This window comes from Hymenobacter caeli, assembly GCF_013294115.1.
GTDB lineage: Bacteria > Bacteroidota > Bacteroidia > Cytophagales > Hymenobacteraceae > Hymenobacter > Hymenobacter caeli.
Window position 1 is genome coordinate 111,591 of record NZ_JABSNP010000012.1, and the last position, 45,743, is coordinate 157,333.

At 62.3% G+C, this 45,743-nt stretch carries 33 protein-coding genes, 1 other RNA gene and 1 pseudogene (1 of these 35 only partly in view); 12 read left to right on the top strand and 23 right to left on the bottom strand.

Annotated features, from left to right (window positions below):
* Positions 1–156, bottom strand: the beginning of a protein-coding gene (locus HNP98_RS13660; protein ID WP_173810639.1) for a hypothetical protein. It extends 189 nt beyond the left edge of the window; only the first 156 of its 345 coding nucleotides appear in the window; it begins with the start codon at positions 154–156; its stop codon lies beyond the left edge, outside the window.
* Between the two features lie 598 nt (positions 157–754).
* Between HNP98_RS13660 and HNP98_RS13665 the strand changes: the two genes are divergently transcribed.
* A complete protein-coding gene (locus HNP98_RS13665; protein WP_173810640.1) occupies positions 755–1,081 on the top strand; it encodes a hypothetical protein in 327 nt (108 codons plus the stop codon).
* 14 nt (positions 1,082–1,095) lie between these two features.
* Here the strand turns inward: HNP98_RS13665 and HNP98_RS13670 are convergent, their stop codons facing one another.
* The 6 genes and pseudogenes from HNP98_RS13670 to ssrA all read right to left on the bottom strand — a co-directional run bounded on the left by HNP98_RS13670 (position 1,096) and on the right by ssrA (position 6,107).
* On the bottom strand, positions 1,096–1,446 hold the full coding sequence (locus HNP98_RS13670) for a hypothetical protein (protein ID WP_173810641.1): 351 nt from the start codon (positions 1,444–1,446) through the stop codon (positions 1,096–1,098).
* A gap of 115 nt (positions 1,447–1,561) precedes the next feature.
* Entirely contained in the window at positions 1,562–2,077 is a 516-nt protein-coding gene (locus HNP98_RS22355) for a GH32 C-terminal domain-containing protein (protein WP_317171109.1), read from the bottom strand.
* Positions 2,072–2,965: pseudogene (locus HNP98_RS22360) on the bottom strand (glycoside hydrolase family 32 protein); the annotation flags it as partial. The gene HNP98_RS22355 and the pseudogene HNP98_RS22360, both read right to left, overlap by 6 nt.
* Before the next feature lie 140 nt (positions 2,966–3,105).
* Positions 3,106–4,002, bottom strand: coding sequence for a carbohydrate kinase family protein (locus HNP98_RS13680; RefSeq protein ID WP_173810643.1), 897 nt, complete (start codon positions 4,000–4,002; stop codon positions 3,106–3,108).
* Between the two features lie 49 nt (positions 4,003–4,051).
* Complete coding sequence (locus HNP98_RS13685) at positions 4,052–5,371, bottom strand: sugar porter family MFS transporter (protein WP_173810644.1); 1,320 nt, start codon at positions 5,369–5,371, stop codon at positions 4,052–4,054.
* Between the two features lie 364 nt (positions 5,372–5,735).
* Positions 5,736–6,107: a transfer-messenger RNA gene (gene ssrA, locus HNP98_RS13690) on the bottom strand.
* Positions 6,108–6,302: 195 nt separating this feature from the next.
* On the opposite strand from ssrA, the gene HNP98_RS13695 reads away from it, so the two are divergent.
* From HNP98_RS13695 to icd, 3 genes are all read left to right on the top strand, one after another.
* Positions 6,303–8,345 (top strand): DNA polymerase III subunit gamma/tau, encoded by a 2,043-nt coding sequence (locus HNP98_RS13695; protein WP_173810645.1) that lies wholly within the window; start codon positions 6,303–6,305, stop codon positions 8,343–8,345.
* A 115-nt stretch (positions 8,346–8,460) separates the two neighbouring features.
* Entirely contained in the window at positions 8,461–11,433 is a 2,973-nt protein-coding gene (locus HNP98_RS13700; protein WP_317171107.1) for a M16 family metallopeptidase, read from the top strand.
* 126 nt (positions 11,434–11,559) lie between these two features.
* Entirely contained in the window at positions 11,560–12,825 is a 1,266-nt protein-coding gene (gene icd, locus HNP98_RS13705) for an NADP-dependent isocitrate dehydrogenase (RefSeq protein WP_173810646.1), read from the top strand.
* Between the two features lie 112 nt (positions 12,826–12,937).
* On the opposite strand, the gene HNP98_RS13710 is transcribed toward icd, so the two are convergent.
* Positions 12,938–13,591: a class I SAM-dependent methyltransferase gene (locus HNP98_RS13710; RefSeq protein ID WP_173810647.1), complete on the bottom strand. Its 654-nt coding sequence runs from the start codon at positions 13,589–13,591 to the stop codon at positions 12,938–12,940.
* Between the two features lie 418 nt (positions 13,592–14,009).
* Here HNP98_RS13710 and HNP98_RS13715 point away from each other — a divergent pair, with 418 nt between their 5' ends.
* Complete coding sequence (locus HNP98_RS13715; RefSeq protein WP_173810648.1) at positions 14,010–15,242, top strand: pyridoxal phosphate-dependent aminotransferase; 1,233 nt, start codon at positions 14,010–14,012, stop codon at positions 15,240–15,242.
* Positions 15,243–15,267: 25 nt separating this feature from the next.
* Positions 15,268–15,954 carry a cytochrome b/b6 domain-containing protein gene (locus tag HNP98_RS13720; RefSeq protein ID WP_173810649.1) on the top strand — a complete coding sequence of 229 codons (687 nt, stop codon included), beginning with the start codon at positions 15,268–15,270 and terminating at the stop codon, positions 15,952–15,954.
* Between the two features lie 161 nt (positions 15,955–16,115).
* Here the strand turns inward: HNP98_RS13720 and HNP98_RS13725 are convergent, their stop codons facing one another.
* Positions 16,116–18,467, bottom strand: a complete 2,352-nt coding sequence (locus tag HNP98_RS13725) for a M1 family metallopeptidase (RefSeq protein ID WP_173810650.1) — start codon at positions 18,465–18,467, stop codon at positions 16,116–16,118.
* A 110-nt stretch (positions 18,468–18,577) separates the two neighbouring features.
* Entirely contained in the window at positions 18,578–19,183 is a 606-nt protein-coding gene (locus tag HNP98_RS13730; protein ID WP_173810651.1) for a HupE/UreJ family protein, read from the bottom strand.
* A gap of 222 nt (positions 19,184–19,405) precedes the next feature.
* Between HNP98_RS13730 and HNP98_RS13735 the strand changes: the two genes are divergently transcribed.
* A complete protein-coding gene (locus HNP98_RS13735) occupies positions 19,406–20,353 on the top strand; it encodes a hypothetical protein (protein ID WP_173810652.1) in 948 nt (315 codons plus the stop codon).
* Positions 20,354–20,621: 268 nt separating this feature from the next.
* Here the strand turns inward: HNP98_RS13735 and HNP98_RS13740 are convergent, their stop codons facing one another.
* Positions 20,622–21,956, bottom strand: coding sequence for a flavin monoamine oxidase family protein (locus HNP98_RS13740; RefSeq protein WP_173810653.1), 1,335 nt, complete (start codon positions 21,954–21,956; stop codon positions 20,622–20,624).
* A gap of 212 nt (positions 21,957–22,168) precedes the next feature.
* On the opposite strand from HNP98_RS13740, the gene HNP98_RS13745 reads away from it, so the two are divergent.
* Positions 22,169–22,396 carry a hypothetical protein gene (locus tag HNP98_RS13745; protein ID WP_173810654.1) on the top strand — a complete coding sequence of 76 codons (228 nt, stop codon included), beginning with the start codon at positions 22,169–22,171 and terminating at the stop codon, positions 22,394–22,396.
* Positions 22,397–22,594: 198 nt separating this feature from the next.
* A complete protein-coding gene (locus tag HNP98_RS13750) occupies positions 22,595–23,080 on the top strand; it encodes a hypothetical protein (protein WP_173810655.1) in 486 nt (161 codons plus the stop codon).
* Positions 23,081–23,165: 85 nt separating this feature from the next.
* Here the strand turns inward: HNP98_RS13750 and clpB are convergent, their stop codons facing one another.
* Both clpB and HNP98_RS13760 read right to left on the bottom strand, forming a co-directional pair.
* Positions 23,166–25,778 (bottom strand): ATP-dependent chaperone ClpB, encoded by a 2,613-nt coding sequence (clpB, locus tag HNP98_RS13755; protein WP_173810656.1) that lies wholly within the window; start codon positions 25,776–25,778, stop codon positions 23,166–23,168.
* 160 nt (positions 25,779–25,938) lie between these two features.
* The gene (locus HNP98_RS13760; protein WP_173810657.1) at positions 25,939–26,955 is read right to left on the bottom strand and encodes a DUF4062 domain-containing protein; all 1,017 of its coding nucleotides are present in this window, start codon (positions 26,953–26,955) and stop codon (positions 25,939–25,941) included.
* A 168-nt stretch (positions 26,956–27,123) separates the two neighbouring features.
* Here HNP98_RS13760 and HNP98_RS13765 point away from each other — a divergent pair, with 168 nt between their 5' ends.
* Positions 27,124–27,477 carry a hypothetical protein gene (locus HNP98_RS13765; protein WP_173810658.1) on the top strand — a complete coding sequence of 118 codons (354 nt, stop codon included), beginning with the start codon at positions 27,124–27,126 and terminating at the stop codon, positions 27,475–27,477.
* A 215-nt stretch (positions 27,478–27,692) separates the two neighbouring features.
* Here the strand turns inward: HNP98_RS13765 and HNP98_RS13770 are convergent, their stop codons facing one another.
* The 8 genes from HNP98_RS13770 to nuoK all read right to left on the bottom strand — a co-directional run bounded on the left by HNP98_RS13770 (position 27,693) and on the right by nuoK (position 39,494).
* Complete coding sequence (locus tag HNP98_RS13770; protein ID WP_173810659.1) at positions 27,693–28,007, bottom strand: hypothetical protein; 315 nt, start codon at positions 28,005–28,007, stop codon at positions 27,693–27,695.
* A 476-nt stretch (positions 28,008–28,483) separates the two neighbouring features.
* The gene (locus tag HNP98_RS13775; RefSeq protein ID WP_317171108.1) at positions 28,484–29,419 is read right to left on the bottom strand and encodes an NmrA family NAD(P)-binding protein; all 936 of its coding nucleotides are present in this window, start codon (positions 29,417–29,419) and stop codon (positions 28,484–28,486) included.
* A gap of 265 nt (positions 29,420–29,684) precedes the next feature.
* Complete coding sequence (locus HNP98_RS13780) at positions 29,685–31,130, bottom strand: amidohydrolase family protein (RefSeq protein ID WP_173810660.1); 1,446 nt, start codon at positions 31,128–31,130, stop codon at positions 29,685–29,687.
* A gap of 173 nt (positions 31,131–31,303) precedes the next feature.
* The gene (locus HNP98_RS13785) at positions 31,304–32,692 is read right to left on the bottom strand and encodes a PQQ-dependent sugar dehydrogenase (RefSeq protein ID WP_173810661.1); all 1,389 of its coding nucleotides are present in this window, start codon (positions 32,690–32,692) and stop codon (positions 31,304–31,306) included.
* Positions 32,693–32,800: 108 nt separating this feature from the next.
* Positions 32,801–35,269, bottom strand: a complete 2,469-nt coding sequence (locus tag HNP98_RS13790) for an alpha/beta hydrolase family protein (protein ID WP_173810662.1) — start codon at positions 35,267–35,269, stop codon at positions 32,801–32,803.
* A 179-nt stretch (positions 35,270–35,448) separates the two neighbouring features.
* Complete coding sequence (locus tag HNP98_RS22365) at positions 35,449–37,002, bottom strand: OmpA family protein (protein WP_173810663.1); 1,554 nt, start codon at positions 37,000–37,002, stop codon at positions 35,449–35,451.
* Positions 37,003–37,115: 113 nt separating this feature from the next.
* The gene (gene nuoL, locus HNP98_RS13800) at positions 37,116–39,062 is read right to left on the bottom strand and encodes an NADH-quinone oxidoreductase subunit L (RefSeq protein WP_173810664.1); all 1,947 of its coding nucleotides are present in this window, start codon (positions 39,060–39,062) and stop codon (positions 37,116–37,118) included.
* Positions 39,063–39,161: 99 nt separating this feature from the next.
* Entirely contained in the window at positions 39,162–39,494 is a 333-nt protein-coding gene (gene nuoK / locus HNP98_RS13805; protein WP_173810665.1) for an NADH-quinone oxidoreductase subunit NuoK, read from the bottom strand.
* 169 nt (positions 39,495–39,663) lie between these two features.
* On the opposite strand from nuoK, the gene HNP98_RS13810 reads away from it, so the two are divergent.
* Together HNP98_RS13810 and HNP98_RS13815 are read left to right on the top strand one after the other, a co-directional pair.
* Positions 39,664–40,233, top strand: a complete 570-nt coding sequence (locus tag HNP98_RS13810) for an RNA polymerase sigma factor (RefSeq protein ID WP_217425771.1) — start codon at positions 39,664–39,666, stop codon at positions 40,231–40,233.
* A gap of 181 nt (positions 40,234–40,414) precedes the next feature.
* Positions 40,415–40,798, top strand: coding sequence for a hypothetical protein (locus tag HNP98_RS13815; RefSeq protein WP_173810667.1), 384 nt, complete (start codon positions 40,415–40,417; stop codon positions 40,796–40,798).
* Positions 40,799–40,938: 140 nt separating this feature from the next.
* Here HNP98_RS13815 and HNP98_RS13820 read toward each other — a convergent pair whose 3' ends face one another.
* Together HNP98_RS13820 and HNP98_RS13825 are read right to left on the bottom strand one after the other, a co-directional pair.
* Positions 40,939–44,604 (bottom strand): M1 family aminopeptidase, encoded by a 3,666-nt coding sequence (locus HNP98_RS13820; RefSeq protein ID WP_173810668.1) that lies wholly within the window; start codon positions 44,602–44,604, stop codon positions 40,939–40,941.
* Between the two features lie 67 nt (positions 44,605–44,671).
* Positions 44,672–45,574: an ABC transporter ATP-binding protein gene (locus HNP98_RS13825; RefSeq protein WP_173810669.1), complete on the bottom strand. Its 903-nt coding sequence runs from the start codon at positions 45,572–45,574 to the stop codon at positions 44,672–44,674.
* Positions 45,575–45,743 lie beyond the last annotated feature (169 nt).

Consider the following 45,743-nt stretch of genomic DNA (forward strand, 5'->3'; position numbering starts at 1 on the left):
CATCGTGCCGGTGGCCGGCGTGGTGCCCATTGTGCCGGTAGTGGTGCCCGTGCCCGTCGTGCCCGGAGTCGTTGTACCCGGAGTGGTTTGGGCCATCGATACGCTGGTGATGCCAACGGTCAACAAAGCAGCGAGGAAGATTTTGGAAGTTTTCATGGTAATCGAATTATGGTTGGAAATGGAGTGGAAGTGGTTCAAGATGGGGCCGTTTTTCCACGGCAGGCTGCTATACGCAAAACTCAAAGCAAGGGTTATAAATTTTCTAATTATTGTAGTATTAAATATCATAAGCTCAACCCTGACAATTTCGATTTTGCAAAATTTAATCGCTATTAATAAACCATTAGCTAAAAATTAAAATACTAATCATACTAATCAAAATACATAATTAATAATCGGCTGAATGACCGTTATCCAGCTCCTGCAATTCAATCAGGATAAAAAAGTATTTTTTGCAGCAAAATACTTTTGTACTTATTCGATACAATTGATATCCGAAACAAATTAAATTCGGGCGGTATCGAATTAATCTGATTAACTAATCACCAAACAGATGTCACATTATTATTGATTTTTATTTCTAGGAAGCTTAAAATACCTCTCAGCGGGCAAATAAATGGCCTTCGCTAATTTTAATAAATAAAAAAATGCGATTTATCCTAGTCACAATTCGACGGGAAGCGTCTTTTGCATTCTTCAAAAAAATCAATATTTTTGATTTATTCTTGCTCGCCCCACCTAATTGCCCGCATCCATGAAACTTGCTCTACCCCTGCAAAACGTAGCGTTTATATTACTGCTGTTGGCCACCCGCGGGCCCGCAAATGCCGTGGCCGCCGCCCCCCCCGTGGTGCGGGCGGCCGCTACGCTTACGGCCTTCGACGAAGGCAAAGCCGATGGCAACGCCTACCGGATTTCTGTGCAGCGCGACCCCAACGGCATTGGCTTGATTGCCCAGCAAATACAGGCGGCCCAGAGCGCCGCTACCGCCAACCCGGCGGCCGCGCTGTATTTTCAGGGCTACGTGGTGGGCCTGGAGCCCAGCCATGAGTTGACTACCTTGCTGTCTCCCCGCCCGTAGTCGGGCACTAAGGCCTAGTGGGTGCGGGTGTTGGCGGGCGAGGGCCGGCTTTTGCCGGGGTTTGGCTGGGCCCCGGTTTTTCCCACAAACGGCGCGCTCTTATCGGCGGGCCCAATGGAAGCCGAGTCGGCCGCGGCGGCGGCTTGCTCGGTTGGATTCAGCGGAACAGCAGTGGTTTGGGCCGGCGCGTTCAGGGCCTCGTTGCTGGGACGGGGGCCCGACGGCGTACCGGGGGCTCCTTCGAGCGGTTGCCCAGGGGCGGGGGCAGTTGCCGTAGTAGGCTGGCGGGCGGGCTCGTTGCACGCGCCAAGCAGCACGCTGGCCAGGCCCAGGAGCCCGGCAGTGGTTGGCCGCAGTATTTTCATGGGGTTGCTGATGACGCGAAAAATTACTGCTTCAACGCATTCATCGGCCAGAGGTTAGCCCCGCTCACCGCCCAGAGCCTAACCAAACGGTATTGTCCGGGCCGGCTCGGCGACCTCATTGCACTTTCACAGCCACGGCCGAATACGTCAATTCCTGCACGGTGAAGCCATGGTCCGCCGAGAGCTTGAGCGTGGTCATCGCCTCCGTGGGAAAAAACAGCTCGCTCATCACCGTCAGGCCGTGGTCGGCAAATAATTCCACCGAGCCGGCGTCGAACAGCAGGGTCAGGCTGGCTTCGGGGCCGGTGGCCAGGCGCGGCGCCGTGTGGCGGCCCGCAAACTTTGCGTTAAAGCCCACCACGCCCGACTTGCTCCGGTCGATGAAGTAGTGGTTGGCCGCTCGGTCGTAGCCGATGGCCAGCGCTTCGCCCTTGGCGTTCGACAGCACCAAAGAAAAACCCGCCAGCTGCTTCGCCTTGATTGTCAGCTCAAACTTATCGCCGAGCTTGCCCAGCTTCGGCGTGAGGTCGAGCGGCTGCCGCACAGCAACGTTTCGGAGGGTGATGCCGGGCCGGACGATTTTTTGCACCTCCGGCACGGGTTGCGAAGTCAGGTAGATTTCATTGCCCACCCGCTGCAACCCCAGCTCGCGCGGCACCGTGAGGGCATTGCGCCAGGGCGCGGTGGGCAACTGGTTGGCGTAGTCCCAGTTGCTGAGCCAGCCCAGGAAAATGCGGCGGCCCGCGGTGTTGCTCCACGTCACGCCGGCGTAGTCGTCGGGGCCGTAGTCGACCCATTTGGTTTGCTCGCTCAGCGGCACGAAGGCGTGGCCGTCGAAGCTACCCACGAAGTATTGGGTGCCCGAGCCGCCGTTGGGGGCCCCGGGGTTCAGGTTCGCCACCAACACCCAGCGGGGCTGGCCGTTCAGCAACAGCGGAAACAGGTCGGGGCACTCCCACACGCCGCCGTGGGCCCCGGCGGTGGCCCCAAACTCGCTTTCCTTGGCCCAGTCTTTCAGGTTGGGCGACGAGTAGAACGTGACGCGGTCCTTGGTGGCCAGCGTCATCACCCACTTTTTGCCCGCCGCGTACCACATCACCTTGGGGTCGCGGAAGTCGCGGCTGCCGGGGTTTTTCAGCACCGGGTTGCCCGCGTATTTGGTCCAGGTTGTGCCCGCGTCGAGGCTGTAGGCCAGGCTTTGGTTTTCGAACGTGTCCGTGCCTTTCTTTTCGCCCTTCGGGTCGTGGCTCGTGAAGATGGCCACCAAGGGCACCTTGCCGTCTTTGCCGAAGCCGGTGGTGTTGGCGGCGTCCACCACGGCGCTGCCGGAGAAGATGTAGCCCAGGCTGTCGGGGTACAGGGCAATGGGCCGCTCCTGCCAGCGCACCAGGTCGGGGCTGGTGGCGTGGCCCCAGTGCATGGGCCCCCAGGTGGTGCCGCCGGGGTAGTACTGGTAAAACAAGTGGTACGTACCCTGGTAAAACACCATGCCGTTGGGGTCGTTCATCCAGTGCGCGGCCGGGCTGAAGTGGTAGGCGGGCCGGTACTGCGGGGTGGGCGCGGCGGTTTGGGGCGCGGCGGTTTGGGGCGCGGCGGTTTGGGCCCAGCAGCAAAAGTATTTTTTTCATGGTTAAAAAGCGGTTGGCGTCAGCGCCCGGGCTAGGCATTGGTGGCCAGTGGAATGGCTTGTTGTAGCGCGGCCACGTCGGCCGGGGTAATGGCGGGCGTGGCCCCTTGGTGGGTGGCCACCAGGGCCCCGGCGGCGCAGGCAAACCGCAGGCATTCCTGCGGCGGCCGGCCGGCCAGCCAGCCCGTGAGCAGGGCCGCCAGAAAAGCGTCGCCGCTGCCGATGGTGTCCGCCACCGCCACCGGCACGCCCGGGCTGCGGTACAGGTGGCCAGCGGTCCAGAGCAGGGCCCCGTCGGCCCCTTGCGTCACGCACACGGCTTGTAAGCCGAAGCGGGCGGCCAGCCACGCCGGGGCCTCGTCGTCGGCGCTTTTGCCGAACCAGTCCATGATTTCGGCCAGCTCGTGGTGGTTCATTTTCACCAAATCGCAGTGTTCGAGCAGGTACTGCACCACTTCGCGGGTGTAGTGCGGGGGCCGCATGTTCACGTCGAACACGCGGCAGCGGGCGCTGGGCAGCAGCCGGTACAGGGTTTCGCGGGTGGTGGCCTGGCGGGCGGCCAGGCTGCCGAACACCAGCATGTCGGCCCCGGCCACCACGCGGGCCAGCGCCTCGTCGTACTGGATGTAGTCCCAGGCCACGGGCTGCGCAATTTTGTACACCACCTCGTGGCGGTCGCCCACGTTGGCCTTCACCACGCCGGTGAGGTGGGTGTGGCCGCGCTGCACGTAGCCGGTAGCAAGGCCGCGGGCCGCCAGGAAATCCAGCAGCTCGGTGCCCAGGTCGTCGTCGCCCACGCGGCTGATGAGCTGCACGGGCTGGCCCAGCTGGTGCAGGTGCACGGCCACGTTGAAGGGGGCCCCGCCGGGCTGCTTGCCGGTGGGCAGCATGTCCCACAGGGTTTCGCCGAAGCACACGACGTTGTTCATAAAAAAGCGGCGTAAGAGGAGGAGGAAAAACGCTGGCCCGGCAGCGGCCCTAGTGCAGCACCAGGGCCTTGTCGGCGGCTTCGAGGGTGGTGCCCTTGGTTTCGGGCATCATCTTCCACACGTACAGCAGCTGCAGCACCATCATGGCGCAGAAAAAGGCGAACGTGTTGCCCCCACCCAGCTTCTCGGTGAAGTAGGGAAACGTGAACGTGATGGCGGCGGCCATCACCCAGTGCGTGCTCGAGCCCAGCGCCTGGCCCTTGGCCCGCACCGCGCTGGGGAAAATCTCGGAGATGAACACCCAGATGACGGCCCCCTGCGAGAAGGCAAAAAAAGCGATGTACCCGAACAGCAGCACCGGCACGGTGTAGCCGCTGAACTGCCGGGCGTAGAAGGCCCGCGCCACCAGCCCCAGGGTGAAAATCAGCCCGACCGAGCCGACGAACATGAGTTTGCGCCGCCCAAACCGGTCGATGATGTTGACGCCCAGCAGGGTGAAGACGAAATTGACCAGCCCCACACCCGCCGACGAAAGCAGCGCCGCGCCCTGGCCCAGCCCGGTCATCTCGAAAATGCGCGGGGCGTAGTAAATGATGGCGTTGATGCCCGCCAGCTGGTTGAACATGGCGAAGAGCACCGCCAGCAGCACCGGCTGCCGGTACTGCGGGGCCCACAGCGACTCGCCGGGGCCCTGCTCGGCGGCGTTGGCCAGCAGGATGGTGGCCACGTTGGCCTCGGCCGTGGCCGGGTCGATGCGCTCGAACACGGCGCGGGCCTCGGCCACGCGGCCCCGGCGCAGCAGCCAGCGCGGGCTTTCGGGGATGCGGAACAGCAGCAGGAAAAACGCCAGGGCCGGCACGGCCTGCACGCCCAGCATCCAGCGCCAGGCGTCGGGGCCAATGTTTTTGAGCAGGTAGTTGGACAGGTACGCGGCCAGGATGCCGAACACCACGTTGAACTGGAACATGCCCACCATGCGGCCCCGCGAGGCCGGCGGCGACACTTCCGAGATGTAGAGCGGGGCCGTGACCGAGGAGGCCCCCACGCCCAGCCCGCCCAAAAAGCGGAACACCATGAACGGCACCCAGGCCGGCGACAAAGCCGCGCCCACCGCCGACGCCAGGTAGAGCACCGCAATCCAGCTCAGGGTGGTGCGCCGCCCGAGCCGGTCGGACGGAAGGCCCCCAAAAATGGCCCCGAACACCGTGCCAATTAAGGCGATGGCGATGGTGAAGCCGTGCTCCCAGGGGCTCAGGCCCCACACCTGCTGAATGGCCTTCTCGGCCCCCGAAATCACGGCCGTGTCGAACCCGAACAGGAAGCCGCCCAGCGCCACGACGATGGCCCAGAAAAAGACGTTGTTTTTCATGGGAATTCCAGTTGAGATAAGTGTTGGCAAGGTAGCCGGTAATCGGCAGCAACGCCCCAGCTTACGAAGCGGCAAGGGGGGGCACTACGTAGCAGATTGCCGCCGCCGCGCAAAGCGCAAACCTTCGATTGGCGCGGCACAAACGGTTTTTCGGGCGGACGCGCCCGGCCGGCCGCGGGCCAGTGCCCGATATTCGTGGGCAACGTTCTGGACACGGAAAGTGGCTTGCCCGCGCGTTGCCCTAGCGTGGGACGCACCTGGCTCGCCAGGCGCTCAGCTTTTGGGGAAGGCCCGTATCGCATACAGCCAAAAAAGCCCCAAATCGTGCGATTTGGGGCTTTTCAAAGGGGGTTTAGCAAGCAAACGGTGGAGCTGCAGGGATTCGAACCCTGGTCCAGACAAGGAAATCGACGTGCTTTCTACGTGCGTATCTATGCTTAGATTTTCGAGGCGTTTCAGGCGCACATCAGGCCCTTGAAACGCCCTTAGCTGCAGTTGGGCTTCGCCCCCGAATCACAGCTCTTCGGAGGCTAGTTTCTACTTGCGACGCGCCGAACTCCCAGGTGTAAAAACCGACCCGGGCGGCACGATGGCATTACCTAATTCTGAACTAGGCAGCCATGGCGTACGAATAGTCGCCAGTTGTTGTTTGGGCGATTTTTTAACGGGAGAGCTTCGACCAACTCCCGGCACGCTTACCCGCGAAGTACACAAGCTGTCAATTCCGGTCAGCCCCAGTAATTAAGAAGAACGAGTTTCCGCCGCGGGCCCCCGAGGGGTTCGTTGGCGGGCCGCGAAGGTACGCGGGACGGAGTAAACGCCGGGCGGCGACGAAAGGTTTCGGGCCCCGGGCCCGGCCGGCACCGCGCCGCAAACCCGCCGGCCGGGCTTTTAAACGCCCTGTTTTCGGGGTAACTTTGTAGGAAGTCCTATGGAGAATTTTGTCGTTTCGGCCCGGAAGTACCGTCCCGCCACCTTCCGCAGCGTGGTGGGGCAGCAGCACGTCACCACCACCCTGCAAAACGCCATCCAGAGCCAGCACCTGGCCCAGGCGTTCCTGTTTTGCGGCCCGCGCGGCGTGGGCAAAACCACCTGCGCCCGCATCCTGGCCAAAACCATCAACTGCACCAACCTCACGCCCGAAACGGAGGCCTGCGGGGTGTGCGCCTCGTGCGTGGCGTTCCAGGAAAACGCTTCTTTCAACGTACACGAGCTGGACGCCGCCTCCAACAACTCGGTAGAGGACATCCGCTCGCTGGTGGAGCAGGTGCGCTACCCGCCGCAGGCCGGCAGCCGCTACAAAATCTACATCATCGACGAGGTGCACATGCTGTCCAATCAGGCCTTTAACGCCTTTTTGAAGACGCTGGAGGAGCCGCCGTCCTACGCCATCTTCATCCTGGCCACCACCGAGCGCCACAAAATTATCCCCACGATTTTGTCGCGCTGCCAGATTTTCGACTTCAGCCGCATCCGGGTGGACGACATGCGCCAGCACCTGCGCTACGTGGCCACCCAGGAGGGCATTGCCGCCGAGGACGACGCCCTGCACCTGCTGGCCCAAAAGGCCGACGGGGGCCTGCGCGACGCGCTGTCGATGTTCGACCAGATGGTGACGTTTGCCGGCAACCACCTGACCTACAAGGACGTGGTGCAGAACTTGCACGTGCTGGACTACGACTATTACTTCCGGCTGGTGGACGCGCTGCTGGGCGAGGACCTGTCGGCCGCGCTGCTCTTGCTAGACGAGGTGGTACAGCAGGGCTTCGACCTGCACAACTTCGTGGTGGGCACCGCCGAGCACCTGCGCGGCCTGCTCGTGTGCAAAGACGCCGTGACGGTGCAGCTGCTGGAAGTGTCGGACGGCATCCGCAAGCAGTACGTGGCCCAGGCCCAGGCCGCGCCCCTGGCCTTCGTGCTCTCGGCCCTGAACCTGGTGAGCCAGTGCGACCGGGACTTCAAGCAAGCCAAAAACCAGCGCCTGCACGTGGAGCTGGCGCTCATGAAGCTGGCCTATCTGAACGGGGCCGTGCAGTTTGTGCGCGACGTGAACGGCCCGGAAGCCGCTAAAAAAAAAACTAGCGGCCTAGCCGAGGGCCCCGCGGCCGAGGCCCCGGCGCTGCCGGTGGCCCCGCATGCAACCGCCCCAGTACCCGCGGCCCCGCCGTCATTAGCCCCAACCCAGCCAGAACCCATTGCTCCAGCCTCGCGGGCAGAGGCAGAGTACCAGGCACCAGACACCAGGCACCAAGCACCAAGCACCAAAAGCCAGGCACCCATAACCGCGCCCGCCCCGGCCGACGGCCCCGAGCCGCTGCCCGTGGAAAACGGCGTGGACGAGCTGCACGACACGCCCAGCATCGAGGCCGATTTGGCGGTGGCCGAGACCGGGCGGCACCAGCTGCGCGACACGCTGCCGCACGTAGAAATCGGGGCCCCGAGCATGGAAGGCCTGGAGCCGGAGCCCCGGCCGGCCCCGCCGTCGCTGCTGAACCTGGCGGCCGGCGGGGGCAGCAGGCTGCCCAGCCTCCAGGATTTTGGCACGCGCCCGACGGGCCCGGCGGCCCAGGCCGTGGCCGAGCCGCTGCCTGCGTCCGGCCCGGTGGCCCCCGTGAACGAGGCCCTGCTGCAACGCGTGTGGCGCGAAATGGCCGAGGAGCGCCGCGCCCAGGACCGCATGAGCGAGTACACGCTCCTGAACCGGCCCGTGGCCGCGGGCCCCGACCACCGCATCGAGCTGACGGTGGACAACCCTGTGCAGGAGGACCAGTTCAACGACATCCGCACCGAATTTTTGGCCGAGCTGCGCCGCCGCACCGGCCACCCGCGCCTGAACGTGGTGCCCGTGGTGGCGCAGGCCGCCCCCACGGCCCGCAAGCTGTATACCTCCACCGACAAGTTTGAGTACCTGGCCGAGCGGTTTCCGGCCCTGCGCGAGGCCAAGCAGCGGCTGGGGTTGGAGGCTGATTTTTAGGGGCTACCGGGGGCCTCAACGGGTTGGCAAAACCCGTAAAAACCGTTTTTTATTCCCCTATCGGCCAGCTACCTTTGTTTTTTCGTCCTGAAGCTAGCTTTTGCCCACCCATTTCGTGAAAAAATCCCATTTGCTGTTGCTGCCCACGCTGGCAGTGTTGGGGCTGGCCACTACTGAATGCCGCACCAGCCAGCCCACCGCAGCCACAACAGCGCCCGCCGCGCCCGCGCCGCCCGTAGCCGCCAAAACCTACCCCTACGAAACGGCCCCCAACGACCCGCTCAGCGCCCGCGTGTACCACCTGGCCAACGGGCTGACGGTTTATTTGTCGGACTACAAAAACGCCCCCCGCATCCAAACCTACCTGGCCGTGCGGGCGGGCTCGAAGAACGACCCGGCCACCGCTACCGGCCTGGCCCATTACCTGGAGCACATGGTGTTCAAGGGCACGTCGCGGCTCGGCACCAAGGACTGGAGCAAAGAGAAACCCGAGCTGGACAAGATTGAGGCCCTGTACGAGGTGTACCGCGGCGAACGCAACGACCCCGCGGCCCGCAAGCGCACCTACCACCAGATTGACTCGATTTCGGGGGTGGCGGCCCGCTACGCCGTGCCCAACGAGTACGACAAGCTGATGGGCAGCATCGGCTCGAAGGGCTCCAACGCCCACACCTCCAACGAGGAGACGGTGTACCAGGAAGACATTCCGAGCAACCAGCTCGAAAAATGGGCCGCCGTGCAGAGCGAACGCCTCAAGGAGATGGTGCCGCGCCTGTTCCACACCGAGCTGGAGGCCGTGTACGAGGAGAAAAACCGGGGCCTGGACAACGATTTCAGCAAGGAGTTTGAGACGCTGAACGCGGCGCTCTACCCCACGCACCCCTACGGCACCCAAACGACTATCGGCACAATTGAGCACTTGCAAAACCCGTCGATTGTTGAGATTAAGAAGTATTTTGGCCAGTACTACGTGCCGAACAACGTGGCCCTGTGCCTGAGCGGCGACCTGGACTACGACCAAACCATTCGCCTGATTGATCGGTATTTCGGCGAGCTGCCGAGCAAGCCGGTACCGGTTTTCACGTCGCCGGTGGAGCAACCGATTGCCGCGCCCCTCGTGAAGGAAGTGGTGGGGCCCCAGTCGGAAAACGTAATGCTGGGCTACCGCCTGCCCGGCAAAGCCACCCGCGACGCGGTGCGCCTGCGGATGCTGGACAAAATCCTCACCAACGGCCAGGCCGGCCTCATCGACCTCGACCTGAACCAGCAGCAGAAAGTGCTGCAAGCCGCCTCGTTCACCGACCTCAACGACGACTATTCTACGCACGTCATCTACGGCACGCCGCGCCAGGGGCAGTCGCTGGAAGCGGTGAAGGGCCTGCTGCTGGCCGAGCTGGACAAGGTGAAGCAGGGCCAGTTCCCGGATTGGCTGATTCCGGCCATCGTCAACAACGAAAAGCTTCAGCGCACCAAGGCCTACGAGAGCAATGAAGCCCGCGCCGGGGCCCTGTACGAAGCCTTTATTGAGCGCGTGAGCTGGGCCGACTACGTGAAGCAGCAGGACGACTTCGGCACCCTCACGAAAGCCGAAATCGTCAAGTTTGCCAACGACAACTACGGGCCCGGCTACGCCACCGTGTTCAAGCGCACCGGCAAGGACGTGAGCACGGTGAAGGTGGTGAAGCCGGCCATCACGCCGGTGCCGGCCAACCGCGACGCGGCCTCGGCCTTCTACACGCAGGTGTCGAAGCTGCCGAGCACGGAGCTACAGCCGGTGTTCGTCGATTACAAGAAGGACATTCAAACGGCCGAGATTAAGCCAGGGCTGCCGCTGTATTATACTAAAAACACCGAAAATGGGCTGTTCAGCCTGTTCTACGCCATCGACCTGGGTACCAACAACGACCCGCTCTTGGACGTGGCCACCGACTACCTGCAATACCTGGGCACCGGCCAATATTCGGCGGCGCAGCTGCAACAGGAGTTCTACAAGCTGGGCTGCTCGTTCGCCGTCAGCAGCGGGCCCGACCGGGTGCTTATCAGCCTAAGCGGACTGGATGACAACCTGGAGCCGGCTCTGAAGCTATTTGAGCAATTGCTCAACAGCCCGCGTCCCGACGCGGGGGCCCTGAAGAGCCAGGTGGCCGGCATCCTCAAGCAGCGCCAGGATTCAAAGCTCAACAAGGGCGTGATTCTGAACCAGGCCATGCTGAACTACGCGAAGTATGGGCCCCGGAATCCGTTCACCAATATTCTGAGCGAAAAGAAGTTGAATGCGTTGAAGCCCGAGCAGCTAACCGCGCTGCTCCAGAAGCTGCCGACGTACCAGCACCGGGTGCTGTACTACGGGCCCCGGCCTGTCGAGGCCACCGTAGCCGTACTGCGTACCGAGCATCAGACGCCTGCCAAGCTCCTCCCCGACCCGGCCGCCAAGGACTTCGCGGAGCAGCCGTTGAAGGAGAAGAAAGTTTATTGGGTGGACTACAACATGGTGCAGGCCGAAATCCTGTTCCTGACCAAGGGCGACTTGTACGACAAGGCGATGGTGCCCACGGTGAGCTTGTACAACGAATACTTCGGCGGGGGCATGGGCAGCATTGTGTTCCAGGACTTGCGCGAGAGCAAGGCCCTGGCCTACTCGGCCGCCTCGCGCTACGCCAACGCCGACAAGCTGGGCCGCTCCAACTACATCGTGAGCTACATCGGCACCCAGAGCGACAAGCTGCCGGAGGCCATGAGCGGCATGGAAGCCCTGTTTACCGACATGCCCCTGGCCGACGCCAACCTGGAAATCGCCAAGCAGAGCATCCGCAACAGCATCGCCACCGACCGCATCACCCACGAAGGCATCCTGCTGAGCTACGAGCGGGCCCGCCGCCTGGGCCTCGACTACGACCTGCGGCGCGACGTGTACGACCAGACCCAGAAGATGAGCTTCGCGGACTTGAAGCAGTTTCAGTCCACGAAGGTGAAGGGCCAGAACCAGGTCATCCTGGTGATTGGCTCCAAGGACCGGCTCAACTTTAAAGAACTCGCCAAATACGGCTCTGTGCAGCAGCTCACGCTGCCGGAAATCTTTGGCTATTAATTTTTTATTCCCCCGTTGGCGGTCCTCGGTGGTCAGGCCGATGACCAGCGCGGCCGCCGCGCCGTAACAACAACCGACCGTTCCCACCTGACAATTGACCCTAAATAACCGACAACCCTTTTCCACATGGCAGAGCAGAAAATCACCATCAAAAACGGCAAACTAAACGTACCCGACAAACCCACTATTCCTTTCATCGAGGGCGATGGCACGGGCCCGGACATCTGGCGCGCCTCGCAGCTTGTATTCGACGCGGCCGTGGAGAAAGCCTACGGCGGCAAAAAGCAGTTGGTGTGGAAGGAAGTGCTGGCCGGCGAGAAAGCCTTCAAGCAAACCGGCAACTGGCTGCCCACCGAAACCCTCGACGCGTTCCGCGACTACCTCGTGGGCATCAAGGGGCCCCTGACCACGCCCGTGGGCGGCGGCATCCGCTCGCTGAACGTGGCCCTGCGCCAGGAGCTGGACCTGTACGCCTGCGTGCGCCCCGTGCGCTACTACGACGGCGTGCCCTCGCCGGTGAAGCACCCGGAGCTAACCGATATGGTCATCTTTCGCGAGAACACCGAGGACATCTACGCCGGCATCGAGTACATGAACGGCACGCCCCAGGCCCAGAAAATGCTGGAATTCCTGGTGGACGAGATGGGCGTGAAGAAGATTCGCTTCCCCGAGTCGTCGTCGTTCGGCATCAAGCCGGTGAGCAAAGAAGGCACCGAGCGCCTCGTGCGGGCCGCCATCAAGTACGCCCTGGAGCACAAGAAGCCGTCGGTGACGATTGTCCACAAGGGCAACATCATGAAGTTCACCGAGGGGGCCTTCAAAACCTGGGGCTACGAGCTGGCCGAGAAGGAGTTCGGCTCCAAGGTGTTCACCTGGGCCCAGTACGACAAAATCGTGGCCAAGCAGGGCGTGACCGTGGCCGACGCCCTGCAAAAGCAGGCCCAGGACCAGGGCAAGCTCATCGTCAAGGACAGCATCGCCGATGCCTTCCTGCAACAGATTCTGCTGCGCCCCGCCGAGTACTCGGTGGTGGCCACCCTGAACCTGAACGGCGACTACATCTCCGACGCGCTGGCGGCCATCGTGGGCGGCATCGGCATCGCCCCGGGGGCCAACATCAACTACGTGACGGGCCACGCCATCTTCGAGGCCACCCACGGCACGGCCCCCAAGTACGCCAACCTGGACAAGGTGAACCCCGGCTCGGTCATCCTTTCGGGGGTGATGATGCTGGAGCACATGGGCTGGAAAGAAGCTGCTGAACTCATCAACAAGGGTTTGGAGGCTTCCATTGAAAGCAAGCGCGTCACCTACGACTTCGAGCGTCAGATGGAAGGCGCTACCCTGCTGAAATGCAGCGAGTTCGGGGCCGAGATTGTGAAGAACATGTAGTGGCTTGGCAGCTGCTCGGGCAATCATAAGAAACCCGCGTTGGCTTTGGCCGGCGCGGGTTTCTTTGTGAAAATACCTTCTTATTTAAAATCAAAACATCTTTCAAAAACATTCACTGCTTTTTTGCAACTACATATTCGGCAAAGCCCAGCAAATCCCAAAATATACTGGGAACTACCCTTTTGTATTTAATTAAATTATGAGGGATTTTAAACGGAATCAGCAAGATATTGTGCCAACGCCGTTGCACACCCCCGGCTATTACTCGAAACTTGTTACGCATAAACATATTATAAAATTCTTGCAGCGAATAAATACGGACGTGGGTATCATCATCAAAAAAATTCAGCGTGCCCTTCATCTTGGGCAAAGTAGTAGAATGATAACCAGGAAATTCCACGTATATCATACCTCCTACCCTGAGCTTGGGCAATAATCCTTCAATCACGGCATCTCCATTTGCCAAGTGTTCCACAACGTGCGCCATGACGATAAAATCGAAATAATTATTCGGGATAGCGTCAAAATTCAGTGCTTCCAAATTCATTTCGTAGAATGCCGTCATCAGCCGAAAATCATTTTCGTCGTTATGGTAGTTCTTATCCATATCGACCCCATGGTATTCACAAGCTGGGAACCATTTTTTAGTGTTCGAGGCGGAGTGATTACCAGCGCCGATGTCTAGTAGCCTAAATGGCTGGTCATCATAAAACCGCTCTATGAATCTGAATTTGGATGGCAGCAAAATAGGTCGCAACAATTTCATATTATTTTGAAGTAGCAGCAATCAAAGTAGGAGGGGAATCGAAAATAGTCACCAAGTCTTGACCTGAAAATTTCGCTTTGTTCCACGTTATCCCTAGCAGTCTAGCCGCAATGGATACTGGCCGCAGCTTCTTTTTGATGGAAACAAGCAATGGGGTGACGACCAGACCGGTTGCGCCAAACAACGATTTTTCGGCCCGCAATGCTGAAATAAGGCCACGTCGGCACAATTATACACCTGCGACGGCTGTTTCGTCCGCACCCGGGCAGTTGCGTTGCTCATCGGCTGCAAGGTTACCGGCTAAACAACGCTCGCCGGAGCTGGCGGCTTTGCTGAGGATGCTACGGCCCGCGCAACGCCACGCCCCACGCGGCCGGGGCGTTTCCTTACCGCACGGCCAATCGTACCTTTGCCCGGTATGCCACCACTCTCCCACCGCGGCCAGGCCATGCCGGTGTCGCCGTTTCGCAAGTTATTGCCCTTTGCCGAGGCTGCCAAGCAGGCCGGCAAGGTCGTTTATCCGCTCAACATCGGCCAGCCCGACGTGCTCACGCCGCCCGAAATGCTGGACGCGGTGCGCCACGCCGACCTCACGATTTTGGGCTACGCGCCCGGCGCGGGCACCGAGAGCTACCGCCACAAGCTGGCGGCCTACTACCAGCGGGCGGGCATCCCGGCGCGGTTCGAGGACGTGATGGTGACGACGGCGGGCAGCGAGGCCATCCTGTTCGCGATGCTTACCTGCCTCAACCCCGGCGACGAAGTGATTGTGGCCGAGCCGTTTTACGGCACGTACACAGCGTTTGCCATCGCGGCGGGCGTGGCCATCGTGGCCGTGACGGCGCACATCGAGGACGGCTTTGCCCTGCCGCCGCTGGCCGATTTTGAGGCCGTCATCACGGAGCGCACCCGCGCCATCCTCATCTGCAACCCCAGCAACCCCACCGGCTACGTGTACCGGCGCGACGAACTGGAGGCCCTGCTGGGCCTGTGCATCCGCCACGACCTGTACCTGCTCTCCGACGAGGCCTACCGCGAGTACTGCTACGACGGGGCCGTTTCGACCAGCGTGCTGAGCTTGGCCGGCGGCGAGCAGCACACCGTGGTGCTCGACACCATCTCGAAGCGCTACAGCGCCTGCGGGGCCCGCGTGGGGGCCCTCGTCACGCGCAACCCGGCCGTGTGGCAGGCGGCCCTGCGCTTCGGGCAAATGCGCATCTGCCCGCCGGTGCTGGAAATGCTGGCCGCCGAGGCCGCCGCCGACTTGCCGCCGTCTTACTTCGACGGCACCCGCGCCGAGTACCAGGCCCGGCGCGACCTGACCGTGGCCCGCCTGCGGGCCATGCCGGGCGTGACCTGCCCCGTGCCGGGCGGGGCGTTCTACGTGGTGGCCCGCCTGCCCGTAGACGATGCCGAGAAGTTCGGGCAGTGGCTGCTGGAAGAATTTACGCTGGACAACCAAACGCTGATGCTCTCGCCGGCCAACGGCTTTTACCACACCGCGGGCCTGGGCCGGCAGGAAGTGCGCCTCGCCTACGTCATCAACCGCACTGCCCTCGACGCGGCGTTCGACTGCCTGGCCCAGGCGCTGCGCGTGTATCCGGGCCGCACTGCGCAACTTGCGGACGCGGCCGCCGTAGCGACGGCTTGATTACCGCTCCTTATTTTTTGTGCCCATGACTCCCGTTTCGCCTCCCACCCAAGCACCGGCTGCCCTGCCTACCCACGACTACTCCGCCCCGTTGCGTGTCTGGCACTGGGGCAACGCGCTGCTGGTAACGGGCCAGCTGCTGACCATTCTATTTTTGAAGGTCATCGTGAACGCTCGCTCGGCCATCCCAGAATTTATTAAGGCGGGAACCAAGGACGGCGTGGTGCCCACTGAACAGCAAGGACGGGCGTTTGCTCACATTATCAGCGACCGAATCTGGGACTGGCACATCGCCATCGGGCTGGCGCTGGCGGCGTTCTGGCTGCTGCGCGTGGCCCTGGAACTACGGGGCCCTGCCGAGGTACGCTTCTCAACGCGCCTGCTGCTGGTGGCCCGCAAGTACCGCCTGGCCCCGCCCGCCGACAAGGGCGACGCCCGCCACGACCTGTTTGCGAAGGCTACTTACGCGCTGTTTTATGCTTTTTTGACCGTCATGGTCATCACTGGCTTGGCCCTTACCTGGGCTGACGACGTATCATTTCTGCACAGTATTGAGCACACGGTGAAAGAAGTGCACAACGTGACCATGTATTTGATTATTGGCTTCTTCGTGCTGCATTTGGCCGGCGTGTTGTGGTCGGAAATCACCGAGGACCACGGCCTTATCTCGCGGATGGTCAGCGGCATCAAAGCCGGCAACCAGCGCGCTTAGCCACGGCAGCCCCCGGGGCCCTGCATGCGCTTGGCTCACCGCGACGCTGCGACGCCGGGGCCCTGATTACCAGGCCAGCGCCCTTTTGAGCCCTTGACTACACGCGAAAAGAGCGGCTCCCGGGAGCCGCTCTTTTCGCGTGGGCAGGAAGCAACGGTCGCTTACTTATTCAGCGGCTTGTCCTCGGCCTTCTGCGTGGAGCTTTGGATGGTTTGCAGCTGCATGGGGTTGGGCTGGGTCGGCAGCGACTGCTGGAACAGCTCGAAGCGCGAGGCCACGGGCTGGCGCGGGTAGGCGTTGTTGTTCAGGTCGGTGTCGGCGGTTTGCAGGTAGGGGTCGAGCACGAAGCTCACCACCGGCTTGCTCGTAGTGACGACTTTGGTGACCAGCTCGTTGTTCTTGCGCCACAGCTCGACGGGGATGTTCTGGATTTCCTGGCTGCCGTCGGCGTAGGTGAGCTGCAAAATCACCGGCATCACGAGGCCCCCCACGTTGTGCAGGCTCAGCTCGTAGAAGTTGGTGTTGTCGCGCAGGCGCTGCTGCTGGGCGGGCGTCAGGGTTTTGGTGTAGGCGGTGTAGCGGGCGCGGTCGGCGTCGGTCACGGCCAGCGGGTCGTAGCTGTTGTAGAAGTCCTTGAGGTCGGGCTTCTCGTCCACCACCGTCTGCTTGATGTCCTGGGCGTTGCGCTGCTGCGACACGGTTTGGGGCTGGGCTTCGCGCAGCTTTTGCAGGCGCGTGTTTTCCACGCTCGGGTCCTTGGTGCTCACGTTGTAGTACTTCACCGCGTCGATGCTCAGGTCGCAGCGGTCGGTGCCGTAAAACCAGCCGCGCCAGAACCAGTCGAGGTCCACGGCCGAGGCGTCTTCCATGGTGCGGAAGAAGTCGGCCGGCGTGGGGTGCTTGTAGGCCCAGCGGGTGGCGTAGGTTTTGAAGGCGTAGTCGAACAGCTCGCGGCCCATCACCGTTTCGCGCAGGATGTTGAGGGCCGTGGCGGGCTTGCCGTAGGCGTTGTTGCCGAATTGCAGCACCGATTCCGAGTTGGTCATAATCGGGGTTTGCAGGCTCTTGTCGGTGCGCATGTAGGCCACGATGTCCTTGGGCTCGCCGCGGCGCGAGGGGTAGTTGCGCTCCCACTCCTGCTCCGTCAGGTACTGGCAGAAGGTGTTCAGGCCCTCGTCCATCCACGTCCACTGCCGCTCGTCGGAGTTCACAATCATCGGAAAGAAGTTGTGGCCCACTTCGTGGATAATCACCGAAATCATCCCGTATTTCCGGTCGGCCGAGTAGGTGCCGTCGGCCTCGGGCCGCCCGCCGTTAAAGCACAGCATGGGGTACTCCATGCCACCCACCGGGCCGTGCACCGAGATGGCCACCGGGTACTGGTAGGGGATGGTGAACTTGGAATACGTGCGGATGGTGTGGGCCACCACTTCGGTGGAGTACTTGCCCCACAGCGGGTTGCCTTCCTTGGGGTAGTAGCTCATGCACATCACCGGCTTGCCGTCCTGCTGGATGCCCATGGCGTCCCAGATGAACTTGCGCGAGCTGCACCAGGCGAAGTCGCGCACGTTTTTGGCGGCAAACGTCCAGGTTTTGGTACCGGTGGGGTGGCCGCCTTCGCTCTTTAAGGCCTCGTCCGGGCTCACGATGAGCACCGGCTTTTTGGCCCCCACGGCCTGGCGCAGGCGGGCCTGCTGGGCGCTGCTGAGCACCTGCGCGGGGTTTTGCAGCGTGCCGGTGGCCCCCACCACGTGGTCGGCCGGGGCCGTAATACTCACGCGGTAGTCGCCGAAGGGCAGGGCAAACTCGCCGTTGCCCAGAAACTGCTTGTTCTGCCAGCCCTGGAAATCCGAGTACACGGCCATGCGGGGGTAAAACTGCGCGATTTCGTAGAGGTAGTTTTTGTCCTGCGGGAAGTACTCATAGCCGCTGCGCTCGTTGATTTTCAGCTGGTCGTTGATGTTGTAGCGCCAGTTGATTTTGAGCGACACCGACTGCTTGGGCCCCAGCGGCCGGGGCAAATCCACCCGCATCATGGTGTGGTTGATGACGTGGGCCAGGGCCTTGCCGTCGGCCGCCGTCACGGCTTCGATTTTGAAGCCGCCGTCGAAGTCGCGCTGCACCATGTTGTCCACCGCCTGGAACGCCACCCGCGTGTCGAGCGCGGCCACCTGCGTGGCGGTGGTGATGGAGTTCTTGTCGAGGATGTTCTGGTCGAGCTGCACCCAGAGGTAGGGCAGCGTGTCGGGCGAGAGGTTGGTGTAGGTGATGGTTTCGCGGCCCGAAATGGCCTGTTTGGCGTCGTCAAGCGTCACGGCGATGGTGTAGTCGGCCCGCTGCTGCCAGTAGCTGGGGCCCGGGGCCCCGCTGGCGGTGCGGTAGCTGTTGGCGGTGGGCAGCAGCGTTTCGAGCTGCGCGAACTTGTCGGTGCCGGAGTTGGTGAGCTGCGCGTGGGCCGCCGGGGCGGCCAGCAGCAGGAGCAGCACGGCCTTCAAAGAGGAAAAACGGGGCATAAACCGGGGAGTAAGTTTCAACAAAACGGACGAGGCGGCAAGATTGGTAAAGGTGGCAAATTACGCCCGCGAGTTGCAGGAACCTTGGCCGCGCCGTATTATTTCCCGCCTCAAGCATATTTCTGCTGAAGCAGCAGCAGCGCCGCCACGCCCAGGGCCGCCCCGCTCACGGCCAGCACCCAGTCGCGCCGGCCCACCCCGAACCCGCGCAGCAGCAGGGCCCCCAGCAGCAAAATGGCGGCCACCACCAGCACCTGGCCCAGCTCCACACCCACGTTGAAGGCCAGCAGCTCCAGCACCGGCTTGCTGTGCTGGCCCAGCAGCGCCCGCAGGTAGTTGGAAAAGCCCAGCCCGTGAATCAGCCCGAACATAGCCGCCAGCGCGTTGGGAGCGGCCCACAGCACCGGTTCCGGGACCCTGCGCCGGGGCTGGTCGGCCCGCCCCGCCCGGGCCAGGTTGAACACGGCCGCAGCCATGATGGTGACCGGAATCAACGCCTCGATAACCGTCGGCGGAAACGCGACGACGCCCAGCGTGGCCAGCGCCAGCGTGAGCGAGTGCCCCACGGTGAAGCTCGTGACCAGCGCCAGCACCCGCCGCCAATCGGCCAGCACGTAGGGCGCGCACAGCGCCAGCAGAAACGTGAGGTGGTCGGTGGCCCGCGGGCTACAGATGTGCAGGAACCCCAGGTGCAGGTAGGTTACGAATGTGCTCATGCAAAAAATCGGAATTACTGCAAAAGTCTGGTAACTTGCCGGAAATCCTGGTCTATTCGCATTTTTAGTATAATTCCGGGTTTGTAAGGTTGCTAATGTGGGCATTGCCAGTTCGGGTTAGGGACCTTAAACTCACGTGCAAGCAGGTTTACAGGGTTTACACCATTGCCGCGACATCGACATGCACCAACCTGACAAATACTTCACCTTTATAATCATTCTATGCTACACCGTTACGTACTGGTATTTTTGCTATTGCTAACATTTACCTCGGCCCACAGCCAAACTTCTATTGCCGGAGCCGGCGAAGTTCCTGTGCTGCTCAGTCGCCAAGACACGGCGCGCGCCGTGCACGAGCTATTCCAGAGCCGGCGCGGTGGCGGGTTCGGGTGGCTGGCCTTTGGTGGGGCGGGCATGGCGGCTTCCATCATCCCCGCCCAGCAAACTACCAGCGCTGGCGTCTGGACGCCCGGCGTGGTCGTTGGCTCGGTGCTGGCGGCGCTGGGCACCAAAAAGCTCGTCCAGTTTGGGTGGGGCCGCGAGCACCGCGTGCTGCGCGACCTGGCGGCCTCGGGCCACCTGCCGGCCGATGTGAAACGCCGCCTGCGCGGCAATTTTGCCCCGCTTCACGGCACAGCTTCCGCCCCCAACCCGTTATTGGCAACCGGTATTTCGTCCGGCGCGCCAACTCCCGCCCTGGCAGGGCCCGACCCAGGCGCTGCCTCCTTAACTCCCACCGCCACGGTTACCGCCCCCGCCCAGGTACTGGCCGATGCCCGGCAGGACACGCTCGACGCGGTGCTTGGCTTGTTTCTGGCTAAGCGGTTGGGCGGGCAATTACCCATTTTGCTGGCCCTGCCCGGGCTGCGCCTGATGACCGGTGCCAGCAACACCAACCTTCCCGCTTCGCCTTACGTGCAGCCGCAAAACAACGACCCGTCCGGCGGGCAAGTGGCCCTTGGCCTGGCGTTGATGACGGGCGGCGTTGCCTACATGTTCATTCACAACGCCCCCTATTCGCAGGCCAAATTCGAGGCCCTGCGCACCAGCTACCTGGCCGGCAGCCCCTTGCCCCCCGCCCTGCGCGACCAGCTGAAAACCAAGCACGTTGCCTCGGGCCGCACCTACCGCGAACGATTGGAACGCAGAGCCGCCCGCCACCGCCGCTGAACCACGAGCATTGCGGTAGCTTTCTTTAGCTCAAACCCCGCTGCCCCCAGGCGCCGCCGCGTTGGCAACGGTACCTTGTGCATACCTGCCCAATCCCAATCGTTTTTCGAAGCCGCTTGCCTGCGCAAAGTCCCTGAACCAACGCATGGCCCGCGAAGAAATGGCGGTTCAATGATGACGGGGTTGATTGATTGAAGCAGGGCCCAAAGCGCAGGCAGTGCCAATGGGGCATCCTTCACCGGCTCCAGGTCCTCAATAGTTGCAACGCTTACGCCGCCCGCACTTCCCTAGCCGCAGTCGGCACCGGCTGAGCCAGTAAGGCGCGGGCGGCGTCTTGGCCGCTAACAAGCGCCGCTTCCACCGTGCCGGCAAACGGGCCGCTGTAGGCACCCTCACCAGCAAAAAACAACGTACCGGCCACGGGCGTAGCCAAAGTCGCTTGCGCCGCCCCAGCGCCCACCGTAGCGTACGAATACGCGCCGTAAACGTGCGGCTCGCGGCCCCAGTTTCGCACGTAGCTGGCGCAGAGCTGCGCTTGCAAGGCTTCGGGCGAAACCGCCAGCAAGGAAGCCAGCGACGCCAGGGCGAGATGCAGCACCGTTTCATCAGGAGCCTCCGCTAGCCGCTGCGCCGCGGGTCCCGCCAGCCAGCCGGTGAGCTGGGGCGTGGCGGCGGGCCATTGGCTCCACCAGGTAGGCACGGCCGCGTCGGAAAGCAGAAACTCCAGCTCCGGCAGCCGCTCAAGCCAGAAGGGCGTGCGAAACTCCAGGACGATTTTGATGACCGAGCCAAAGCCCAGCTGCGCTGCGGCGGCCCGGTGCGCGGCCACCTCCGGCACAAAGCCGAGGTGGCCAGCTTGTCCGGGGCCCCGCGGCCATACCCCCAGCGGCACCGTGCACAGCACCTGCTGGGCGCGGTAGGTGGCGCCGGCCTCTGTCACGGCTTCGGCCTGCCCGGGCTGCCACCGAATTTCCCGCACCGGCGCTGCCAGGTGCAATAGGGCCCCCGCCGCTTGCGCTTGCGCCGCCAGCCCGTGCAGCAGCGGCCCGTAGCCCCCCACCGGCCGCAGCGAACCCTGGGCCCCACCCGCGGCCCACTCGTCGCGCATGGCCCATGCGCTCACGCGCTGCGCATCAGCCGCGTCGTAGCCTTCGGCAAACTGCGTGGCGAAGGTTCGCAGCGCCGCGTGCTCGGGCCCCGGGAATTCGCGGGTCAGGAAATCAGCCAGCGGCATATCGTGGGCCAAAGCATAGAGTTTCTCCAGCAGCGGGGGCAGCAGTGCGAAGTAGTTGGCCTGCGCCTGCAACTGGCCGCCCTGCACCAGATACGATTCGCCATCGGCTTCCTCCCACACAATACCGGCTTCCGCCAGTAGGGCCCTGGTGAGGGGCACTTCGCCGTGCATAAACTCTGCCCCGGCCTCAATGGCCTGGGTGAAGCCGGGCCCCCCCAGCGTGTGCACGCGCCCGCCAATTCGGTCCTGCGCCTCCACGAGGCACACGCGCCGGCCGGCCCGGGCCAGCTCCCGCGCCGCGAGCAGCCCCGCGGCCCCCGCCCCGATAATCAGCACGTCGGTAGAATAATTATCGGTGTTGGCAGCCATGGTAATGCATATAAAAAAGCCCCGCTAGCAAGCGCTGGCGGGGCTTTTTGTTTGAAATGAAGTAGTCGAATACCTCGTCGGTGGCTTTGGGCCTGGCGCCGGCCTCTTGCAGGCACTGCTGCATCTGGCGGAACTAGACGCCCACGATGCGGCAGATTTCCTTGCACCTTTATATGGAGGTTTGGCGTTACTTTGCAATACAACGCTACCTCATGGACACTGCCCGGCCTTTCTCCGAAACGACTACTTTGGAGCAACAGTTTGACAACCTCGCTCACATGGCCGAGCGGGTTGCATCGCCAGAATTTAAGCGCAGCTTTCGGGATTTTGTGCGCGCACGGGCCCAGGCGGCGCATTCTTCGCTAACGTACCGGGATGCGCAAGGCCGGTTGGTGCAGGAGTGGCCAGATACCGGCCGCATCGACGTACTGGCAGAATAAACGGGTATGCTTTCCCGTCTCCCTGCGTCCCACCGCCGTGGCTGACGCGACGGGAGTAGCGGGCATTTCTTACTTATATTCCCTCGCCCGCCGTGTTGAAAGCATTAGGGTATAATAAATATCTCAAACAAGCTCTGGCATATTAGTAGCACCCAGCTGAAAATATTAATATTTCTTAACTTTTATCTTAAATGTCAGATGAATAATAAGGCTAGTTTTCTTTTAACTATTGCGCTCCTCGCTTTTATATGCACTAAAGTACAGGCACAAGGGATGGAAATCAAGGATTATTTTTTAGCTAATGAAGCAGGTAATGATGATGTACTGAATTGGTTCCTAGTCGGCTACAAAGGCTTTACATACACGGGAGATTTCGGCAAAAACAAGGATGGCTGCAATATAAAACGTTGGACAAAAGATTACTCAGTTATTGAATCCAACGATTGTTATTCTTCCAAAGACGGAAAGAATGAACATATTTTCTTCATTGTAGCGTATTTACCAAAATTAGAATTGCTTCTTTTGGAGAAATCATTGGTAAAGTATTCATTCAAAATGTACAGCAGAGAAACCCTTGCTAGTGGCGTTACGCTTACTACTTGGGTTCCTGACAATGCTAACAGAATTTCATTTATCGCTGTGGAGGAACAAAACGGCACAGCAACAGTGACATTTACGCCCTAGTTTTTTAGGCGCTTAACTAACTGTAAACAAAAAAGCCCCGCTGACTTCATGCCAGCGGGGCTTTCCCATTTTAAAATTTAGCGAATTACACCGCCGGGATTTCCACGTTCTCAAACTTTACCGCGCCGTCTTCCAGCACGGCTTCTACCACGGCGTCTTTGCTCACTTTGCCGGAGAGAATCTCTTTGCTCAGCTCGTTGAGGATAACGCGCTGGAGCACGCGCTTCAGCGGCCGGGCTCCAAACTGTGGGTCGAAGCCCTGCTCGCCGAGGTAATCGAGCACCTCGTCGGTGGCTTCGAGGCTAATGCCGGCTTCTTGCAGGCGCTGCTGAATCTGGCGGAACTGGATGTCCACGATGCGGCGGATTTCCTTGCGCTTGAGGGGCTGGAACATCACGATTTCGTCGATGCGGTTCAGGAACTCGGGGCGCATGTGCTGGCGCAGGCGCTCCACCACTTCGTCGCGGGTGCGGTCCACCACTTCCTCGTGGTTGTACTCGTTCAGCTCCTTGAAGTTCTTCTGGATGATGTCAGCCCCCGTGTTCGAGGTCATGATGATGATGGTGTTCTTGAAGTTCGCCACCCGGCCTTTGTTATCGGTGAGGCGGCCATCGTCGAGCACTTGCAGCAGGATGTTGAACACGTCGGGGTGCGCCTTCTCAATCTCGTCGAGCAGCACCACCGAGTAGGGCTTGCGGCGCACGGCCTCCGTGAGCTGGCCGCCCTCGTCGTAGCCCACGTAGCCGGGAGGGGCCCCGATGAGGCGCGAGGTGGCGTGGCGCTCCTGGTACTCGCTCATGTCGATGCGCACCATGGCGTTCTCGTCGTTGAACAGGTACTCGGCCAGGGCCTTGGCCAGCTCGGTTTTGCCCACGCCGGTGGTGCCCAGGAAGATGAACGACCCTATCGGCCGCTTGGGGTCTTGCAGGCCGGCGCGCGAGCGGCGCACGGCATCCGAAATGGCGGCGATGGCCTCGCTCTGGCCCGCCACGCGCTTGCCCAGCTCGGCTTCGAGGCTGAGCAGCTTGTCGCGGTCCGATTGCAGCATTTTGTTCACCGGAATGCCGGTCCACTTGGCCACTACTTCGGCAATGTCCTCACTGGTCACCACTTCTTGCAGCATCCCGCCGCCGCCGTCTTGGGTGGCGTTTGCCTCGTCCTGCAAGGTTTTCAGGCGCTGCTCGGCCTCCTGGATTTTGCCGTAGCGCAGCTCGGCCACGCGGCCGTAGTCGCCCTGGCGCTCGGCCTGCTCGGCTTCGTTCTTGAAGCGCTCGATGTTCTCCTTCTCGGTCTGGATGCCGGTGAGGACGGATTTCTCGCCTTCCCACTTGGCCTTCAGCGAGTCGCGCTGCTCGTTCAGCTCCGACAATTCTTTGCTCAGTACGGCCTCGCGGTCGTGGTTGTCTTCGCGGCGCATGGCTTCGCGCTCAATTTCGAGCTGCATGATGCGGCGCTGCACCTCGTCGAGCTCCTCGGGCATGGAGTTCATCTCGATGCGCAGCTTGGCGGCGGCCTCGTCCATCAGGTCGATGGCCTTGTCGGGTAGGAAGCGGTCGGTGATGTAGCGGCTGCTCAGTTCCACGGCCGCAATCACGGCGTCGTCGGTGATGCGCACGCCGTGGTGCAGCTCGTACTTCTCCTTGATGCCGCGCAGGATGCTAATGGCGTCGGGCTGGCTCGGCTCGTCCACCATTACGGCCTGGAAGCGGCGCTCCAGGGCCTTGTCCTTCTCGATGTACTTCTGGTATTCCTTGAGCGTGGTGGCGCCGATGGCGTGCAGCTCGCCGCGGGCCAGGGCGGGCTTCAGCAGGTTGGCCGCGTCCATGGCGCCCTCGCCGCCCCCGCCGGCCCCAATCAGGGTGTGGATTTCGTCGATGAAGAGCAGAATCTGCCCCTCCGAGTCGGTCACTTCCTTGATGACGGCCTTGAGGCGCTCCTCGAATTCGCCCTTGTACTTGGCCCCGGCCACGAGCAAGCCCAGGTCGAGGCTCATCAGGGTTTTGTCTTTCAGGTTTTCGGGCACGTCGCCGGCCACGATGCGCTGGGCCAAGCCCTCGGCAATGGCGGTTTTGCCCACGCCGGGCTCGCCCAGCAGCACGGGGTTGTTCTTGGTGCGGCGCGACAAGATTTGGAGCACGCGGCGGATTTCCTCGTCGCGCCCAATCACGGGGTCCATCTTGCCCTGGCGCACCCGCTCGTTCAGGTTGACGGCGTAGCGGTTCAGGCTCTGGTACTGCTCTTCGGCGGTTTGGCTCGTGACTTTGCGGCCCCCGCGCAGCTCCTGGATGGCGGCTTTCAGGTCTTTCTCGCTGAAGCCGCTGTCTTTGAGCAGGGTCGCGGCGGTGTCTTTGCCGCCGAGGATGCCCAGCAGCAAGTGCTCGACGGAGACGAACTCGTCGCCCATCTCCTTCATCTGGGTGTTGGCGCGCGTCACGGCGTTGGCCGCGTCGTTGGCGAGGTAGGGCGAGCCGCCGCTCACCTTGGGGTAAGCGGCCACAATGGCATCGAGGCGCTGGCCAAGGTTGGCCATGTTGGCGCCCAGTTTCTTGCCCAGAAACGCCAGGGTGTTTTCGTCGTTCTGGAGCAGGGCCTTCAGCAAATGGCCCGTTTCGATGGCCTGCTGCTGGTTGGCCCCGGCAATCTCGGTGGCCTTCTGCACGGCCTCCTGTGCCTTGATGGTGAAGTTCTTAAAGTCCATTTTAGTGCTAAGTAGATAGTAGGTGCTTCGGGTTAGGAAGGTCTACGCAAGACTTAGCAAAGCAGGTGCGAGAAGGCTTTTTCGGACTTTTTGACATTAAAAAGTGAACGCAATGATGCATTTACAGACATTCTTTCATTTCAGTAGAATCTATCAAAAATCAAGATTTGCTTTCTGTATTGCTTTCTGCCTCTCTGCTTTCCACTTTTTCTTCCATTTGCCCTGCTTGATGATTTTTTAAAGTTGACTCCGCAATGAATCTCCTACCATCGCTAGAAGTTCTTAATACGGATGCAGTACGCTGGCCTCTTTTTTCATTTTTTTGCTCTATGAGACCAAAGGCAATCATATCAGATGCTATTTTATACATAAGATGGTTAGCCTCACCTGAAGCAACCTGATTGTCTACACCTGTATTAAAAATCCCTGCGTTTGCAGTGAATACATCGAAATAAGATTGTTCAACATCTTTATTCATATTACTGACGCTTTTAGGAATGTTAATTTTTTCATTGAGCAATAATTGCTTCAGTTGCTCATAGTTTAAAATACCAAATAATTCTTTAGATACCTTGTTATTTTTCGATAATAACTCCTTTTTAAGAATAGTATTTTCGTTTTGCAATAATGATAGCTGCTTGAGTAACGAGGACATATCCGGCACATCCTCGTATCTAATCCAACCCTTCAAGTTAAATCTACTCTGTATATCAAGCAACGATTCAAGGACTGCCAACTTGATTTCAGTATTATTATTAAAGAATCTGCATATTTTCGAAAGAACTAGTTCTTTGAATTGATTATATTTTTTGATATCATCCCTCTCTATTACATCTAGCCCATTTTTCTTCACTTTTGCTTTTAACAAAGAATCGGAAACCACTATAGAAAAAACGGGTTTATTTTTCTCTACAGCGTACCTATACTCTATTTCAGTATAGGATAAGCCAGATTTTTTTTCAATAGATCCATAACGTCCACCTAAGATGAGCATATAGACGTCGGATTCATCTATCCATCTTTTAATAATTTCTAACTGCGACTCATTACCTGCCGAAAACAATTCCATTCCAGCTGAAATATGTCCAGACCTAAGTACAGCTTCTACAGCTGCTTGTCGCTCCAACTGTAAATCTGAAAAAGTAGAGGAAATAAAAACTTGCAATTTATTCTTCATGATCATTAAAATTAGTACAGAGCACTCCACCCTTTCTAATTATTCAAGGCGATACTAATGCGCAACGGCAAGCTACTGCAGAACATCTAACTCCCAACTGCGGTAGTAAACCGGCGTTAAAACCAATAGGGGCCCCACTCACCCACGCGCTTCGTATCAACTGCCCATATGAAACTGAACACCCTTGCTGCCTTCTATGACGCGCTTGCCCCGGGCCCCGAGTCCGCCGTGGGCGTGTTGCCGCCGCCGGACATGGGGCAAGGCGTGGGGCATTTCAACGTGTTCTCCTTGGCGGAACCCCGCGGGGCGCCCCCGATGACGTTTAGCCGGCGGGAGTATTACAAAATCACGCTTTGCCGCGGGCGCAGCCAGGTGGAGTGTGCCGACCAGGCCCCGCACGTCGGCGCCAACACTTTGTTTCTGGTGACGCCGCGCGTGCCGTACCGGTGGCTGCCGCTCACCGAAGATTTCACCGGCTACAGCTGCCTCTTCGACTCTTTTCTCCCGCCTGGATCGGGGTAGTGCTGGCGGAACTTGGCGCACGTTTGCAGTTCACCGCTGCGCAATGGTGGGTAGTGTGCCTCCGCTGCCGCGCAATGGTGAGCTACGGCAAACTTGCTATTTCGCCTGGTGAAAGCGATGGGCCGCAATGAAAAGCGTTTCTCCAGCCACCTGAAATACCAAGGCGGTGCTGGTGGCTGGTGCGCCGCAACCAGAAGGCGCGGAAACGCTGGTAGTTATTTGTTTCGCGATTGTTTCTCCGCATCAGCGTTGTAGTGCATTTTACCCATTTTCCGCATTTGCTTGCGTTCCTCATGGTTCATGCCGGGCACTTTCGCGTCGCGGCGGGCGGCGCGGGGGCTGCCAGCGTCGCGGGTGGCGGGCGTGCTGAAAGGCGCACTACCCGGCACGGTAGCAGGCGTTATGGGAACGCCCGTTGTCGGCGATGGCACCCCATTCGGCGCTACTGCTCCCGATGGCAGCACGGTTTGGGCCAGGGCAGCGCAGGTGCTGTAAGCAAAGAGGCCGGCTAAAAACAGAAAGTTTTTCATAAGAAAAGTGGGTAGAGGATGAGTGTTCACGCGCTGAGCAGTTGTTCCAGAGCGGGCAGTAAGTCAGCTAGTTACTGGCGTTGGTTGGGGACGTATGTCCGCCCCTGCCAATTGGGTGTGGACTGGTATTCCGGGCTTTTTGCGGCAGTGCCTGCCCCTGCCCTGATGCGTACGGTAAGCGATGGTAAAATAGCCATCTTTCCGCTTCCGCCGCTGCTCTCGGCACTCCGATTACCCGCGCTATTTTGCCGGCTAACTGGTACTTATATTGCTTACAGTGAATATTTTACCTATTCCACCCATGTGAAAGCAATGCTCATGCTGCTCGGCGGTTTGGTACTGGGCAGTTGTAGCCAGCCAATGAATTCTTGTCGCCTTTGCTCATGCCCGGCACACTGTCCATTTTGCCGTTGGTAGCGGTGTGCTTGGTTTGGGCGGGGAGTACTTCTTGATTGGCCGCTTGGAGCCCTGGCGCGTTAGGCCTTCGCCGCCAGCACTTCGCGCACTTTTGTCCAGCGGATGTCGGGGTACCGGTCGTTGTCCAGGGGGGCGGAGTTGGGGGGCATGGTGAACATGTTGTGCAGGTACTGCATGCCCTGCCAGGGCGGAAACACCTCGTTGGGGGCCGGCGCGAGCCGACGGGCGATTTTAATCATCAGCTGCAAGAGCCACGGGCCGCCGGCCCGCAGCAGGCGGAAGCGGCGGCCGGTCACGGAAGTGGCGGCGGCCCGGAGGTCGCGCACGGTGGCTACTTCGCCGGCCACGTGCAGGTAGCGGGGCGTGGTGGGGTCGAGGGCGGCAGCGGCGGTGAAGGCGGCCGTGTTGGCGATGGTGGTGAAGCGGAGCGGCTGGTCGGTGCGGCCCCAGTACAATACCCGCCGGATTTTGAAGAGCACCACCGGGGCCTGCCCGGTCAGCAAGTCTGCGAACATGCCGTTGAGGACGGACGTGGCTTGGATGGGGGCCCCATCGAGCCGCTGGCCGAACGCGCGGCGCAGGTCGAGGTTGCGGTTGGAGCCGGCGGGCAGCTTGGTGAAGTCGATGGAGTAGTCGGATGGGATGAAGCGGGGCACGCCGGCGGCCACGGCCGCGTCGAGCAGCCGCGTTTGCGCGTCCACAATCACGTCGCGCAGCCCTGACAGCGCCGACACGACGCAGGCCGCGCCCGCGCAGGCGGCCGTCAGGGCCCCCACGTCGTCGAAACCAACCTCTACCACGGTGGCCCCGCGCTCGCGCAGCAAGGCCACCGCCGGCTTGGCGTTGCCCGGGCGCACGAGGGCCCGCACGAGGCCCCCCCGCGCCAGCAGCTCCAGCCCGATGCGGTGGCCCAGGTCGCCGGCGGCCCCGGCCAGCACAACGAGGGCGGGGGCGGCGAGCGGGCGGCTTTGCGTAACTAATTCAGGTTCTGCCACAACTGAGAAAATATAGATTAAAGGATTAAGCAAGCCCCTGCGCACGTCGGCGAGCGGGTACGAGGCGGGCACGAACACCAAACCGATTTATGGGCGGCTTCGGGTAACAACGCGGCCGGTGGGGCAATCTTGGAGCCGGAGTGTGGTAGCGCGAGCTCTGCAGCTTGCATTCCTACACCAGTTGAACGGCGCAACTGGCGCGGGGACGCGAACCACAAAGTTCGCGCTGTTGATTGCCGGTACGTACTCCGGTTCCCCAACCGCTCTAATTCAGCCCTACTTTGCCTTTCATTGACTCGAACAGCTTGGGCGAATCGAAGCCGACGCCGTGCTTGAACACGATTTCCATCTGGCGGAGCTGGTGGATGTCCTGCTCGGGGTCGCCGTTTATCAGCACGAGGTCGGCTTGCTTGCCGGCTTCGATGGTGCCGATTTCCTGGTCGCGGCCCAGGTAGCGGGCCCCGTTCAGGGTGCAGATTTTGATGGCCTCGCGCGGGGTGAAGCCGCCCTCGACGAGCAGCTCGACTTCGCGGCGGTTGGCGTAGCCGGCGATGGTGCGGCCCGCGCCGGTGGGGTCGGTACCGGCCACGAGCAGGCCCCCGGCGTCGTAAAACTGCTTTTCCCAGCCCTGCTCCTTTTTAAAGAGCGCCACGCTGGCCGAGTCCTTGCCCTGGCTGGCCTGCCAGGTGGCCGTTTCGCGCTCTTGCAGCTGCGGAATCAGGGCGTCGAGGCCGCCGCCCAGCACCACTTCGCGGCCGGTGTAGGGCTCGAACACGGGCAGTGTGGAGGTGAGGGCCACGTTTTTGCTAATCAGGAATTTGATGAGGCCGGTCACGGCCGGGCTATTGGCCGGCTGGCGCAGCAGGCCCTGGCGGGCGGCGGGGTAGTCGCAGGCGTCGGCCGTTTTGCCGGGCACGAAGTCGGAGCTGGCCATGAAACCGTGCTCGAGGTTGTCGATGCCGAGTTCGGCGGCCTCGCGGTAAGTGAGGGCGCAGAGGTGGCCGGTTACTTTGAGGTGGCGGGCGTGGGCTTCGGCCACCACGGCGGCCAGGTCGGCGCGGGTGGCGTGCATGTACATCTTGAACGACGTGCAGCCCTTATCGGCCCAGAACTTGGTGCTCGCGGTGGCATCGGCGGGGCCCTTGATGGTGTTCAGGGCCGGAATGTCCAGGCCCGGTTCCTCCATGTAGGGGGCCGTCACGTCCATGTCGGGGCCGATGAACTTGCCCTCGCCGATGAGCCGCTGGATGGCCAGGTCGGTCTGGGGCTCGATGCTGCCGGCCGTGCGGATGGTGGTGGCCCCGCCCGCCAGGTAGAGGCGCGGAAACGAGTACGGCATCTGGGCAATGTTGAAGAGGCCGCCCGCCGGCATGGTGTAATACAGGTGCTCGTGCAACATCACCAGCCCAGGAATCAGCGTTTTACCCGCGCAGTTGATGACCTGGGTCCCGGGCGGCACTTTCACTTTCCTGTTGGGCCCCACCTGTTCGATGCGGCCGTCGCGCAGCAGTACGGTTTGGTGCAGCAGCGCCGGCCGGCCGGTGCCATCGATAACCTTGGCGTCGGTAAGGGCCACCACCGGCGCGTTCACCTTGATGAACGCCTGCACCTGCGGGGTGAAGGCGGGCGGGGCCTGCGCCCGGGCGGGCACGGCGGCAGCCAGGCCGAAGAGGGCCCCGAGCACGGGGCGGAACAGCAGTGATTGTTTCATAAGCGCCAGCGGGAATGCGGCCGTAATATCGACCAATCCCGGCCGGCAAGCCCCCCAACGTCCGAACAAGCGCTGCCCCTGCGCGCAGCTGGCAGTTTCCGGTGCGGCCGGCACCAATAGCTGCGGGGCCGGTACCCTGGGCCCCGCGGCAGGTCATGTTTCCGTAAACCCTCCTACCGGCTCGCTATGCTGGGGCGGCCTTTGGGAAGCGTGGCGGTGGCTTTATTCGCAGTTACGCGCCAGATTTTATTGCCCGCGTCGTCCATCACCAGCAGGGCCCCGTCAGACAGTGTGACGACGCCCACGGGGCGCCCGTAGGCCTTGTCCGAGTCGCCGCCCACCAGGAAGCCGGTCAGGAAATCTTCGGGCTTACCGCTGGGCTTGCCGTTTTTGAAAGGCACAAAGGCCACTTTGTAGCCCGAGTAGGCCGAGCGGTTCCAGGAGCCGTGCTCGCCCACAAACGCGCCGTTCTGGTACTTGGCGGGGAAGGCTTTCTGGTCGTAGAAGGTGAGGCCCAGGGCGGCCACGTGGGGGCCCATCGGCACGTCGGGCACGATGGCTTTGGCCACCATTTCGGGGTGCTCGCCCTTGCGGCGCGGGTCTTCGTTCTGGCCGTAATACGAGTAGGGCCAGCCGTAGAAGCCGCCTTCCTTCACGCTGGTGATGTAGTCGGGCACCAGCTCGTCGCCCAACTCGTCGCGCTCGTTCACGGCGGCCCACAGCGTGGCCGTGCCGGGGTAGTACGCCAGGCCGATGGGGTTGCGCAGGCCGCTGGCGAAGGTTTTCTCGCCCGTGCCGTCGGGGTTGATTTGCAGGATATTGGCGCGGCGCACCTCGTTGGCGGCCCCGTTCTCCATCACGTTGCTGCCCGAGCCCACGGTCACGTAAATCTTCTTGTTATCCTTGCTGGCCAGCAGGTTGCGGGTCCAGTGGTTGTTGTAGCCGCCCTCGGGCAGGCTCAGAATTTTCTGGCCCGGGCCGGTGATTTTTGTGGCCCCGGTCTGGTAGGCGAAGCGCAACACCCCGTCGGTGTTGGCCACGTAGAACGAATTACCCAGCACGAGCATCCCAAACGGCTGCTTCAGGCCCGCCAGGAACACCGTGCGCACGTCGGGCTTGCCGTCGTGGTCGGTGTCGCGCAGCAGCGTCACGCGGTTGGCGCTGGTGGCTTGCAGCGAGCGGGACTTGTCGAGGTGCAGCGCGGCGGCAATCTCCTTTTTCGTGCCCTTGGGCAGCGTGGTGGCTTCGGCCACCAGCACGTCGCCGTTGGGCGCCACGTAGGCCCAGCGCGGGCTTTCGAGGGCCCCGGCAAATTCCGTCACCGTGAAGCCGGCGGGGGCGGTGGGCGTTTTGCCCGCGGGCCAGTCGATGATGTCCACTTTTTTGCTCACCGACTTGCTGGCGTAGGGCGCGGGCAGGTTCACCGCTTCGGCGGCGGGGGTGGTGAGGGTTTGGGCCGGGTTGTCGGCGGCGGCGGCCTGTTTTTCCTGCTGGCTGGGGCCGCTGTTGCAGGCGGCCAGCAGGCCCAGGCTGGCCAGCAGCAGGGCGTTTCTGAATTGCATATAATCGGAAATAGAAGTAGAACACGGGGCCCCGCCGCCGAAGCGCGCCGGGGCCCCGTGTTCTACACTATTCATTCACAATTAGTTGCTGCGCGGGGGCGGGGGCCCCTAGTTGTTGGGCGCGGCGGGGGCCGGGTTTTTCACGTACTTGTTCAGCCACGAATCCATCTCCCACAGCATGTGGAGCAGGTTTTCGCGGGCGGCGTAGCTGTGGGCCTCGGCGGGCAGCACCACGTAGCGGGCGGTGGCCCCCTCCCCTTTCAGGGCCGCGTAAAACCGCTCGCTCTGGATGGGAAAAGTGCCCGAGTTGTTGTCGGCCTCGCCGTGAATAAGCAGGATGGGGGCCTTAATTTTGTCGGCGAAGTTGAACGGCGACATGGCGTTGTACACGCCCGGGGCCTGCCAGAACGTGCGCTCCTCGCCCTGGAACCCAAAGGGCGTGAGCGTGCGGTTATAAGCCCCGCTGCGAGCAATACCGGCCTTGAACAAGTCGCAATGCGCCAGCAGGTTGGCCGTCATAAACGCGCCGTAGGAGTGGCCCATCACGGCCACCCGGCCGGCGTCCACCACCCCGAGGCGAGCCCCTTCGTCGATGGCGGCCTTGGCCCCGGCCACCAGCTGCTCGACGTAGGTGTCGTTGGGCTCTTGGGTGCCCTCGCCCACAATCGGGATGCTGGCATTTTGCAGCACGGCGTAGCCCTGCGTCACCCAAAAGACGGGGGTGTTCCAATTCAGGCGCGTGAAGGCGTAGGGCGAGCCCGTGACCTGCCCGGCGCTGCCTTTATCCTTGAATTCCAGCGGGTACGCCTCCATCAGCGTGGGCAGGGGCCCGTCGGTCTTTTTGTAGCCGGGCGGCAGGTAAAGGTTGGCGGTGAGGTCCACGCCGTCGGCCCGCTTGTACTTGAGCACCTGCTTGCGAAAGCTCCCGCCAAAGGCCGCGTAGGGATTGGCGAAGTGCGTGAGGGCCAGTGGCGGGCCTTTTTTATTAGCGTCGTGCAGGTAGTAGTTGGGCACCTGGTCCACGGTCTCGCGGCGCGTGAGCAGCGTGCGGTGGCGGCCGCTGGCGTCCAGGATGGCCACCGGCACCTCGTAGTACGGCGCGGCCGACCGCCACCAGCGGGTGGTCTGGTGGGTTTGCAGGTCCAGCTCGTCCACGAAGGGCCGGTCGCCTTCGGGCGAGGCCCCGGCCCCCACCAGGTAGATGGAATGGCCGGTGGGCCCGCCCGTCAGCAACACGCTGCGGCCCTGGGCGTTGCGGTGGGTGTAAGGGTCGCCGGGGTTATGGTACGTGTCCTCCGACGAGCCGTCGAACAGCACCGCCAGCGGTGTGCCGGGGCCCCCGGGGTCGAGCTGCCAGGTGGTTTCGTGGCGGTCGGCCCGACGCGAGCCGCTCACCAGCGCCAAATGCTCATTGCCCCAGGTTATGCCGTCGTAGCGCAGCGGCAAGGCCGCCAGCTCCTGCGCGGGGCCCGCAAACGGGGCCCCCAGCAGGTACACCTTGTCGCGCACAGTGGCCGGGCGCTTGGGGTCGCCGCCGTCCTGGGCCTCCACGTAGCAGAGCGTGGCGGGCGCGTCGGTGCGCCAGGCGTGGTCGCGCGGGCCGGTGGGCACGGCATCGAAGCTGGTGGGCACGGCGTCGGCCAGGGGCAGGTCGGCCACGGTTTTCACCACCGCGCCCGTGGCCAGGTCCAGCACGTCGAGGCGCTGCGGGAAGCTGCTCACCGGCAGCGTGTAGGAGTAGGGGCGGTGGCGGGCGCGCACCAGCACGAAGCGCCCGTCGGGCGAGGCCGACGCGGTTTGCAGCACGCCCGGGGCCCCCAGCGGCTGGGCGCGGCCGTCGGCCAGGGCCACTTGCACCAGCTGGGCCGTGGCGTAGTAGTCGAACAGGCGCTCGTCGGCGGGGCTTTTCAGCAGGTCCTGGTAGGTGCGGGCCCCGGACTTCGGGCCGCCGCCGGTTTCCTGCACGGCGGGGCCCGTGGGGGCCGCGTCGGCGGCCGGGGCCGGGCCGCGCCCGGCGGGCACGGTGCGGGCCAGCAGGCCGCGGCCGTCGGGCAGCCACTCAAACGAGTTGCCGAACGCATCGTTGAGCGGCGCGGCCAGCAGGCGGCGGGCCGTGGCAGCGGCCACGTCGGCTACCCACAGCTCCACGCGGCCGGGCCCCGCGGCATCGGCCGGCACGGTGAGGGCAAAGGCCAGGTGGGCATTGTCGGGCGACCAGCTCAAGCCGCTGATGCGGGCCTGGGCCGGCAGGCCGCTTACCGGCACCTCGGGCCCGTTGGGCAGCTTTTTGAGTTTCATATCCACCGCGTAGCTCACGCGGCTGGGGCCGTTGGTGCGCGGGTTGAGGCGCAGGCCGGCCAGGCGCAGCTCGGGCTGGGCCAGCTCGGCCACCGTCGGGAAATCCTGCACGGCCAGTAGCGCCAGGTACTGGCCGTTCGAGGCCGGGCTCACGCGGGGCGTGGGCGGGGCCAGCAGCAGGTCGCGGATGGCGGCCGGCGGCGTCTGGTACTTGAATTCCTGGGCCTGGGCCAGCGCGGCCGTGCCCAGCAGCAGCAAAGTGGGAAGCAGTTTCTGCATGAGCAAAGTACTAAAAAAAACCGGCACGGTGCCGGGCTCACAAGATAGTGCAACGGGGCTATATTCAGCAGTTGAGGGCCCGGCACCCCGGTCCGTTGTACCCAAATAAAAACGGCCCGCTGCGCAGCGGGCCGTTTTCAAGCTTCAAATAAAGCGCTGCGGGCTTACTTCCGGCGCGCCTATTTCCTCGTCCCGGCCGCCTTGTCGGTGGCCTTCAACTCGAGGACGGTCGGGGCCGCGCCGTACCGAGTTTCGGCCGGGTTGGCCTCGCCGGTGGCGTAAGGGTCGAAGTCCACACGGCGGTTTTGGGCCCGGCCGGCGGCGGTCTTGTTGGGGGCAATGGGCTTGCGTTCGCCGTAGCCCCGGGTTTCAATCCGGGCTTCGGGCACACCCTTGCTGATGAGGTAATCGCGCACGGCGTTGGCCCGGCGGTTCGACAGCGGCAGGTTGTAGGCCTCGCTGCCGGTGTTGTCGGTGTGGCCGGCGATGCTTAGGGTGTAGTCCGGGTACTGGTTCAGGAGCTGGGCCAGCTCGTCGAGGGCAACATTTGAATCCGGCGTCAGACGGGCCTTGTTGAGGGCGAAGCGGATGTACTTGGTGGCCTTCTGGTCGGGGCTCATCTCGGGGCAGCCGCTGGCGTTCACCTTGGTGCCGGCCGGGGTGTTGGGGCACTTATCGTCGGCGTCGGCCACGCCGTCGCCGTCGGCGTCCAGCGGACAGCCGCTGGCGTCCACTTTCACGCCGGCCGGCGTGTTGGGGCACTTGTCGAGGTAGTCGGCCACGCCGTCGCCGTCGGCGTCCAGCGGGCAGCCGCTGGCGTCCACTTTCACGCCGGCCGGCGTGTTGGGGCACTTGTCGTCGGCGTCGGCCACGCCGTCGCCGTCGGCATCCGGGCAGCCTTGCAGGGCCGCCAGGCCTTTCACGTCGGGGCACTTGTCCTGGTAGTCGGGCACGCCGTCAGCATCCTTGTCGAGCGGGCAGCCGGTGGGGTCCACGGCCACGCCGGCGGGCGTGTCGGGGCACTTGTCTTTGCGGTCGGGCACCCCGTCGCCGTCGGTGTCCTTGGCTTTGCCGAGGGCCAGGGTCAGGCCCACCGAATGCACCAGGAAGTCGTCGTAGCGGTTGTCCGACGCGCTGTACACGTTGTCCGTCCGCTCGGTGAGCGGGTAGTGGTAGGTCGTCTGCACGTCCAGGAACAGGGCCGGCGAAAGACGGAAGCGCAGCAGCGCCCCCCCAAAGAAATCGGGCCGGCCAATGGCGTTATCGAAGCCCACCGCGCCGTTGTTACCCACGCTGTGCGCCACGTAAAACCCGCCGCCGCCGATGATGGCCGGCTGGATAAAGGCGTCTTCCTTCAGCAGGTGGCCATTATTGAGTTTCAGCTTCAAGGCCAAATCCACGAAGCCCGACTTCACTTCAAAGCCCGAATTTTGGAGGTAGGGCTGGTTTTTGGGGAATCGGTACAGCTCGTAGTTGCCCATCAGGCCGAGGTCGAACGACGGCGAGAGGTAGCGGGTGATGGCCGCGCCGCCGCCGAAGCGCAGGCCTTCGCGGCCCAGGTTCCACCAGTCGTTGCCCAGCTCGCCGCGGTACTGCAACACGCTGGCATTGCCACTGATGGCGGTTTTGTGGTCGGCCGTTTGGGCTTGCACGGCCTGGGGGGCTCCGAGCGATGCGCCCAGCAACGCGAAACCGGGCACCAAGGCCCGGGACGAGAAGAGGTTTAATTTCATACGGAAGAAGAATTAGGCAACAATTCCTTAAAGAAGGAACACTGCCCTATACTTTCATCCTCGTAAAAAGTTGCTTAAAACCAACAGGGGCGCGGTTTTGAACCCGTTTCCTCCTACAGCCGGCCGTAGTTCAGCCCCAGAATCAGCACGATGCCGATAACCATCAGGATGAGGTAGGTTTCCACGGCCCCGGTTTGCACGTAGCGCAGCAAAAAGCCGCCGCCCTGCACGGCCCGCCCGAAGCCGTTGGTGAGGGGGTTGATGACGCCGTTCTCCACGAATTTGTAGAGGCCGCGCGACAGGGCCATCGTGGGCTTCACGAACAGGGTATTGTACAGCTCGTCGATGTAGTACTTGTGGTACACCAGGTTTTCGGGGGCCGAGCGGTGGGCATCGTCGGCCACGGGGCGCTCGGCGCGGGCCACGTACAGCACGTAGGCCAGCACGGTGCCCAGCACGCCGGCCGCCACCGACAACCCAATGAGCATCAGCTCGGTGCCGTGGTCGGGCTCCAGGGCGAAGGCGGCCGGGTTGATTCGGCGCGAGTAGGTGAAGAGCGGGGCCAGGTAGTCGGCCAGGTAGTGCTTGCCCAGCAGCATGGGGGCCCCCATGAAGCCGCCCACGGCCGCCAGAATGGCTAGGATAACGAGCGGCAGCGTCATGGTGGCCGGCGACTCGTGCAGGTGCTGCCGCTGCTTTTCGGTGCCCCGGAACTCGCCGAAGAAGGCCAGAAACAGCAGCCGGAACATGTAAAAGGCCGTCAGGAACGAGGTGAACAGGCCCACGGCCCACATCACCTTGCTGTGCTCGTACACGTGGCTCAGGATTTCATCCTTGGAAAAGAAGCCCGAAAACGGCGGAATGCCCGAAATGGCCAGGCAGCCGATGAGGAAGGTGAAGAACGTGACGGGCAAGGCTTTGCGCAGGCCGCCCATGCGGCGCAGGTCCTGCTCGTCGCTCATGGCGTGGATGACCGAGCCGGCCCCGAGGAACATCAGGGCCTTGAAAAAGGCGTGGGTGAGCACGTGGAACAAGGCCGATGAATACCCCAGTACGCCCAGCGCCAGGAACATGTAGCCGAGCTGCGACACCGTGGAGTAGGCCAGCACCTTCTTGATGTCGTTCTGGGCCAGGCCGATGGTGGCTGCGAAAAACGCCGTGGCCAGGCCCACGATGCCGATTACTTCCAGCGTTTGGGGGGCCAGGGTGAAGAGCACGTTGGCCCGCAGCACCATGTAGATGCCGGCCGTGACCATCGTAGCGGCGTGGATGAGGGCCGACACCGGCGTGGGGCCCGCCATGGCATCGGGCAGCCAGGTGTAGAGCGGCAGCTGGGCCGACTTGCCCATCGCGCCCACGAACAGCAGCAGCGTGATGGCCGTGCAAATGCCCACCGTGTAGGGCCCGAACTGGCTCAGCGAGGCTTTCTGAAACACCTCGCCGTACTGCACCGAGTTGAAGGTGAGGTAGATGAGGAAGATGCCCAGCAGGAAGCCCAGGTCGCCGATGCGGTTGATGATGAAGGCTTTCTTGGCGGCGTTGTTGTAGCTGGTGTTGGTGTTCCAGAAGCCGATGAGCAGGTACGAGCACAGCCCCACGCCTTCCCAGCCGATGAAGAGAATGACGAAGTTGGAGCCCAGCACCAGCACCAGCATGCTGAAGATGAACAGGTTCAGGAAGCTGAAGAACTTGCCCACGTTCTCGTCGTGGGCCATGTAGCCGATGCTGTACACGTGGATGAGGAAGCCCACGCCCGTCACGAGCAGCAGCATCACCAGGCTGAGCTGGTCGATTTGGTAGCTGAACGGGATTTGCAGCGAGCCCACCGTAATCCAGTCGAACAGCTCGACGGTGTACTGGTACTTGAAGTTGAGGAACAGGACCAGCGAAATGACGAATGAGCCCAGCACCGCGGCGCTGCCGATGAGCCCGGCCACGGTGGCCGACAGCTTCTTGTTCAGCAGGCCGTTCAGCAAAAAGCCCAGGAACGGCAGCAGCGGGATGAGAACGTAGAGGAAGGTAGGGAAAGGGCCGTTGGTGCCGGGCAAAACGATTTCCATCGGGGAAGGAGTGAAGGAGCGGGGAAGGGAATGAGAGGAGACGAGCAGGACGCGGAGTGGAGCGCCGGGGCGCATTCACTCCTGCGCTCATTCACTCACTCACCACTTGAGCCGGCTCAGCAGGTTGACGTCGGTGGTTTGGAAATTGCGGTAAATCATGACGATGATGCCCAGGCCCACGGCCACTTCGGCGGCCGCCACGGCCATGATGAAGAACACGAAAATTTGGCCGTTGGGGTCGGCCCGGTAGGCCGAGAAGGCCGTCAGCAGCACGTTCACGGCGTTCAGCATCAATTCGATGCACATGAAGATGATGATGGCGTTGCGCCGCGTGAGCACCCCCACCACGCCGATGGAAAACAGGGCCGTGGCGAAGAAAACGTAGTATTGGAGCGGAACGGTGCGGATAACTTCGGGGATGGTGGCTTCCATGCGGGGCGGAACGGGCGGAGAATCGGGCCGGGTTTGGGCCGTATTTTGGGCAGGCAAAGGTATCCTGAAAAACCAAACCGCCCGCCGGTTAAAGTATTGCCGGGGGCCCCGCGTCTGCTTGCCCAACATGGAAAACCTGGCCCTTTCGCTCGCTTCTCCCCTCCTCCCGATGACGGCTTCGCAACAGGACCGGCAAATTGCCGACGCCGTGCGCCAGCAGCGCCCGCGGCTGCTGCAGTTCATCCGCCGCCGCATCCCCGACGAGGCCGAGGCCGAAGACTTGCTGCAAGACGTGTTTGCCGAGCTGGTGGAAAGCTACCGCCTGCTCAAGCCCGTGGAGCAGGCGGCCGCCTGGCTCTTCCGCGTGGCCCGCAACCGCATCATCGACCTCTACCGGCGGCAGCGGCCGGTGTCGCTGGAAGCGGCGTTCGGGGCCGCCGAGGCCGACCCCGACGGCGAAGGCCTGCTGCTGGCCGACCTGCTGCCGGCCCCCGACGACTCGCCCGAAAACCGCCTGCTGCGCGAAACCCTGATGGACGCGCTGTCCGACGCGCTGGCCGAGCTGCCCGCCGCCCAGCGCCAGGTGTTCGTGTGGCACGAGTTGGAAGACAAAAGCTTCAAGGAGATGGAGGCCGAAACCGGCGTGCCCCTCAAAACCCTGATTTCGCGCAAGCATTATGCCGTGCTGCACCTGCGCAAGCGCCTGCAAAAGCTCTACACCGAGCTGTTCACGGATTAAATTATTGGTGGTTGGCGGTTGAATTGTTAATGGCCGAATTGTTGGTAGCACAACAATTAGTAACAATTAATATTCAGCATAAAAACTACAATTATCAATAATTTATTCCGTTGTAAATCAGTAATTTAATAATTTATTGATTTGCGCTTCAAGCATCAAAAATTAATTAATTCCCCCTATCATGAAACGTTCTTTTTGGCTGCTGCGCGGCCTCAAATTCCTCTTCTTTGCGGGCCTATTCGTGGTGGCCGTGCTGCTGCTCACCCGCTACTTGTGGAACGAGCTGGTGCCGCTGCTCTTCCACGGGCCGGCCATCAGCCTGGGCCAAACCTTCGGGCTGCTGGTGCTGAGCCGCCTGCTGTTCGGCGGCTGGGGCGGGCGGGGCGGCGGTTGGGCCCAGAAGCGCCGCGCTTGGCAGCAGCGCATGGCCGGCCGCATGGAAAGCCTCAGCCCCGAGGCCCGCGAGAAATTCCGCCAGCAGATGCAAGCCAAGTGCGGCGGCATGGGCTGGATGCGGCGGCCCGACGCCGCCGCGGCCCCGGCCGCCGCGCAGCAGCCGGCGTAGCGGCCGCCGGGGGCCCAGTTTACTGGCAAACAGCTGGCTACAGAAAAGGCGCGGCCCCAATGGGGCTGCGCCTTTTTTGATGGCCGGTTACCGAACAAGAAGCGTGCAAAGCAGCCCTTGCGCAGCGCCTCACGCCCCCCCTACAGCTTGAGGTCCTTGGTGTTGTCGTCGAGCTGCCGGTCGATGACCATGTTGTAGGGGTCCACGGCCACGGAGGCGGGCTTTTTGCTCACCACGAAGCGCAGCTGGTTGTCGCCGGGGTGCAGGTGGCGCTTCTGGAGCAGCAGCGGCGGCACGGGCTTTTTGTCGGGGCCCAGCTCGGGGAAGATGGCCACGGGCAGGGCGTCGCGGGATTGGTCGGCGGGCTTCTGGGTGCCCAGGCTGTCGGCGTAGAACTTGGCCGACTTCACCGTGAAATCGACCTGGTAGCGGCCGTCGGGCAGCTTTTTGCTGGTGGCGGCCGTCACGCGGTTGTCAAACAGGGTGATGCGCTCGAACTGGTCGGTGAGGTAGGCTTGCAGCGAGTCGGGCGCGGCGCGGCGCAGGTAGCCGATGAACTCCGGGGAGTTGGTGTAGGGCGGCTGCTGAAAGGCCACGGCGGCCACGTACTGCTTCAGGGCCCCGTTCAGCCGGGCCTCGCCCAGGTTGTCCTGCAAGGCGTACATCACCACCGAGCCCTTGCGGTAGTGGATGTACTGCTGGTTTTCGACCAGCGCGAGCGGCACTTCCTTCTTCTGCTCAAAGGCACGGCCGTTGAGGTAGCCGCTCATATCCACTTTCAGGAAGCGCTGCATGGCGGTGGGGCCGTTGTGGTGGCTGAGCACCATGAGGGCCGAATACTCGGCCATGCTTTCGGCCATGAGCGTGCTGCCCTGCACGTTGCCGCCGATAACCTGGTGCGCCCACCACTGGTGCGCCACCTCGTGGGCCGTCACGTAGAAGGGCATGTTGAGGTCCTCGGGGTCCTGGTCGTTTACCTTGGCAATGAAGCCGATGGCCTCGGAGAAGGGCACCGTGTTGGCAAAGCTCTGGGCGAAAGCCTGGTAGCGCGGAAACTCCAGGATGCGCAGCTGCCGGTGCTGGTAGGGCGAAAAGTTCTTCGAGCAGTACGCCAAGGCCTCGCGGGCCCCTTCGGCCATACGCTTGAGGTTGTACTCGTGCCCGGCCTGGTAGTAGATGGTGATGGGCACGGTGCGGTGGCCGGCGCTGTCCACCCACTGGCTTTTGTACTCCTTATAGCGGGCCGAGAGGAAGGTGTAGAAGTTGAGCATGGGCCGGTCCATCACGTAGGTGAAGTAGCGGCGGCCGTCCTGCACCCATTCCTTTTGCAGGTAGCCGGGGGCAATGGCGGTCTGGTCGGCCTCGGTGCTCACAGTGGTGCGGAAGCGAATCCAGTCGGCATCGTTGCTGATGTAAGTGTTCTGGCGGGCCTTCAGGTCGTTCACGTTGGCCATGCGGGGCTTGGGTTGCAGGCCGTAGTTTTTGCGGTCCTGGTCGCCGCTTAGCTCGGCTCTTTCGCGGTAGCCCAGCCCGGGCAGGTAGCCGCTGCTGATGAAGGTGCCGTTGTACACGAGGTCGGTGTTCGAGCCCGAGTTGGGGAAACCCAGCTCCTGGTAGCGCAGGTCCATGCCGAGCACGAGGGAGTCGCCGGGGGCCAGGGGCCGGGCCAGGCGGTAGAGGCGCATGCCGTAAGTAGTGTCGTTCAGGGCCAGGGTGGCCTGGCCGGGCTGGCCCAGCGTGAGGGACCGCACGCGCGGGTTTTGCTCCACGGGAATGTTCACGATGACCGTATCGAGGGCGCGCGCGTGCTTGTTCACCAGCGTGAACCGGCCCCGGAACCGCACGGCGCGGGTGCTGGGGAACAGCTCCGTGTTCAGGTCCACGGCCACGATGCGGGGCTGGGCCACGTCCTTGAGGCGGCGGTACTGCTTTTCGTAGGCCACCTGGCGCTTCTCGCCCGCTTTGGGCGACAGGTACTGGTTCAGCACGTTGGTGTTGTAGAAGATGTAGTAGCCCGCGCCCAGGCTGGTGAGCAGGCCCAGGGCCAGCGCGGCGCTGCTGGCGGGGCCCCAGCGGCGGCGGGCTTCGTGGAGGCGGCCGGCCGTGTCGGTGCCGCGCACCCAGAGCAGGTTGGCCAGCAGCACCAGCAGCAGGGCCACCCCGGCCCACAGCAGCTTGGTCCACCAGAAGGCGGGCAGGAAGTGGCCGTAGCCGTTCATGGCCGAGTACTGGCCCGGCGTGGGGCCGCCGCCGTAGCCCAGCAGCCGGTGCCCCAGCCCCAGCTGGTTGCGGAAAAGGTTGGCCACGTAGTACACCACCACCACGAAAAAGCCGAGGTACTTGTTGTTCACCACCACCTGCGTCACCATGCTCAGCACGCAGAGCAGCAGCAGAAACGGCAGCTCGTACAGGAACAGGGCTTGCAGGTAGAGGCCGATTTCGTAGTGGAAGTACCCTTTAAACGTCTGCACCAGCAGGCCACACGCCATCACCACGGCCAGCAGCACCACCTGCACCAGGCCCAGGGCGGCCAGCTTGCTCAGGAAAGGCACCCAGCTGGGCACGGGCACGGCGTCGGTAATCTGGGCCACGCCGGCCTGCCGCTCGCGCCAGACCAGCTCGCCGCTGTAGAAGATGATGATGGCCAGGAAAAACAGGAAAAACGTGCCCGTGATGGCCTCAATCACCTCATACGTAACGGGGTAGGTAGTCGTATCGAACGATTTGCCCACCTGCGACGACGTGGCCAGCAGCAGGATCACGCCCGCCCCCGCGATGGCCGCAAAGGCCCGGCTGCGCACGATGCCCCAGAACTCCAGCTTGGTCAGGCTCCACCACTGGCGCAGGCTCATGCCGCCCGAGAACACCTGGGCCACGCGCGGCAGGCGCAGGCCCGCGGGCTGCGCCGCCGGGCGGGCGCTGAGGTCCGTTTCGGCCACCAGTGCGGCGCGGCGGGCCTTTTTCTCCGGCTTTTCCGACGCGAAAGCCGAGAACCGGAACCGGGCGTAGCACAGGCCCAGCAGGCCCAGCCCCAGGCCCAGCCACACGGCGCGGTTCAGCAGCACGTAGCTGGAGAGGGGCAGCAGGAGGCGGTTTTTCTCGGCCGACGTCCAGTAGCGGGTCGTGAATTCGAGGGCGGCGAAGCCGTAGGCATCCAGGGCGGCCACGAGGTGCTCGTTCTTGAGGTCCTGCAGGTAGGAGGTGGCGATGGTGTACATCACCAGCAGCAGCACCGAGCCGATGTAAACGGTGAGGATGTTGCGGGTGAGCGTGGCCCCGGTGAAGAAAATGGCCCCCGAAAAAAACAGGTTGGGCAGCACCAGCACCAGGTAAGGCCACACGTAGGTGCCGGCCGGGGCGTGGGCCAGAAACCGGTCGGCTTCCACCCAGGGCATCGCCCCGGCCAGCGCCGCCCCCACCCCAATGCCGCCGAACACCAGCACCGCAATCAGGTAAGAGCCGAAGAACCGGCCGCCCAGGTAGCCAAATTTGCTGATGGGCGTGGTATAGAACAGCGCGTGCGTGCGGTACTCGAAGTCGCGGTACACGGGGTTGCCCATCAGCGAGGAGGCGATGATGACGCCGAACACGCTGAGCACCGCCGTGATGATGTTGAGCGAGAACGGGGAATTGATTTTTACCGACTGCCCGTCGCCGCCGATGGCAATTTTGACCCCCGCGCCGAAGCCGCCCCCGGCCGCCGTCACCAGCAGGAAAGCCATGAGGAACAGCAGCAGGAAATAGATCCAGGTGGCCGGCCGCCGGAGCCGGTAGTTGATTTCAAAGAATAGGATGGGGAGAAACATGCTTTCAATTAAAAATTATGAATTAAAAATTAAAAATGAGCTGGGCGAAAAGGGCCCTGAGAGCACATCAGGCCACGAAGGCACCTTTTTCAATTTTTAATTCATAATTTTTAATTTCCGAAAAGTATACGTCCTCCAAATCCGGGCTCACGGCCTCGAAGCCGCTATCCGGGGCCCCATCGGCCAGCACGTGCACCACGGTTTTGCCCGCAAACAGGCGCGAGCTGATGACCTGCTGGCTGGCCTGCAACGCCGGTAGCTCGGCTTTCTCAATCAACTTCTTCCAGATTTTGCCCTTCAGGTTGTTCATCACCGTGAGCGGGTCGCCGGTGAGCAGCACTTCGCCCTTGTTGATGATGGCCATGTGGCGGCACAGGTCGCTCACGTCGCTCACGATGTGGGTGCTGAGAATCACCACCAGGTTCTCGCCAATCTCGCTCAGCAGGTTGTGGAAGCGGTTACGCTCGGCCGGGTCGAGGCCCGCCGTGGGCTCGTCCACGATGATGAGGCGCGGGTTGCCCAGCAGCGCCTGGGCAATGCCGAAGCGCTGCTTCATGCCGCCCGAGTAGCCGCCCACGTGCTTTTTGCGCACGTCGTAGAGGTTGGTTTGGTGCAGCAGGGCCCCCACCATTTCCTGGCGGTCCTTGCGGCTGGCAATGCCCTTGAGGGTGGCGAAGTGGTCGAGCAAGTCCTCGGCGCTCACGCTGGGGTACACGCCAAACTCCTGGGGCAGGTAGCCCAGCACGCGGCGCACGGCCTCCTTGTCGCGCAGCACGTCGATGCCGTCGAGCACGATGCTACCCGTGTCGGCGTCCTGCAGCGTGGCAATGGTGCGCATCAGGCTGCTTTTGCCCGCCCCGTTGGGCCCCAGCAGGCCAAACATGCCGTTGGGAATGTCGAGGCTAACGTTTTTGAGGGCCCGCGTACCGTTGGGGTACGTTTTGGAAAGGTTGGTAATGGTGAGGGCCATGGGCAGAAAAAAGGTAGATGAAGAGGGAAAGGTAGTGCCGGCAACTAAACAATAGGTATAGAGATATAGTACTCTTGTAAGCTCCCCTTCAAAGTGAGCCAGTCAAAAATAGAGGTCAGGCAGCTTGTCGAAACTCGATGGGGGTTAAGAAGTTAAGGGCCTGATGGGG

What these genes read in the sequence shown, in the direction of transcription:
- HNP98_RS13665 (WP_173810640.1), top strand. Translation starts at nt 755, where the DNA reads ATGAAACTTGCTCTACCCCTGCAAAACGTAGCGTTTATATTACTGCTG.
- HNP98_RS13670 (WP_173810641.1), bottom strand. Translation starts at nt 1,446, where the DNA reads ATGAAAATACTGCGGCCAACCACTGCCGGGCTCCTGGGCCTGGCCAGC.
- HNP98_RS13680 (WP_173810643.1), bottom strand. Translation starts at nt 4,002, where the DNA reads ATGAACAACGTCGTGTGCTTCGGCGAAACCCTGTGGGACATGCTGCCC.
- HNP98_RS13685 (WP_173810644.1), bottom strand. Translation starts at nt 5,371, where the DNA reads ATGAAAAACAACGTCTTTTTCTGGGCCATCGTCGTGGCGCTGGGCGGC.
- HNP98_RS13695 (WP_173810645.1), top strand. Translation starts at nt 6,303, where the DNA reads ATGGAGAATTTTGTCGTTTCGGCCCGGAAGTACCGTCCCGCCACCTTC.
- icd (WP_173810646.1), top strand. Translation starts at nt 11,560, where the DNA reads ATGGCAGAGCAGAAAATCACCATCAAAAACGGCAAACTAAACGTACCC.
- HNP98_RS13710 (WP_173810647.1), bottom strand. Translation starts at nt 13,591, where the DNA reads ATGAAATTGTTGCGACCTATTTTGCTGCCATCCAAATTCAGATTCATA.
- HNP98_RS13715 (WP_173810648.1), top strand. Translation starts at nt 14,010, where the DNA reads ATGCCACCACTCTCCCACCGCGGCCAGGCCATGCCGGTGTCGCCGTTT.
- HNP98_RS13720 (WP_173810649.1), top strand. Translation starts at nt 15,268, where the DNA reads ATGACTCCCGTTTCGCCTCCCACCCAAGCACCGGCTGCCCTGCCTACC.
- HNP98_RS13725 (WP_173810650.1), bottom strand. Translation starts at nt 18,467, where the DNA reads ATGCCCCGTTTTTCCTCTTTGAAGGCCGTGCTGCTCCTGCTGCTGGCC.
- HNP98_RS13730 (WP_173810651.1), bottom strand. Translation starts at nt 19,183, where the DNA reads ATGAGCACATTCGTAACCTACCTGCACCTGGGGTTCCTGCACATCTGT.
- HNP98_RS13735 (WP_173810652.1), top strand. Translation starts at nt 19,406, where the DNA reads ATGCTACACCGTTACGTACTGGTATTTTTGCTATTGCTAACATTTACC.
- HNP98_RS13740 (WP_173810653.1), bottom strand. Translation starts at nt 21,956, where the DNA reads ATGGCTGCCAACACCGATAATTATTCTACCGACGTGCTGATTATCGGG.
- HNP98_RS13745 (WP_173810654.1), top strand. Translation starts at nt 22,169, where the DNA reads ATGGACACTGCCCGGCCTTTCTCCGAAACGACTACTTTGGAGCAACAG.
- HNP98_RS13750 (WP_173810655.1), top strand. Translation starts at nt 22,595, where the DNA reads ATGAATAATAAGGCTAGTTTTCTTTTAACTATTGCGCTCCTCGCTTTT.
- clpB (WP_173810656.1), bottom strand. Translation starts at nt 25,778, where the DNA reads ATGGACTTTAAGAACTTCACCATCAAGGCACAGGAGGCCGTGCAGAAG.
- HNP98_RS13760 (WP_173810657.1), bottom strand. Translation starts at nt 26,955, where the DNA reads ATGAAGAATAAATTGCAAGTTTTTATTTCCTCTACTTTTTCAGATTTA.
- HNP98_RS13765 (WP_173810658.1), top strand. Translation starts at nt 27,124, where the DNA reads ATGAAACTGAACACCCTTGCTGCCTTCTATGACGCGCTTGCCCCGGGC.
- HNP98_RS13770 (WP_173810659.1), bottom strand. Translation starts at nt 28,007, where the DNA reads ATGAAAAACTTTCTGTTTTTAGCCGGCCTCTTTGCTTACAGCACCTGC.
- HNP98_RS13780 (WP_173810660.1), bottom strand. Translation starts at nt 31,130, where the DNA reads ATGAAACAATCACTGCTGTTCCGCCCCGTGCTCGGGGCCCTCTTCGGC.
- HNP98_RS13785 (WP_173810661.1), bottom strand. Translation starts at nt 32,692, where the DNA reads ATGCAATTCAGAAACGCCCTGCTGCTGGCCAGCCTGGGCCTGCTGGCC.
- HNP98_RS13790 (WP_173810662.1), bottom strand. Translation starts at nt 35,269, where the DNA reads ATGCAGAAACTGCTTCCCACTTTGCTGCTGCTGGGCACGGCCGCGCTG.
- HNP98_RS22365 (WP_173810663.1), bottom strand. Translation starts at nt 37,002, where the DNA reads ATGAAATTAAACCTCTTCTCGTCCCGGGCCTTGGTGCCCGGTTTCGCG.
- nuoL (WP_173810664.1), bottom strand. Translation starts at nt 39,062, where the DNA reads ATGGAAATCGTTTTGCCCGGCACCAACGGCCCTTTCCCTACCTTCCTC.
- nuoK (WP_173810665.1), bottom strand. Translation starts at nt 39,494, where the DNA reads ATGGAAGCCACCATCCCCGAAGTTATCCGCACCGTTCCGCTCCAATAC.
- HNP98_RS13810 (WP_217425771.1), top strand. Translation starts at nt 39,664, where the DNA reads ATGACGGCTTCGCAACAGGACCGGCAAATTGCCGACGCCGTGCGCCAG.
- HNP98_RS13815 (WP_173810667.1), top strand. Translation starts at nt 40,415, where the DNA reads ATGAAACGTTCTTTTTGGCTGCTGCGCGGCCTCAAATTCCTCTTCTTT.
- HNP98_RS13820 (WP_173810668.1), bottom strand. Translation starts at nt 44,604, where the DNA reads ATGTTTCTCCCCATCCTATTCTTTGAAATCAACTACCGGCTCCGGCGG.
- HNP98_RS13825 (WP_173810669.1), bottom strand. Translation starts at nt 45,574, where the DNA reads ATGGCCCTCACCATTACCAACCTTTCCAAAACGTACCCCAACGGTACG.